The 57,306-nt window shown below is 40.1% G+C and carries 53 protein-coding genes (1 of these 53 running past the window's edge); 27 read left to right on the top strand and 26 right to left on the bottom strand.

Annotated elements, in window-relative coordinates; genetic code table 11:
- Positions 1-105 precede the first annotated feature (105 nt).
- Complete coding sequence (locus MWU84_RS11470; protein WP_348647867.1) at positions 106-432, top strand: GNAT family N-acetyltransferase; 327 nt, start codon at positions 106-108, stop codon at positions 430-432.
- Between the two features lie 27 nt (positions 433-459).
- On the opposite strand, the gene MWU84_RS11465 is transcribed toward MWU84_RS11470, so the two are convergent.
- The 6 genes from MWU84_RS11465 to MWU84_RS11440 all read right to left on the bottom strand — a co-directional run bounded on the left by MWU84_RS11465 (position 460) and on the right by MWU84_RS11440 (position 6,201).
- Positions 460-1,617 (bottom strand): methionine aminotransferase, encoded by a 1,158-nt coding sequence (locus MWU84_RS11465; protein ID WP_246901618.1) that lies wholly within the window; start codon positions 1,615-1,617, stop codon positions 460-462.
- Positions 1,618-1,647: 30 nt separating this feature from the next.
- Entirely contained in the window at positions 1,648-2,121 is a 474-nt protein-coding gene (locus tag MWU84_RS11460; protein ID WP_246901617.1) for a very short patch repair endonuclease, read from the bottom strand.
- A gap of 117 nt (positions 2,122-2,238) precedes the next feature.
- Positions 2,239-2,985 (bottom strand): succinate dehydrogenase/fumarate reductase iron-sulfur subunit, encoded by a 747-nt coding sequence (locus tag MWU84_RS11455; protein ID WP_246901616.1) that lies wholly within the window; start codon positions 2,983-2,985, stop codon positions 2,239-2,241.
- 109 nt (positions 2,986-3,094) lie between these two features.
- Positions 3,095-3,457 (bottom strand): four helix bundle protein, encoded by a 363-nt coding sequence (locus MWU84_RS11450; RefSeq protein WP_246901615.1) that lies wholly within the window; start codon positions 3,455-3,457, stop codon positions 3,095-3,097.
- Between the two features lie 38 nt (positions 3,458-3,495).
- A complete protein-coding gene (locus tag MWU84_RS11445) occupies positions 3,496-5,511 on the bottom strand; it encodes a fumarate reductase/succinate dehydrogenase flavoprotein subunit (protein ID WP_246901614.1) in 2,016 nt (671 codons plus the stop codon).
- Positions 5,512-5,523: 12 nt separating this feature from the next.
- Positions 5,524-6,201 (bottom strand): succinate dehydrogenase cytochrome b subunit, encoded by a 678-nt coding sequence (locus tag MWU84_RS11440; RefSeq protein WP_246901613.1) that lies wholly within the window; start codon positions 6,199-6,201, stop codon positions 5,524-5,526.
- A 387-nt stretch (positions 6,202-6,588) separates the two neighbouring features.
- On the opposite strand from MWU84_RS11440, the gene MWU84_RS11435 reads away from it, so the two are divergent.
- Entirely contained in the window at positions 6,589-6,954 is a 366-nt protein-coding gene (locus MWU84_RS11435) for a hypothetical protein (RefSeq protein WP_246901612.1), read from the top strand.
- A gap of 69 nt (positions 6,955-7,023) precedes the next feature.
- Here MWU84_RS11435 and MWU84_RS11430 read toward each other — a convergent pair whose 3' ends face one another.
- Positions 7,024-8,745 (bottom strand): M28 family peptidase, encoded by a 1,722-nt coding sequence (locus MWU84_RS11430; RefSeq protein ID WP_246901611.1) that lies wholly within the window; start codon positions 8,743-8,745, stop codon positions 7,024-7,026.
- Between the two features lie 186 nt (positions 8,746-8,931).
- Here MWU84_RS11430 and MWU84_RS11425 point away from each other — a divergent pair, with 186 nt between their 5' ends.
- The gene (locus tag MWU84_RS11425) at positions 8,932-10,224 is read left to right on the top strand and encodes an aminopeptidase P family protein (RefSeq protein WP_246901610.1); all 1,293 of its coding nucleotides are present in this window, start codon (positions 8,932-8,934) and stop codon (positions 10,222-10,224) included.
- Between the two features lie 58 nt (positions 10,225-10,282).
- Here MWU84_RS11425 and brnQ read toward each other — a convergent pair whose 3' ends face one another.
- The gene (gene brnQ / locus MWU84_RS11420) at positions 10,283-11,560 is read right to left on the bottom strand and encodes a branched-chain amino acid transport system II carrier protein (protein WP_246901609.1); all 1,278 of its coding nucleotides are present in this window, start codon (positions 11,558-11,560) and stop codon (positions 10,283-10,285) included.
- A 265-nt stretch (positions 11,561-11,825) separates the two neighbouring features.
- Here brnQ and MWU84_RS11415 point away from each other — a divergent pair, with 265 nt between their 5' ends.
- Positions 11,826-12,077 carry a hypothetical protein gene (locus MWU84_RS11415; RefSeq protein WP_246901608.1) on the top strand — a complete coding sequence of 84 codons (252 nt, stop codon included), beginning with the start codon at positions 11,826-11,828 and terminating at the stop codon, positions 12,075-12,077.
- A 179-nt stretch (positions 12,078-12,256) separates the two neighbouring features.
- Here the strand turns inward: MWU84_RS11415 and thiL are convergent, their stop codons facing one another.
- A complete protein-coding gene (gene thiL, locus MWU84_RS11410) occupies positions 12,257-13,300 on the bottom strand; it encodes a thiamine-phosphate kinase (RefSeq protein WP_246901607.1) in 1,044 nt (347 codons plus the stop codon).
- A 134-nt stretch (positions 13,301-13,434) separates the two neighbouring features.
- Positions 13,435-14,889, bottom strand: coding sequence for a Gfo/Idh/MocA family oxidoreductase (locus tag MWU84_RS11405; protein ID WP_246901606.1), 1,455 nt, complete (start codon positions 14,887-14,889; stop codon positions 13,435-13,437).
- Between the two features lie 326 nt (positions 14,890-15,215).
- Here MWU84_RS11405 and MWU84_RS11400 point away from each other — a divergent pair, with 326 nt between their 5' ends.
- From MWU84_RS11400 to MWU84_RS11350, 11 genes are all read left to right on the top strand, one after another.
- Positions 15,216-18,146 (top strand): PA14 domain-containing protein, encoded by a 2,931-nt coding sequence (locus MWU84_RS11400; RefSeq protein WP_246901605.1) that lies wholly within the window; start codon positions 15,216-15,218, stop codon positions 18,144-18,146.
- A gap of 499 nt (positions 18,147-18,645) precedes the next feature.
- The gene (locus tag MWU84_RS11395) at positions 18,646-18,975 is read left to right on the top strand and encodes an iron-sulfur cluster assembly accessory protein (protein WP_111622857.1); all 330 of its coding nucleotides are present in this window, start codon (positions 18,646-18,648) and stop codon (positions 18,973-18,975) included.
- A gap of 99 nt (positions 18,976-19,074) precedes the next feature.
- Entirely contained in the window at positions 19,075-20,520 is a 1,446-nt protein-coding gene (gene sufB / locus MWU84_RS11390) for a Fe-S cluster assembly protein SufB (protein ID WP_246901604.1), read from the top strand.
- Positions 20,521-20,668: 148 nt separating this feature from the next.
- Complete coding sequence (sufC, locus tag MWU84_RS11385) at positions 20,669-21,421, top strand: Fe-S cluster assembly ATPase SufC (RefSeq protein WP_246901603.1); 753 nt, start codon at positions 20,669-20,671, stop codon at positions 21,419-21,421.
- 126 nt (positions 21,422-21,547) lie between these two features.
- Positions 21,548-21,844, top strand: a complete 297-nt coding sequence (locus MWU84_RS11380; protein WP_348647866.1) for a four helix bundle protein — start codon at positions 21,548-21,550, stop codon at positions 21,842-21,844.
- Between the two features lie 51 nt (positions 21,845-21,895).
- On the top strand, positions 21,896-23,212 hold the full coding sequence (sufD, locus tag MWU84_RS11375; RefSeq protein WP_246901602.1) for a Fe-S cluster assembly protein SufD: 1,317 nt from the start codon (positions 21,896-21,898) through the stop codon (positions 23,210-23,212).
- A gap of 42 nt (positions 23,213-23,254) precedes the next feature.
- Positions 23,255-24,481, top strand: coding sequence for a cysteine desulfurase (locus tag MWU84_RS11370; protein WP_246901601.1), 1,227 nt, complete (start codon positions 23,255-23,257; stop codon positions 24,479-24,481).
- Positions 24,482-24,587: 106 nt separating this feature from the next.
- The gene (locus MWU84_RS11365; protein ID WP_246901600.1) at positions 24,588-25,010 is read left to right on the top strand and encodes a SufE family protein; all 423 of its coding nucleotides are present in this window, start codon (positions 24,588-24,590) and stop codon (positions 25,008-25,010) included.
- Positions 25,011-25,073: 63 nt separating this feature from the next.
- Positions 25,074-25,406 (top strand): SUF system Fe-S cluster assembly protein, encoded by a 333-nt coding sequence (locus tag MWU84_RS11360; RefSeq protein WP_093977837.1) that lies wholly within the window; start codon positions 25,074-25,076, stop codon positions 25,404-25,406.
- 92 nt (positions 25,407-25,498) lie between these two features.
- Entirely contained in the window at positions 25,499-26,002 is a 504-nt protein-coding gene (locus MWU84_RS11355) for a DUF2480 family protein (protein ID WP_246901599.1), read from the top strand.
- A gap of 74 nt (positions 26,003-26,076) precedes the next feature.
- A complete protein-coding gene (locus tag MWU84_RS11350; RefSeq protein WP_246901598.1) occupies positions 26,077-27,009 on the top strand; it encodes a DUF3078 domain-containing protein in 933 nt (310 codons plus the stop codon).
- A gap of 709 nt (positions 27,010-27,718) precedes the next feature.
- On the opposite strand, the gene hflX is transcribed toward MWU84_RS11350, so the two are convergent.
- Entirely contained in the window at positions 27,719-28,930 is a 1,212-nt protein-coding gene (gene hflX, locus MWU84_RS11345) for a GTPase HflX (RefSeq protein WP_246901597.1), read from the bottom strand.
- A 77-nt stretch (positions 28,931-29,007) separates the two neighbouring features.
- Here hflX and MWU84_RS11340 point away from each other — a divergent pair, with 77 nt between their 5' ends.
- On the top strand, positions 29,008-29,982 hold the full coding sequence (locus tag MWU84_RS11340; RefSeq protein WP_246901596.1) for an endonuclease/exonuclease/phosphatase family protein: 975 nt from the start codon (positions 29,008-29,010) through the stop codon (positions 29,980-29,982).
- A gap of 151 nt (positions 29,983-30,133) precedes the next feature.
- Complete coding sequence (locus MWU84_RS11335; RefSeq protein WP_246901595.1) at positions 30,134-32,338, top strand: S8 family serine peptidase; 2,205 nt, start codon at positions 30,134-30,136, stop codon at positions 32,336-32,338.
- 25 nt (positions 32,339-32,363) lie between these two features.
- On the opposite strand, the gene MWU84_RS11330 is transcribed toward MWU84_RS11335, so the two are convergent.
- The 14 genes from MWU84_RS11330 to hemA all read right to left on the bottom strand — a co-directional run bounded on the left by MWU84_RS11330 (position 32,364) and on the right by hemA (position 44,495).
- The gene (locus MWU84_RS11330) at positions 32,364-33,077 is read right to left on the bottom strand and encodes a 3'-5' exonuclease (protein WP_246901594.1); all 714 of its coding nucleotides are present in this window, start codon (positions 33,075-33,077) and stop codon (positions 32,364-32,366) included.
- A gap of 308 nt (positions 33,078-33,385) precedes the next feature.
- Positions 33,386-33,859: a methylated-DNA--[protein]-cysteine S-methyltransferase gene (locus MWU84_RS11325; RefSeq protein ID WP_246901593.1), complete on the bottom strand. Its 474-nt coding sequence runs from the start codon at positions 33,857-33,859 to the stop codon at positions 33,386-33,388.
- Complete coding sequence (locus MWU84_RS11320) at positions 33,859-34,980, bottom strand: CNNM domain-containing protein (RefSeq protein WP_246901592.1); 1,122 nt, start codon at positions 34,978-34,980, stop codon at positions 33,859-33,861. The genes MWU84_RS11325 and MWU84_RS11320 overlap by 1 nt, the downstream gene beginning before the upstream one ends.
- Positions 34,981-35,028: 48 nt before the next feature.
- Positions 35,029-36,348: a serine hydrolase gene (locus tag MWU84_RS11315; protein ID WP_246901591.1), complete on the bottom strand. Its 1,320-nt coding sequence runs from the start codon at positions 36,346-36,348 to the stop codon at positions 35,029-35,031.
- 10 nt (positions 36,349-36,358) lie between these two features.
- Positions 36,359-36,871: a DinB family protein gene (locus tag MWU84_RS11310; RefSeq protein ID WP_246901590.1), complete on the bottom strand. Its 513-nt coding sequence runs from the start codon at positions 36,869-36,871 to the stop codon at positions 36,359-36,361.
- Between the two features lie 72 nt (positions 36,872-36,943).
- The gene (hemB, locus tag MWU84_RS11305; protein ID WP_246901589.1) at positions 36,944-37,918 is read right to left on the bottom strand and encodes a porphobilinogen synthase; all 975 of its coding nucleotides are present in this window, start codon (positions 37,916-37,918) and stop codon (positions 36,944-36,946) included.
- Positions 37,919-37,993: 75 nt separating this feature from the next.
- Positions 37,994-38,380: a YchJ family metal-binding protein gene (locus MWU84_RS11300; RefSeq protein ID WP_246901588.1), complete on the bottom strand. Its 387-nt coding sequence runs from the start codon at positions 38,378-38,380 to the stop codon at positions 37,994-37,996.
- A gap of 69 nt (positions 38,381-38,449) precedes the next feature.
- A complete protein-coding gene (locus MWU84_RS11295; protein WP_246901587.1) occupies positions 38,450-38,602 on the bottom strand; it encodes a hypothetical protein in 153 nt (50 codons plus the stop codon).
- A gap of 19 nt (positions 38,603-38,621) precedes the next feature.
- Positions 38,622-39,524 (bottom strand): oxygen-dependent coproporphyrinogen oxidase, encoded by a 903-nt coding sequence (hemF, locus tag MWU84_RS11290; RefSeq protein ID WP_246901586.1) that lies wholly within the window; start codon positions 39,522-39,524, stop codon positions 38,622-38,624.
- 57 nt (positions 39,525-39,581) lie between these two features.
- A complete protein-coding gene (locus tag MWU84_RS11285) occupies positions 39,582-40,331 on the bottom strand; it encodes an EI24 domain-containing protein (protein ID WP_246901585.1) in 750 nt (249 codons plus the stop codon).
- Between the two features lie 173 nt (positions 40,332-40,504).
- A complete protein-coding gene (gene hemE, locus MWU84_RS11280) occupies positions 40,505-41,536 on the bottom strand; it encodes a uroporphyrinogen decarboxylase (RefSeq protein ID WP_246901584.1) in 1,032 nt (343 codons plus the stop codon).
- Between the two features lie 85 nt (positions 41,537-41,621).
- Positions 41,622-42,299: a uroporphyrinogen-III synthase gene (locus MWU84_RS11275; protein WP_246901583.1), complete on the bottom strand. Its 678-nt coding sequence runs from the start codon at positions 42,297-42,299 to the stop codon at positions 41,622-41,624.
- A 31-nt stretch (positions 42,300-42,330) separates the two neighbouring features.
- Positions 42,331-43,242: a hydroxymethylbilane synthase gene (gene hemC, locus MWU84_RS11270; RefSeq protein ID WP_246901582.1), complete on the bottom strand. Its 912-nt coding sequence runs from the start codon at positions 43,240-43,242 to the stop codon at positions 42,331-42,333.
- Positions 43,239-44,495 carry a glutamyl-tRNA reductase gene (gene hemA / locus MWU84_RS11265; RefSeq protein WP_246901581.1) on the bottom strand — a complete coding sequence of 419 codons (1,257 nt, stop codon included), beginning with the start codon at positions 44,493-44,495 and terminating at the stop codon, positions 43,239-43,241. Before hemA ends, hemC begins: the two co-directional genes overlap by 4 nt.
- 204 nt (positions 44,496-44,699) lie before the next feature.
- Here hemA and MWU84_RS11260 point away from each other — a divergent pair, with 204 nt between their 5' ends.
- Positions 44,700-45,590 (top strand): AraC family transcriptional regulator, encoded by an 891-nt coding sequence (locus MWU84_RS11260; protein WP_246901580.1) that lies wholly within the window; start codon positions 44,700-44,702, stop codon positions 45,588-45,590.
- A 233-nt stretch (positions 45,591-45,823) separates the two neighbouring features.
- Positions 45,824-46,633: a ThuA domain-containing protein gene (locus tag MWU84_RS11255; RefSeq protein WP_246901579.1), complete on the top strand. Its 810-nt coding sequence runs from the start codon at positions 45,824-45,826 to the stop codon at positions 46,631-46,633.
- Positions 46,634-47,176: 543 nt separating this feature from the next.
- Here MWU84_RS11255 and MWU84_RS11250 read toward each other — a convergent pair.
- Positions 47,177-48,142, bottom strand: coding sequence for a hypothetical protein (locus MWU84_RS11250; RefSeq protein ID WP_246901578.1), 966 nt, complete (start codon positions 48,140-48,142; stop codon positions 47,177-47,179).
- 498 nt (positions 48,143-48,640) lie between these two features.
- Here MWU84_RS11250 and MWU84_RS11245 point away from each other — a divergent pair, with 498 nt between their 5' ends.
- From MWU84_RS11245 to MWU84_RS11210, 8 genes are all read left to right on the top strand, one after another.
- Complete coding sequence (locus MWU84_RS11245) at positions 48,641-49,423, top strand: glycoside hydrolase family 16 protein (RefSeq protein ID WP_246901577.1); 783 nt, start codon at positions 48,641-48,643, stop codon at positions 49,421-49,423.
- A gap of 75 nt (positions 49,424-49,498) precedes the next feature.
- Positions 49,499-49,945: a GNAT family N-acetyltransferase gene (locus MWU84_RS11240; protein ID WP_246901576.1), complete on the top strand. Its 447-nt coding sequence runs from the start codon at positions 49,499-49,501 to the stop codon at positions 49,943-49,945.
- A 439-nt stretch (positions 49,946-50,384) separates the two neighbouring features.
- Positions 50,385-51,851, top strand: coding sequence for a Gfo/Idh/MocA family oxidoreductase (locus MWU84_RS11235; RefSeq protein WP_246901575.1), 1,467 nt, complete (start codon positions 50,385-50,387; stop codon positions 51,849-51,851).
- A gap of 158 nt (positions 51,852-52,009) precedes the next feature.
- Positions 52,010-52,471: an FKBP-type peptidyl-prolyl cis-trans isomerase gene (locus tag MWU84_RS11230; RefSeq protein ID WP_246901574.1), complete on the top strand. Its 462-nt coding sequence runs from the start codon at positions 52,010-52,012 to the stop codon at positions 52,469-52,471.
- A gap of 363 nt (positions 52,472-52,834) precedes the next feature.
- The gene (locus MWU84_RS11225) at positions 52,835-54,100 is read left to right on the top strand and encodes a chloride channel protein (protein WP_246901573.1); all 1,266 of its coding nucleotides are present in this window, start codon (positions 52,835-52,837) and stop codon (positions 54,098-54,100) included.
- Positions 54,101-54,139: 39 nt separating this feature from the next.
- Positions 54,140-54,643, top strand: a complete 504-nt coding sequence (locus MWU84_RS11220; protein ID WP_246901572.1) for a GyrI-like domain-containing protein — start codon at positions 54,140-54,142, stop codon at positions 54,641-54,643.
- A gap of 6 nt (positions 54,644-54,649) precedes the next feature.
- Positions 54,650-56,437, top strand: coding sequence for an SGNH/GDSL hydrolase family protein (locus MWU84_RS11215; RefSeq protein WP_246901571.1), 1,788 nt, complete (start codon positions 54,650-54,652; stop codon positions 56,435-56,437).
- Positions 56,438-56,492: 55 nt separating this feature from the next.
- Positions 56,493-57,306 carry the 5' portion of a glycoside hydrolase family 27 protein gene (locus MWU84_RS11210; RefSeq protein ID WP_246901570.1) on the top strand. The gene runs 407 nt beyond the window's last position, so 814 of the gene's 1,221 nt are visible here — the first part of the coding sequence; it begins with the start codon at positions 56,493-56,495; its stop codon lies beyond the right edge, outside the window.

The raw sequence follows: 57,306 nt of genomic DNA, 5'->3' as shown, positions 1-57,306 counted from the left end.
AAAACTAAATTTCAAAATGACAAAGAACGAAATAGGCTTAATGGGCCAAATTTATTTAATTTTTAAAACGTCCCAATTTTAATGGGACACTAGTGCTATTATTTTATTTATAAGGATTCCAGTTTGGTGGGATACATAAAATTGAATGAAAATGAAGCCCAATCCGATATTAAGGACAGGGAGTCCATAGAGTTGGAGCGTATCTATGTATTGAGCGAATTTCAAGGCCAGGGAATTGGGGAGTGGATACTGGCGCAGGTAATATCCATGGCCAAAGCTAAAAATAGGTATTATGTGTGGCTCGGTGTTTGGGAACACAATCCCAAGGCCATTAAATTTTATCAAAGACTGGGGTTCTATAAGTTTGGGAGCCATCCCTATTTTATTGGAAGTGATGAGCAAACGGATTGGCTATTGCGGCTGGATATTTAAACGAGGTTTTTCACAAAATAATTTTATTTACAGCTTGCTGAGAATTTCGGTGGCCTTTTTCAGAGTTTCGTCAGTTTTGGCGAAACAGAATCTTATTAAGTGATTGTCGATCCCTTTAGTGTTAAACCCGGAAATGGGAATGCTGGCTATTCTGTGTTCCGTTACCAGGCGTTCGGCAAAGACTTCGTCCGGTTCTTGTGTAATATCACTATGATCCACTAATTGGAAATAAGTACCTTGGGAAGGTTTTATTTTAAATCTTGAGGTAGATAATCCTTGAAGGAATAAATCCCGTTTTTCTTGATAAAATTGGTTTAAACCCAAATAGCGTTGAGGGTATTTTAAATATGTGGCCAAAGCTTTTTGAACGGCATGGTCCGCGCTAAACACGTTGAATTGATGGGTTTTTCGGAATTCGTGCATCAGTTCGGCCGGACCCGCGCAATATCCCATTTTCCAACCGGTAATATGAAAGGTTTTTCCAAAGGAACCACACACAAAGGTGCGGGAGGCAAGTCCGTCAAATTTAGAAGCACTTTCATGTTCCTGACCATCAAATACAATATGTTCGTATACTTCGTCGCTTATAACAATGATATCAGTATTTTCAAGGCACCTTTGCAGTTCAAGCAAATCTTCCTTGGAGAAAATGGTACCGCTGGGATTGTGGGGAGTGTTTATGATGACCATTTTGGTCTTGGGGGTAAGTTTGGAACGAAAAACCTTCCAATCTATCTTAAAATCGGTATTGTTTAGTTGTACAAAAACCGGAATGCCTCCATTAACTGCTATTGCAGGCTCATAACAATCGTATGCTGGCTTAAAAACGATTACCTCATCTCCACTGCGAATAAATGCCGAAATGATGGTAAAAATAGCCTGAGTGGCGCCAATAGTTACCGTAATTTCCTTGTCTGGGTCATAATGCCTATTGTAGAGACGTTCAACTTTTTCGGAAATCATTTCCCGTAGTTCCATTACCCCGGCCATGGGGGCATATTGGTTGTATCCCTGTTTCATGGCCAGTGTTACCAAATCTATCAAGGAAGGATCGGGCTCAAAATTGGGGAAGCCTTGGGAAAGATTTATGGCACTGTGCTTCTGAGCCAATTGGCCCATAGTGGTAAAAATCGTAGTTTTAACTTTGGGCAGTTTGGAGAATATTTTGTGTTTATACCTGGGCATTGAAGATCGTTTAAAATTTTTATAAGTAGGTTAGGATTGCTGTGCTTGTAAATGGAGAATAACTTGATTTAGACATTGGTCCAGTTCTTTTTTGATTTCCCGTTCCCAAAAGCGAAAAACCGTATAGCCCAACTGTCGTAGTTCATGGTTAACTTCTTGGTCTCTTTGAATATTACGTTCAATTTTCGGAATCCAGAACTCTTTATTGGTTTTAATTTTTTGTTTCCTTTCTTCCCAGTTGTAGCCGTGCCAATATTCCCCATCAATGAAAATAACCGTTTTGTACTTTTTTAGGACTATATCCGGTTTACCGATCAACTTTTTGTAGTCTATCCTATACCGGTATCCTTCGGCCCAGAGGGCCTTTCTAAATTTCAATTCTGGGATGGTGTTTTTACCTCGTATCTTTCCCATCATCTTGGAGCGTTGCGGCGTGGTATAGAAGCCGGACTCTTCATTAAAGCGTGGGACAATTATCCTTTCTTCCTGATATTCTTTCTTCATACTTAAAGATACTGGATTTTTAAAATATGAGTAAACAAAAACCCCATTCCTGAAAAGGGATGGGGTCTGTTTCTGTGGATAATAAATTATATTTTAATCCGTACCCGTACTATCGTACTAGCCTTTTATACTGGCACTGAAATACTCCCTGTTCATACGGGCAATGTTTTCCAGGGAAATTCCTTTCGGACATTCCACCTCGCAAGCACCGGTATTGGTACAGTTTCCAAAACCTTCCAAATCCATTTGGGCAACCATATTTTTAACTCGGTCCGTTGCTTCTACCTGTCCTTGTGGAAGTAATGCGTATTGGGATACTTTGGCCCCTACAAACAACATAGCCGAAGAGTTTTTACAACTAGCTACACAGGCCCCACAACCAATACAGGTAGCGGCATCCATGGCCTCATCGGCCGCGTGCTTATCAATAGGAATGGCATTGGCATCGACTGTATTACCTGAGGTGTTGACGGAAATAAAACCACCAGCCTGTTGAATACGATCAAAAGAACTACGGTCAACGACCAAATCCTTGATAACCGGAAAGGCTTTTGCCCTAAATGGTTCAATGGTAATGGTGTCACCATCCTTGAACATTCTCATATGCAACTGACATGTGGTAACCCCTCTATCGGGTCCATGGGCTTCTCCATTGATATACATAGAGCACATACCACAAATACCTTCGCGACAGTCATGGTCAAAGGCAACAGGCTCTTCCCCTTTATTGGTTAGCTGTTCGTTTAAAACGTCCATCATTTCCAAAAAAGACATGTGTTCTGAAATATCAGTCACTTTATAATCGACCATTTTACCTTTGTCCTGTGGTCCTTTCTGTCTCCAAATTTTTAATGTAAGATTCATATTGTTCTTGTTAATAAAAAGCTCCTTTCGGAATCTTCATAATTAAGTTTTGTAATCAAAGTTTAGTTACAGAATACAGAAATAAGAGTTAAGAAAATAGACCTCTTTATCACTGCAAACTATTTTGGAATCCCATTGTCATTTTTTGGAATTCCTCATTCTTTACTTCTAACTTTTCTAAAGTTTGTTCGTCTATATATTTTCTGTGGCGTGCAACTAATAATTGAGTGCCAAATTCAAATGATGAACCTAAAGAAATATCGAGAAAATAAGAAAATGACTTGTCTGTTCTTGCAGATCCTTCAGCTATATTACTCGGCATCGAAATTGAACAACGGCTTAATTGATTACTCAAATCAAATTTTTCGTGCTTGGGAAATTCCTGCAAAATATCAGAAATATCATTTGCAATTTCTAACCCCAATTGCCAGATTTTCAAATTTTTATAATTATGTCGCTGACGAAAGGCCATTAAGTCTTTTTTCTCTTCTCTTTTTTCTTTACAAACACCTATTTGTAACTTCTTTGTTTTAACTCTATATCCTTAAATTCCAATTGCTCTTTGTGCAAAACGGCATCTGAAGGTTCCCCTTTGTATTCCCAGGCTGCTACGAACGCATAGTCTTTATCGTTACGTTTTGCTTCCCCTTTTTGCTCTCCATCGATTTCTACCGACTCTTCGCGGAAATGTCCACCACAGGATTCCTCTCGCATTAGGGCATCCTTGGCAAACAATTCGCCCAATTCCAAGAAATCTGCTACACGTCCTGCTTTCTCCAATTCCGGATTCATTTCATTGGCTGATCCGGGGACTTTTACTTCTTTATAAAATTCTTCACGGATTGCCTTGATTTCTGAAATGGCTTCTTTTAGGCCTTCAGCGTTTCGGGACATACCGCATTTATCCCACATAACCTTGCCCAAACGTTTATGGAAATAATCTACCGAATGGGATCCATTGTTGTTGACAAAGAAATTGATTTTTTCGGTTACCTCTTTTTCGGCTTGGTCAAATTCTGGCGTATCGGTTGGAATTTTTCCGGTCCTAATTTCATGGGACAGGTAATCCCCAATAGTGTATGGCAATACAAAATAACCATCGGCCAAGCCTTGCATTAAGGCAGATGCTCCCAAACGGTTGGCACCGTGATCGGAGAAATTGGCCTCGCCTATGCAATATAAACCTTCAACGGTGGTCATTAGGTTGTAATCTACCCAAACACCGCCCATAGTATAATGGGTTGCTGGATAGATCATCATTGGAGTTTTATACGGGTTTTCATCTACGATTTTCTCGTACATCTGAAACAGGTTGCCATATTTTTCCTCTACAACTGCTTCACCCAGCTCAGTAATTTTTTCTTTGGAAGCACTTTGAATTCCTTGGATTTTTGCCTGTTCCAAACCGTACCTTTCAATGGCGGATTTAAAATCCAGATATACAGCTTCCCCAGTAGCGTTTACTCCAAAACCGGCATCACATCTTTCTTTCGCTGCCCTGGAGGCCACATCACGTGGTACCAGGTTACCAAAGGCAGGATATCTTCTTTCCAAATAGTAATCCCTTTGATCCTCGCTCAATTGGGTTGGTTTTAATTTTCCTTCCCTAATGGCCAACACATCCTCCATCTTTTTTGGAACCCATATACGGCCATCGTTACGCAATGACTCGGACATCAGGGTCAGTTTGGATTGATAGTCTCCAGATCTTGGGATACAGGTAGGGTGAATTTGGGTATAACATGGGTTGGCAAAAAATGCCCCCTTTTTGTGTATTTTCCAGGCCGCGGTGGCATTGGACCCCATGGCATTGGTAGAAAGGAAATAAACATTTCCATATCCTCCGGAGGCAATTACTACTGCATGCGCAGAGTGTCGTTCAATTTCACCGGTAACCAAGTTACGGGCTATAATACCACGTGCCTTGCCATTTACCTTTACCACATCGAGCATTTCGTGGCGGTTAAACATTTCTATCTTACCACGGGCAATTTGTCTGTTCATGGCGGAATAGGCTCCTAACAACAATTGCTGGCCTGTTTGTCCTTTGGCATAAAAAGTACGCGAAACTAAAACACCACCAAACGAGCGGTTATCCAATAATCCACCGTAATCACGGGCAAAAGGCACCCCTTGTGCCACACATTGATCAATGATATTGGTAGACACCTCTGCCAAACGGTACACGTTTGCCTCTCGGGAACGGTAGTCCCCACCTTTTACGGTATCATAGAACAAGCGATAGGTAGAATCCCCATCCCCTTGATAATTTTTAGCAGCATTAATACCACCCTGGGCCGCAATGGAATGCGCCCTTCGGGGGGAATCCTGATAGCAGAATGCCTTAACCCTATAACCTAGCTCGGCCAAGGTTGCAGCAGCAGAACCTCCTGCAAGACCGGTACCGACAACAATAACGTCGATGTTTCGCTTATTGGCAGGATTAACTAAGTTTATTTTATCCTTATAGGTAGTCCATTTATCCTTTAATGGGCCTTTTGGTATTTTAGAATCCAATACAGACATAGAATTGTATTATTAATGGTTAAAATGGTGAAAAAGTGCAATGAAAATAAATCCTAACGGAATTAAAACAGCATATGCTTTTCCAAATCCTTTTAACCCTTTTACATATTTATTGTTGGCACCAACAGACTGAAATGCTGAACTAAAGCCATGAAGTAGGTGCAATGAAAGAAACACAAAACCTATACAATAAAGGGCAACCCTCCATATAGGCTCAAATTTGTGGACCAGTTCTTCGTAATAACGGTAACCTTCACCATCGGCTAACAGGCCAGACATGTCCCCTTGAATATACTTTGTGTTTATTTCAGGAAACCAGAAATCCAAGAAATGAATGATCAAGAAAACAAGGATAAAGCCACCGCTCCATATCATGTTCCTGCTCATCCAAGTGGAATTGGCAGCACCATTGTTTTTGGCATACTTGATGGCACGGGCATTTATATTCTTTATTTCCAATATAAATCCCATAACAAAATGATAAATAACCCCAAAAAGCAATACAGGCTGCAACCCGTATTGTACCAAGGGATTGGTACCCATAAAATGTGAGGTTTCATTAAAAGTATCCGGACTTAGTACAGATAGGATATTAATGGCAAAATGTTGAAGGATAAAAATCATTAAGAAAAAGGCGGAAAGGGCCATGGTGTACTTTCTGCCTATAGAAGAGTTTAGAAATCCACTCATTAGTTATTTGTTTTGATTGCAAATTTACTCCACAAACGAGTTACCAACAAATTTTGTTGAATTTATGTACAGTATTTAGAACCAATTTAAAGAAATCCACAATTAAAGTAAGGAAATATTAGAAAATCTTTTTTTGTCAAATTTCAGAAATAGTTGGATAATGGAAATATTTTCCTTGAGCAATCATTGTTAATATCTTGTAATTCAGCAAGCATATGTAATTGGAACGGTGATTTGGAGAAAAGTGCTAACTCAGAATCTCAATGTACTTTTAGTTTATTATGAAGGTTTTTTCCTGTTAAATTGCTCAATATCATTTGGTAGGCCCATACTTTTATCGGTTTACAAGCGTTAAAGATTAACCGAAATATAAATTGGAATAATTGAATGGTATTCTGGAAAAGCTGGTCTTTTAATATTAAATTCTCTTTAGTTGCGTTTTTTATAACTGCAGTATTGGGTCTTTTGAGTATGGGGGTCTTGGGAAGTTTGTTATATTATCCGGTTTCTTTCTTGTTTTCATCCTATCCTACCTTAAATGATTGGACTGGCGATTGGGTGTGGCCCAGTGTTATCATGGTAGGGATGTTGTGGTCTTTTGGTTTTGTGTTTGGCGCGGTGGCATGGTACTATATTCAAAAAATAACCCAATCCAAAGCACTGCTTATTGCTTCATATGTGTTTATTCTTTGGTTATGGGCAGCATTGCTCTGGAGCTTTATGATAATGGTCAATATAGATCAAATAGCCTAATGGTTTTAAGAGGGAAGTGCTGGAAGCCTATTCGCTTTTTTTGTACAAACTAAAAATATGCTGCTAACCTCATTTCTCCAATTCCTCAATAAACATTTTGGACTGGCCCTCAATAATGGCTTGGGCCTCTAAAATGGCTTTATCCAAAATTACCGTGTTCTCTGGGGATGCCAAGTCGGTAGTGGATGCGATGGCCTTTAAATACCAATCTTTCCAGGCCTTCATTATGGATACTTCCTTTTCTACCGAATTCCCGGATTTAATTGATTTCTCGCCGAGCAAAAATTCCGCTGATAGTCGGTTCGTTGCGGCATCCCTGACTATTTGAACAATATCCACAGCCGTATAGGAATCACCGTTCACTAAAGTTAGGGCACTTGCCAAGGCAGCAATACTCACATTTTTAAGAGTTTCCTGTGATACCTTGTCTATTCGGTCATTATCGGTATGATAAAACTGATCGGTAAAATGCCAAAGCAGCAATCCGGGAATATTGTTTTCCAAAAATGGGGTATGGTCACTACCACCCTCATAGGGGTTGGTTTTAACCTCCCACTGGGCAGTTTTCCCCTGTTTCATAAAATTATGGATCGTATAGTCATTTAAATAATGTGGTGTCATATCCTCTAGGGAGAGCGACTTACCTCCCCATTCCGTATGCTTGTCTTTTCCCCTGGTCCAAATGGCACTGGGATCTGGCATTTTTTCGATCAAAAAAGAACCTCCGGTAATAGCAGTGTTTTCCCCAACCATATCCAAACTTAATCCCCATTTAATGTTTTTCGCTCTTTCAGAATTTTCTAAAAGATATCTTTTTGTTGATACAATTTCATCACCCCAAAGAAAGGTCATGGTCCGCTGCGTATCAATGCCGCCTTTTTTGATTAATTTGGCGGCAACTGTGGCCATTTCCAATTGGGCACCCACTCCACTAGCATTATCGTTGGCTCCGGGTTCCTGCACATGGGCACTGAAGACAAATCGTTCCTTTGGAATTTCGGAGCCCTTTATATTGGCTACCAAGGTTAGCTCTTCTGAAGGGTATATTTTGCTAGAAATGGCTACTTTGGTATATACTTTTCCTTTTTCCAAGGCAGTCTTCAGCTTTTCCTTGGCCTTATAGGAAAGGGCAATGCCCCATGTATTTTTTGGGTCGTAGGGCAAGCTTCGGAATTGAATGGAATTCACGTTTTTCTGGGGGTGTAAATAGGCCGGATTGTCATAACTCAGAATTCCAAGGGCTCCTTGTTTTAAAACTCCTTCTTTATAAATTTCAATGGCGTTGGTTTCCGCAAAAATAATTTTCCCATTTATGGACAGCTTTTGAAGATTATCCAAGCCTTCAACATAAATTACTTCGGCAGTGGTTCCAGTTTTGGGGGTCGAAGTTGAATTTATATATACCATATTTCTATTGGAAGCATAGGACAACAAAGGTTCATTATCTCCAGCAAGGGTAATACTTGCGTCTAAAATTTCCCAAGTGGGTTGTACTAATGGTCTTTTTTCGATTCTATAGGTAAAACGATCGGTATTGGATGCCTTTTCTTCCAAGATATAGCCTGTGGCTTCCAAGGCTGTCGCAACCTTATGGATGCTTTTGTTAAAACCTTCATTGCCTACCACGCGCCAAAGCTGTTCAACAAATGCCGTGGTTTCATAAGCCTGTTCCCCGGTAATATTATTCCTTAGGACTTTTAAGTAATCGTCCGTGGTAACGGCAGAATTGTTGGTTTGCGCCCAACCTAGGGTAACTGCACTGATAAATACTAAGAGCGAAAATTTGGTCATAATGATAGCCAGATTATGAGGAGCATTATAAATTTGGACAGGTTGCTACTTCTTTACAAAATGGAAAGGCGAAGATATGATAAATTGAAATTTCCATGCATGGAAAGGGCTGTTTTTAAAATTCATTTAACGGTTTGTGGGTAAAGCCTTTCCTATTTTATTAAATTTGGCAGCAAAAGCATAAACATGAAATATCAACAAATAGAGAACAATTTGTTTATAAAGAACCGCAAGAAATTTATGGCCAAAATGAAGCCAAAAAGTATTGCTGTTTTTAATTCGAATGACGTTTATCCCATTGGTGCCGACAGCACCATGCCCTTTGAACAGAATAGGGATTTATTTTATTTAAGTGGTGCCGATCAGGAAGAGACCATTTTATTGTTGTATCCGGATGCCTCTGACAAAAAACATAGAGAGGTTCTTTTCGTTCGGGAGACCAATGCGCATATAGCCGTTTGGGAAGGGGAAAAATTGACCAAAGATAAAGCCACCGAAGTCTCAGGTATAGAAACGGTTTATTGGTTAACGGATTTTGATAAGATATTCTTTGACCTAATGACAGAAGTAGATACGGTTTATTTTAATACCAATGAACATTACCGTCAGGCTGTAGAGACCCAAACCAGGGAAGATAGGTTTATTATAAAATGCAAACAGGATTTTCCTGCACACCAATGGGCCAAGAGCAGTCCAATTTTACAGGAAATTAGAGGGGTGAAGGAGCCTGAGGAAATTGACCTGATGCAGACCGCCTGCAATATTACCGAAAAGGGATTCCGGCGTCTATTGCAATTTGTAAATCCAGGGGTAATGGAGTATGAAATCGAAGCAGAACTACTACATGAATTTATCCGTAATAGGTCCAAAGGGTTTGCCTATACTCCTATAATTGCTTCGGGCAACAATGCCAATGTACTGCATTATATAGAAAACAACCGCGAATGTAAGGATGGGGATATGTTGTTGATGGACGTAGCAGCTGAGTATGCCAATTATTCCAGCGATCTAACCCGTACCATTCCCGTCAACGGCAGATTTACGCCAAGGCAGAAAGCTGTTTATGAAGCCGTACTACGGGTAAAGAATGATACTACGGCCATGTTGGTACCTGGTACTATGTGGGGGGAATATCATAAGGAAGTAGGTAAATTAATGACTTCCGAACTATTGGGACTGGGCTTGCTGGATAAGGCCGATGTACAAAATGAGGATAAGGACTGGCCTGCCTATAAAAAATACTTTATGCATGGTACCAGCCATCATATTGGATTGAATACCCATGATTATGGGGCTTTAAAAACACCTATGGTGGCCAACATGGTCTATACGGTAGAACCCGGGATATATATCCCTGATGAAAAGATGGGCATAAGATTGGAAGACGATGTGGTAATCCAAGAAAAAGGTGCTCCTTTTAACCTAATGGCAAATATTCCTATTGAAGTGGAGGAGATCGAGGAACTAATGAATACCTAGATTTGGGTTATTGCGGTATATGATGTCTTAAAAGAGCTGGTTCTGCCAGCTCTTTTTATTATCCAACTAACTCACTTTTTTCTACTACATTCGAAATCACAAATGCCAACAAAGCTGGCAATACCCAGCCCAACTGGTAGGCACTAAAAGGTATCCAGTCAAAAACTTCCTTTTTAGGGGCCAAGTTTCCCAAACTGCCCAAAAAATCTGGGATACTAAAAATGACTGTAGTGATTACCACCGCCTTAAACACCATTGGTGAGGCCCATTTTTCTGGCATTACATTCAATAATATCAATATAATGGTAATGGGGTAAATAAACATTAGTGCAGGAAAGGCCACCGTGATAATATAGGCCACATTAAACTGCCCCATAACAATCCCAAGAAGGCATCCCATGATAGCCGTTAGCAGGTAGGCTTGATTATATTTGGGGAGTTGGTCCTTTATAAAATCAGCTGTTCCTGTAACAATGCCTACGGCGGTGGTGAAACAGGCAAGACTTACTAATATGCTAAGGAAAATATTGGCGTTATTGCCTAGGCTCTGTTTACTAATTCCGGTAAGCAATTCTATTCTGCTGATGTTCAATTCAAAATTGGAATGGTTCAAGGCTCCAGTAAGGATAAGGCCGGTGTAAATTATAAATAGGCTTAAGCCGGCCAGCCAGCCGGCATTGCGGACCAAAACTTTTTTATCTTTATAGGATGCTTTGGATTTTAGGTTGATGGAGACAATGATTACTCCACCCACTACCACGGCACCAATCGCATCAAATGTTTGATATCCTTCTAAAACGCCATCGCTGAACGGGCTGGTTATTTCGGTGTTTCCAAAATTCAAGTCGAGCGTAAACAAGCTTGCAACGATTATGAAAACCAAAATTAAGATGATGGCGGGTGTTAGTGATTTACCCAGTATATCCAATATTTTAGATCGATTTAATACGAAGATAAAAACCATGGAAAAATATAGGATGCTAGTAAGAAGGGCAGAAGTATCAAAGAAGGGTTGCACCGCTATTTCATGGGTAACGGAAGCTGTACGTGGAGAGGGCAAGCTTATGGAAATGGCATAGATCAATAAAGAATAGATTAGACTAAACTTAGGGGAGACCTTTTTCCCAAAGTCGTAAATGGTGCCCTGTAATTTGGCATGGGCAAAAATTCCCAATATGGGTACCAGGACCGCAGACATGGCAAACCCCAGAGCCACCAGCCACCAATAATTTCCAGTCTGAAATCCCAGCAGTGGGGGCAGGATTAAATTCCCAGCACCAAAAAACAATGAGAACAACGCAAAAGAGGTAACCAGTGTTTCCTTTGTTTTAGGCATTATCGCAATTTTGGGCGAAAGATAGTTTAAAAACCATTTAGTTTAATTGGGTATATAAACGCTCAATAAGTGCAGTTGGTCGAAAAAATTAAATTTTACTTTAAAAAAACGCAAAAAAAACAGTTATCACCCAATAAAACGACTTGTGTTGGCGTTAATTATCTGAAAGTCATTTAATAAGTGCTTTCTCCAATTAACATAAAGTTTAATCTTTGCATTTTACGGTTCCCTAAGCCTTACCAATGCCACCTAAAAAACCTGCATTATGAAGAAAGTAATCACAGATTATGGAACAAAATTCAGCGCCATTTGCTGCAGCATCTTTGGACACCACTATATAGTATCCAAAAAGGTTACATCACATATCAAGGAATACAAATGTGTTCATTGCAATAAGGAAGTAACTACGGATGTTAGAGGAAATCTCTCGAACTTAACTCCAGAATTGCAGGATATAAACAATACCTTACAAGATATTTATCAGAAAAGACATAGGGCTACCCAACAGGTAGCTTAAACCATGCTTGGCAACTAAATTCCGACCTTAAGCGGTATCGGAGTTTTTGAAGTTATTCCCGTAAATTAAAAGAACGCCCATATTCTTGGCTGTCCTGCGCCCCATGACAGTTAAGTAAGGACCGTCCTGGATTTTCGGGAATTCTTTTTTTCTAGATATCCCAATTTGCACCCTTTGTTTTATGAAAAAGAATTCCAACCCTGTGCAGTAATAGGAATTTTAGTATTGCTCCTAGAAACCAAATGAACGCCTTCATTCTTATCGGTCATATGTCCTATTACCGTAAAATGTGGATTCCCTTTTATTTTTGGAAAATCCTTTTGGTCTATAGTAAACAATAGTTCGTAATCCTCCCCGCCACTAAGGGCCACTAAGGTACTGTCTATTTTAAATTCTTCACAGGCAGAGATAACTGTGGGGTCCAACGGAATTTTATCCTCGAATAAATTGCAGCCAACTTCGCTTTTATCACATATATGCAAAATTTCAGAGGAAAGTCCGTCACTAATGTCGATCATAGCGGTAGGAAGGATCTCCAGGTTTTCCAGCAGGCCTTTAATATCCCTTCGGGCTTCGGGCTTTAATTGGCGTTCCACAATATAGGTGTAGGGCGATAGATCTGGTTGATTGTTAGGATTTACCTTGAACACTTCCTTTTCCCTTTCCAACACTTGCAAACCACAATAAGCTCCGCCCAAATCGCCGGAAACCACTAGAAGATCGTTGGGTTTGGCACCACTTCTGTAAACTAGGTTTTCTTCCTTGGCTTCACCTATAGCGGTAACACTGATCAACATACCTTTGGTAGAGGAAGTGGTATCACCACCTACTAGGTCTACCTTGTAGATTTCACAGGCCAGGGCAACCCCACTGTAAAATTCTTCAAGAGCTTCTAAAGGAAATCTATTGGAAACGGCAATGGAAACGGTTATTTGGGTGGCCGTGGCGTTCATGGCATATATGTCGGACAAATTTACCATGACCGACTTATAGCCTAAATGTTTAAGGGGCATAAAGCTGAGGTCGAAATGTACACCCTCAACCAATAGATCAGTAGATATTACAGCTTTTTTGTCCTTAAAATCCAAAACTGCGGCATCATCGCCTATACCTTTTATAGTGGAAGTATTTTGTAAGGTGAAATTCTTGGTAAGATGTTTTATCAATTCAAACTCTCCCAATTGATCCAGTCCCGTCTTTTCTTGATTCTTGTCTTCTATCATGCTGCAAAAATAAGTAGTAAATCCATTATATTCCCATTTTGGATCAAATAACCATGAGAACGCCAGACTCGAATAAGTATTTATGGTATACTTAACCGGTCTGGCGTTATTTGTTCAAGTTATAACTAAGTGGTCTATCCCAAAGAATATCCGGCTCTATAGTTACGTTTTACATATTTGTTGGCAGCTTCAAAATTGGTAACCCTCATATTTTCTGCATCCCACAACAAGCGTTTTCTTCCGTTGTATTTTGAACCTCCCCAGAAACTGCTCTGATCGGCATTAGGGTCTACTTCAAAATAGGCCTTAAGTGCTAGGTTGCCAATAAGGATACTCTCCGTAAACGGACCGGCATAATCGAATGAAGAACTGGTTTCGGCATTGCCATAACCTGCTATACAGGCATTTACCCATTGTAGGTAATGACCTTCCGGAACCCTGGTAATGGTTTCTGCTACTTCAAATTGTTCGTTTAACGACAATGGAAGCAATCTTGGATTGGCGCCATAACAATCGGCCAATAATTTACCTTTTGTACCAATAAATAGTACTCCACCATCCCAGTTGCCCAAAGCTTCGTCATCGCCCATTTCATCAGGTCTTTCAGGAAGAAGTCCACCGTCCATCCATGTAACTTTTACATTACCCTTACCATCGGTTCTTGGATAGCTCAAGTGTATTTTACTGGAATTCGGGAAACTCTTTGGATAATCTGCAGTTTCAAATTTACCTTTAAAAGAATCCGAAACGCTACACTCAACTTGGTTTGGGTAAAGTATTGGAAGTATTCTATATACAGGGTCCATAATATGGCAGGCCATGTCACCTAATGCACCTGTGCCAAAATCGGACCAGCCCCTCCAATCAAAAGGAAGGTACGCATCGTTATAATCGCGCATTTCAGCAGTTCCCAGCCAAAGGTCCCAATTTAATCCTTTTGGTATTTTGTCTTTTTTGGTTGGGGTCTGTAAGGCTTGTGGCCAAATGGCCCTATTGGTCCAGCATTTTACAGTATGAACATCACCTATAATACCTGTGTCATATAGTTCTTTCATTTTTCGAACCCCATCACCAGAGCCACCTTGGTTGCCCATTTGGGTAACTACCTTGAATTTTTTTGCAGCTTCGGTAAGCATTCTTGCCTCCCAAATATCATGTGTTAGGGGTTTTTGGACGTAAACGTGCTTGCCCATGGACATGGCCATATAGGCGGCAACGGCATGATTGTGATCTGGAGTTGATACCGACACGGCATCAATATTGTCCTTCTCATTTTCCAACATTTTTCTAAAGTCGGCATAGTATTTAGCCTTTGGGAAGGATTTTCTGGACTCAACGGCCTGTCTGTCATCAACATCACAAAGCCCTACAATATTAACGTTGGGACTTTCTGCAAAGGATGAAATATCACTTCTACCTTTACCACCGGCACCTATACCGGCAATATTTAGTTTGTCGCTAGGGGCAACATAACCTGGCCCTCCCAAGACGTGTCTTGGAACAATCATAAATCCGGCAGTTGCCAAGCCGGTGCCTTTAATAAAATCTCTTCGCGAATTGTTACTAAATGCGGTCTTTTTTTTGGACATAATTTTTGAAAGTTTTACTATTTTTTTAAAATGGATTTGAATTTAAATTAAATTTTTGTAATCAGCATAAGGATATTTTAATAAATTTTCTGCATATTTTGTTAAATCATCAATTTTTACCTTAAAACTATTTTATAGCTGAAGGTTTTTCGTGGATTTAGATGGGCAATTTATTATTGCTAAAGTCAATCATAGTGGTAAGCGCCACCACTTTCGATGAAATGAATTAACTTTGGGTTTTAATCGTTTAAGCAAGTGTCAAATTATTAACAAACTTATTATATCTTGTACTCTTATTTACTTAGTAGTCTACATATAGCTAAAAAATGAAATATACCAAGCTCTCCCGTCTTCCCATTATTGTGTTTTTGATAATTGTTAATTTCTCATGTGAGCCTAAAGTGAACTATGATCGACCAATTGATACATGGGTGTTTAGATCGGTCATGGATAAACAGCCGAGGATGTTGACAGTTGCCCTGAATAAAGATTTGTATACCTGCTACGATCTGCAAACAGGAAGTTTGTACAAAGTATGGCAAGGCGGGGTTAATTACGAGGGAGCAGTATATACTACGGCCCATGGCATTCAGCCATCAAGTTTTGGTTTTGCCTATATGCAGGATGATTCCCAGCAAACCCAATGGAGGCTAAAAGGCGAAAAGGGGTTGGAAATTCCAATAATCAATTATTTGGGCTATTCCATGATCAAGGGTCAAGTGGGGATTGACATCGAATTAATATCAAAAACTGGAAAATCGGTTAAGCTTCGTGAAATTCCCGAGTATGCCCTTGAAGAAGGCCGTTCAGGATTGGTAAGGACCTTTGCTATTCTTGAAGGTTCGTCCAATGAATTGGTGCCGGTATTAAATTATGGTGTTGACAAGGAATTGATATTCAAGGAAGTCCTTAAAGGGGCAAAAAGGGAGGATCAAAACAGCGGTTTGGAGCTTGCCAAAAATGCGGTGGTTAAGACGTATTTTAATCCTGTTCCGACAGATTGGAAAGTTCCAATTACGGATGATACCGGAATGATCGCCGGTGGAAAGAAGATAGTTGAAAGTAGCGATTGCAGTGCCTGTCATCTTCAAAATGAAAACCTGGTTGGCCCAGCATATGATTCCATTGCTGGTAGGTATCCTTTTACTTGGGCCAGCATTGATGCCCTGGCGGACAAAATTAGATTGGGCGGAACTGGAAATTGGGGCACTACCGCCATGTCTGCCCATCCTGATATACCAAGGTCCGAAGCACAGAATATGACCTATTATATTTTGTCTCTGGATGGTGAGCCAGAACCCCAGGAAAGAAGTGTGGATATCGCGTTAAACACACCGGATGTCACTTTTGGCCTGGATAATGTGGATCGAAGGAGTGGCGATAAAAGGGAGAAACAGGCCGGGGCGGCGGTAAGTTTTTATTTGGTAAATGACAGTGGGGATCTGTATGAAGAACTGACCAAAAACACCTTACCAATATTAAACGGAATTGCTCCTGCTATTCATTTACCTACCTCCGGGGTGTTGGGAGAAATAACCGAACATTTCTATATGGAGTTTAAAGGGTTTATAAAATCAGATAAAAAGGCCAACAAAACATTTAGACTAATTAGTGATGATGGTTCGGTATTGAAGCTTAATGGTTCCGAAATAATTGATAATAGAGGTGATCACGGTGCTGAGGCCGTAAACGCATTGGCAGTTTTGGAAAAGGGATGGAATGAATTTTTGCTGCAATTTCAACAAGGTGGCGGAGGTTATGGTCTTTCGCTTCAATGGTCCGATGATGGCGAGCAGTTTACTGTGGTCCCGGATTCCGTATTTTATCACGATACCAGTGCGTTTAGAAAACTAACGCCCTATGAATCAAAACGATCCAGCACCGTGCCTGGAGATCAAATGCCACTCAATGCGGTGCACCCGTCTTTCGACATGTTTCAGGCCAAGCCCTCGGAATTTCATCCAAGGATAGGCGGTATAGACTTTATTGATGAAGACAAAATGGTCATCTGTACCTGGGACGCCTCCGGCTCTGTGTACATTTTGAAAAACTATAATACCGAAGACCCTGAATCTATAGAAGTAAAACAAATAGCCAAGGGATTGGCCGAGCCTTTGGGAATTAAAATGGTAGATGGGGAATTGTATGTGTTGCAAAAACAGGAGCTTACCAAATTGATCGATACCGATGGTGACGAGATAATAGATGAGTATCAAAAAGTTTGTGACTCCTGGAACGTTACCTCACATTATCATGAATTTGCCTTTGGATTGGTATATAAGGAGGGTGGTTTTTATGCCACTTTGGCAACGGACTTAGGTTCGGAATTTAAAGAAGTAAGGGACAGGGGAAAGGTAGTAAGAATTAGCAAGGACGGAAGTGAAGTTGAGGTTATAGCCGAAGGCTTTAGAACCCCCAATGGTATTGCAGAAGGACCTGATGGGGCACTTTATGTGGCCGATAACCAGGGCAATTGGATACCAACAAGTAAAATTGTACGTGTGGAAAATGGTAAATTTTATGGCTTTAAACATGCGGATTGGGAGCGGGTTAAGGATTATAAGGAAGATCCCCCATTGGTATGGCTTCCACATGGCGAAATTAGCAATTCCCCAAGTCAACCTGCCATTTTGAATATCGGACCTTATAAGGATCAAATGATTCATGGCGATGTTACCCATGGTGGCATAAAACGCGTATTTATAGATGAGGTCGATGGTGTTAAGCAGGGTGCTGTATTCCGTTTTATTCAAGGATTGGATGCCGGAATAAATAGGACGGTCTGGGGTCCTGATGGCGATCTATATGCCGGCGGGGTTGGATCCGGTGGCAATTGGAGGCATGAAGGGCGACTATGGTATGCCTTGCATCGATTTAAATACAATGAAAAATCCACTTTTGAAATGCTGGCGGTAAGGGCTAAAAGCAGGGGTATGGAAATTGAATTTACCGAGCCGATAGCTTCTGATGATTTGGTGAATGCCGATGCTTTTGAGGCGCAACAATTCTATTATGAGGCTACAGAGGATTATGGAGGTCCAAAATTGGGAGAGGAAGAACTTAAGATCAAATCGGTGAAACTATCTGAAGATAGGAAAAAAGTATTTTTGGAGATTGATGGTATTCAAGAAAACAAGGTGATCTACATACACATTCTAAAGCCCTTTAAAAGTGAAAATGATGCCCACTTATGGTCAACGGAAACCTGGTATACCATGACCAAAATGCCGATTGACAACCCAGGATTGAAGAAGTAGTGATTTTTGTGGAATGCCATGTAATTATGTAATTCTCTACTGACCAAAGGAATGATATGAAGGCGCAGGGACACCTTGATTTGGCTTCGCTTTTTGTGGAACGGGCTGTGTTGTGAATAATAATTATTGGGACTTCAAATTGGAATATTTGGTGGGTACCAAGAACTCTACAATTGCCGTATTTTGGACATGATGTATCCAAAATCTATGTTATGGCGATATCTAGTTTAGAGGTGAACTATTATTGATATTACCATTTATTTTTTCTGGGATACTACAATTATTTTTAAGGTGTTTTTAGGTTTTGAAGTGGGTGAAAGGTATAAGTTCAAAGTCGAGGTTCCCTCGGGCAAATGCTTGGATAAAGTATCCCATTCCCCTATCTTTTCGGTTATAAGGATTTTTGATTTGACTATTCGTTATATTAATGTTAGGAAATATGGTAAAACCCTACTTATGTAGTATATTTGTAAACTATTTAGATTAAATCCAATTAAGAATGATTAAAGTATCTGAAACAGCTAAGCAGAGGGTAATGGCCCTCATGGCCGAGGGAGGCTTTGATGCCAGCAAAGATTACGTGCGGGTAGGTGTAAAAAGCGGGGGTTGCAGTGGATTGTCCTATGAACTCGATTTTGATAAAAAGACCACAGAAACCGATAAAATTTTTGAGGACAATGCGGTGCGTATCGTTGTGGATAAAAAAAGTTTTCTTTATCTAGTAGGAACCGTTTTGGAATATTCCGGGGGACTTAATGGCAAAGGATTTGTTTTTAATAATCCAAATGCCCAAAGGACTTGCGGGTGTGGAGAGAGTTTTTCTCTATAAAGTAATAATAACCAAAAAGTGAAAATGTACCAATGCGTGCATTGGAGATGATAAGTAATTCACCAATTGTTACATTGAACAATTGTTAAATTAGGAAGAATGGCATATACAGAGGAAGAATTAAAGAAAGAACTGGAGACCAAAGAGTATGAATATGGTTTCTACACAGATATAGAATCGGATACGTTTCCCAATGGTTTAAATGAGGAAATAGTGATTGCTATTTCCAAAAAGAAGGAAGAACCCGAATGGATGACCTTATGGAGATTGGAATCCTTTAAAATCTGGAAGGAAATGGTGGAGCCCGAATGGGCAAATGTTAAGTATAAAAAACCTGATTTTCAGGCTATTTCCTATTATTCCGCCCCCAATAAAAAGCCCAAATACGAAAGTTTGGACGAGGTAGATCCGGAATTATTGGACACCTTCAAAAAATTGGGGATTTCTTTGGACGAACAGAAGAAGCTGGCCGGGGTTGCTGTAGATATCGTAATGGATTCGGTATCTGTCGCTACCACCTTTAAGAAGACACTTGCAGAAAAGGGAATCATATTTTGTTCTATTTCGGAGGCCATTAAGGAACATCCTGAACTGGTTAAAAAATATATAGGTTCTGTAGTCCCGCAAAAGGACAATTTTTATGCAGCCCTGAACTCGGCGGTCTTTTCCGATGGGTCATTCTGTTATATCCCAAAAGGCGTACGATGCCCTATGGAACTTTCCACTTATTTTAGAATCAATCAGGCCGGTACGGGTCAGTTTGAGAGAACCCTGGTTATTGCTGATGAAGGTAGTTATGTGAGTTATTTGGAAGGATGTACCGCACCATCGCGTGACGAAAATCAATTACATGCCGCTGTGGTAGAGTTGATTGCTTTGGATGATGCCGAAATTAAATATTCAACCGTTCAAAATTGGTTCCCTGGAAACAAGGACGGTCAAGGTGGCGTTTTTAATTTTGTTACCAAAAGAGGATTGTGCGAGAAGAATGCCAAAATATCTTGGACACAGGTAGAAACTGGTTCGGCAGTCACTTGGAAATACCCATCCTGTATCCTGAAAGGGGACAATTCTATTGGAGAATTCTATTCTATAGCCGTAACCAATAATTTTCAACAAGCTGACACAGGTACCAAAATGGTCCATTTAGGGAAGAATACAAAGAGTACTATTATATCCAAAGGTATCTCGGCAGGTAAATCCCAAAACAGTTACCGCGGATTGGTGCAGGTAAACAGTAGGGCAGATAATGCCAGGAACTTCTCCCAATGTGATTCCTTACTTATGGGGAACGAATGTGGGGCACATACCTTTCCTTATATAGAAGTGAAGAACAAATCCGCACAAATTGAACATGAGGCCACTACCAGTAAAATTGGGGAGGATCAAATATTTTATTGCAATCAGCGAGGGATAGATACAGAAAAGGCAATTGCCTTGATCGTAAACGGTTTTAGCAAGGAAGTACTGAATAAATTGCCAATGGAATTTGCGGTGGAAGCCCAAAAGTTATTGGAAATAAGTTTAGAGGGATCTGTAGGATAAACAAAATAATTACTAAAGGCTGGCATTTATAATAATAAGAAGTCTTTAGGAAATGTCTTTACCATTATAAGTGCTAAAAACTTAAAGAGAAGATATTAATAAAATGCCCAAGGCACCATATTATTTAAAATAATTAGAATTAAGAACAATGCTGAAAATTAACAACTTACACGCTAGTGTAGAAGATAAGGAGATTTTAAAGGGAATAAACCTAACGGTCAATGCTGGAGAGGTACATGCTATAATGGGACCTAATGGTTCAGGGAAAAGTACTTTGGCAGCTGTAATTGCCGGGAAGGAAGAATTTGAAGTTACCGAAGGAGAGGTGTTTTTGGAAGGTGAAAATTTGGAGGATACCTCCCCTGAAGATAGGGCGCATAAGGGTGTATTTCTATCTTTTCAATATCCTGTGGAAATCCCGGGTGTATCTGTGACCAATTTTATGAAAACGGCCATTAATGAGTCCAGAAAAGCGAAGGGCTTGGAAGATATGCCGGCCAAGGATATGTTGAAATTGATCCGAGAGAAATCGGAACTTTTGGAAATTGATAGAAAGTTTTTGTCACGCTCCTTGAACGAAGGATTCTCCGGAGGGGAGAAAAAGCGTAACGAGATTTTTCAAATGGCCATGTTGGAGCCCAAATTGGCCATTTTGGATGAAACGGATTCCGGTTTGGATATTGATGCCTTGCGTATTGTAGCCAATGGAGTAAACAAATTAAAAAGTAAGGACAATGCTGTTATAGTTATTACCCACTATCAACGTTTATTGGAATATATAGTACCGGATTTTGTTCACGTATTGCACAATGGAAAGATTGTAAAATCGGGTAACAAGGACCTCGCATTGGAACTGGAGGAAAAAGGATATGATTGGTTGAAACAGGAGACTGTTATTTAGTTATTATGTTCAATGTTGAAAGTTTAAAAGTCAAAATTGCTTTCTGATAGCATTTTAAAGATGGCCAAAATAAATTCGTTTGAAGAAATAAATGCTTGGAAAGAAAGTAGGGATTTCAATTAAGCAATTTATGAGCACACGAATAAGGGTGATTTTGAAAAGGATTTTGATTTAAAGAGACAAATTAGGAGAGCTTCAGTATCTATAAGTTCCAATATTGCGGAAGGGTTTGAAAGAAATACAAATAGGGAATTTATTCATTTCCTATATATTTCAAAGGCTTCCGCGGGAGAGGTAAGATCTCAATTGTATTTAGCGTTGGATTTAGGATATTTGGAGAAAGATGAGTTTATTATTTTAAAGGAAAAAATTGAAAATATATCTAAAATGTTAAGTGGGTTTATCAAGTATTTGGATAATTAGACTTATTACTTTCGAACATTTAACATTTAGACATTACAACTTGCAAAAAAGATGGATTTAAAAGAAAAATTAGTTTCCTCATTCTTGGCTTTTGAAAATAGTGTGGATGTAGATCATCCGGTACACGATATACGATCGGAGGCCATTAAGAATTTTGAGACAAAGGGGTTTCCTTCCAAAAAGGAGGAGGCCTGGAAATACACTTCCTTAAATACACTACAGAAAATAGATTTCAGCATCTTTCCTAAAAAGGAGAGCATGTTGGAATACAGGGATGTAAAAAAATACTTTCTACATGAAATAGATACCTTCAAGATTGTTTTTGTAGATGGGGTATACAGTTCCTTTCTGTCAGAGACTACCCATGATGGTGTGGATGTATGTTTAATGAGCTCTGCATTGAACAAACCTATGTACAAGCAGATAATAGATGTCTATTTCAACAAAATAGCGTCGAAGGATGATTCCTTGACCTCGTTAAATACGGCTTTTAGCAGGGAGGGAGCTTATATTTATATACCCAAAAATAAGATTCCGAAAAAGCCTATAGAGATTGTTCATTTTTCAACTGGTAATGAAGCTGCGCTATTATTACAGCCTAGAAATTTGATCATTGCAGAGGAAAATGCGGAAATGCAGATTATAGAACGCCATCAGAGTCTAACGGCCAATGAAGTGTTTACCAACTCGGTAACCGAGATATTTGCGGCCAAGAATGCCAATGTGGATTATTATAAGGTTCAAAACGATTTAACCAGCGCCTCGCTGATAGATAATACCTATATTGATCAGAAGGACGGGAGTGTTGTAAGCGTTCATACTTTTTCTTTTGGGGGTAAATTGACCCGTAACAATCTTAATTTCTACCAAAATGGGGAACGTATAGATTCTACCATGAAGGGGGTTACCATTATTGAGGAAAAGCAGCATGTGGATCACCATACCTTGGTGCACCATATTCAGCCCAACTGCGAAAGCCATCAGGATTATAAGGGTATTTATGGAGAAAATGCCACCGGGGTTTTCAACGGGAAGATTATTGTTGACAAGATTGCCCAAAAGACCAATGCATTTCAGCAAAACAATAATATTTTGGTTAGCGATAAGGCCACCATCAATACAAAACCGCAATTGGAGATTTTTGCAGATGATGTAAAATGTTCCCACGGCTGTACTATAGGGCAATTGGATGAGGAGGCCTTATTTTACCTTCAGTCCAGGGGGATTCCTAAAAAGGAGGCGAGGGCCTTACTTATGTACGCCTTCGCCAACAACGTTTTGGAAAGTGTACGGATCCCGGAACTAAAAGTGAGAATCAACAAGCTTATTGCCAACAAATTGGGCGTTCGTTTAGGGTTCGACCTATAATTAGTTTATGTTCCTTCTAATTCCAGGCATTGAATTTTTATCATGATACAAACTGTTTTCGATATATTGACAATACGTAAAGACTTTCCAATCTTGAATAGAAAAGTCAATGGGTATCCTTTGGTGTATCTGGACAACGCTGCTACGTCCCAGACACCGCAAAAGGTAATAGATGCCATTGTGGATTACTACAGTAGATACAACGCAAATATCCACCGAGGGGTGCATACCCTTTCGCAAGAGGCAACGGACATTTACGAACAGGCAAGACAGAAAATACAAAAGCACTTTAATGCTGCCAAGCGGCATGAAATTATTTTTACTTCAGGAACGACACATGGTATTAATTTAGTAGCCAATGGTTTTGCCGCTTTCTTAAAAAAAGGGGATGAAATTATTGTTTCTGCCCTGGAACACCATTCCAACATTGTGCCTTGGCAAATGCTTTGCGAACGTACAGGAGCTGTATTAAAAGTAATTCCAATGGGATTGGAGGGCAAATTGATTATGGAGGAATACCATAAATTGTTGTCGCACCGTACCAAATTGGTTTTCTGTAATCATGTATCCAACGCTTTGGGGACCGTTAACCCTATTCAGGAAATTATAGAGGCCGCCCACAAAATGGGGGCTGCAGTCTTAATAGATGGTGCACAGGCAGCACCACACATTAAGGCCGATGTACAAAAATTGGATGTGGATTTTTATGTGGTTTCTGCCCATAAAATGTGTGGGCCTACCGGAGTAGGAATGTTATACGGTAAAGAAGAGTGGTTAAATAAATTACCACCTTACCAAGGTGGGGGTGAAATGATTGCTGAAGTAAGTTTTGAAAAAACCACTTATGCCGAATTGCCCCATAAGTTTGAGGCAGGCACTCCAAATATATGTGGTGGTATTGCCTTTGGCGCGGCCCTGGACTATATGAATGCGATCGGATTTGAAGCCATTGCCCAGTACGAACACGAGTTATTGGAATATGCAACCAAAGAACTTTTGGCTATAGACGGATTAAAAATTTATGGGGATTTAAAGGAAAAGACTGCTGTTATTTCTTTTAACATTGAAGGGTTGCACCCCTATGACATTGGCAGTATATTGGATAAATTGGGGGTAGCCGTAAGAACTGGGCATCACTGTGCCCAACCCATCATGGATTTTTATAAAATTCCTGGGACAGTGAGGGCGAGTTTTAGTTTTTACAACACTAAGGAAGAAGTGGATATATTGGTAGCCAGCGTACGGAGGGCAAAGACAATGCTTTCTTAACTTCATTGGGTTAGTTTTCAATCTTTTAAATTGTTGATAAGCAGAATTACTTGTTGTATTTTTGCTGTGAATTGTTACCATTTTACAATGGGCACAAAATTTGGATATGAGTATAAAGGAAATACAGGAAGAAATTGTAGATGAATTCTCCATGTTCGAGGATTGGATGCAGCGTTATGAGTATATGATAGAGCTAGGGAAATCGCTGCCAATGATCAAAGAACAGTATAAGACGGAGGACAATATAATTAAGGGCTGTCAGAGCAAGGTTTGGGTTCATGCTGAATTGGAAGGCGATAAATTGGTTTTTACTGCCGATAGTGATGCCATTATTACCAAAGGCATCATTGCCATCTTGATCAGGGCCTTCAGCAACCAAAAACCTAAGGATATTATAGACGCAGATACCAGTTTTATTGATGAAATTGGCCTAAAGGAACATCTATCACCTACCAGGGCAAATGGCTTGGTTAGTATGATAAAGCAATTAAAATTATATGCGGTGGCATACCAAACACAATTAAATTAATTTGTCCGGCCTTGAGGAATTTTTATTTAAAACCTTTTTTGCGGGCGATAAACATTTAAAATAATGAGCGAAGAAATAGAAACTATAGACACTCAGGAATTGGGCGAAAAAATAGTAAGGGTCCTAAAAACTATTTACGACCCTGAAATACCTGTGGATATCTATGAATTAGGGTTAATTTATGATGTTTTCGTCAACGAGGACAATGAAGTTAAGATTCTAATGACTTTGACCTCCCCGAACTGTCCGGTTGCGGAGTCTCTGCCTATGGAAGTGGAAGAAAAGGTTAAATCTATTGATGAACTAAAAGATGTGGAGGTAGAAATTACCTTTGACCCACCTTGGACCCAGGAATTAATGAGCGAAGAGGCCAAATTGGAATTGGGGATGTTGTAACCTCATTGGCATACCCAGCTTCCAAAAGTCAGTAAAACTATTAAAGGATTGAACCCATTGGGAAGAATCCCATGCAGGAAAATTGAGTATTTATGTCTGAGATTATAAATCGTGTTTCCCAAAGTAAATTGGTGACCTTCAACTTGGAGGACTTTTATCCCCAAGGGAATAGAATACTTATGGATATTAAGGAATGGTTGTTTGAAGGTTTAATACTTAGGGAAAAGGATTTTCGGGCTCAATTGGAAGATCACGACTGGAGTACTTACCAAGATTCTTTTGTGGCATTGACCTGCTCTACGGATGCCATTATACCAGGCTGGGCCTACATGCTTATTTCCACTAAACTTCAGCCATATGCCAAGAAAGTTGTGATTGGTGATTTGGAAATGTTGGAATCCTCCTTATATCAATCTATCTTGGAAAATTTGGATGTTTCAGAATTTGTGGACAAACCTGTAATCATCAAGGGCTGTTCCAATAGACCTGTTCCTGCCAATGCCTATTTGTGGGCGACGACCAAGATTCAAGCTGTAGCCAAAAGTGTCATGTATGGGGAGGCTTGTTCTTCGGTACCGCTGTTCAAGGCAAAATAGCAGTCAGTATCCTACCTTCCGTTAGTGCAACATTCCTTATTTTTGCATTACTATAAATATAAACACTAATTATTATGAAAAAGATTGCATTAGCGATAGTCGCTCTGTTGGCTATGAACATCTCCGTTGCCCAAACTTTGGAGGAGTTGAAAGCTGAAAAAGCAAATAAAAAGGATTCCATTGCGGCCATCCAAGGAAGGGTAGATGCCATTCAAGGTAAAATAGATGCCATTCCTGGCTGGAAAAAGGGTGCTTTTGGTACTATAGGAGCCAGTCTTTCCGGATTTAATAATTGGTACGCCAAAGGCGCACCAAACTCCAGCGCTGGCAATATAGGTATAACTACAAATGCCTTTGCCAATCTTAATCAACCTAAATTTTTCTGGAGGAATTCTTTGAACATCAATCTGGGGTGGGTAAAAATTGATGACAAGGACATTGCTACCGATGATGATAGTTTTCGTTCGGCTACGGATGTTTTTAATATAACTTCTTTGTACGGTCAGAAATTGAGCGACAAGTTTGCTATTTCTACCTTGGCAGAATATCGAACTACCATCATAGATAATTTTAATGATCCAGGCTATTTGGATATTGGGGTTGGGGCCACTTGGACCCCGATTACGGATTTAGTAGTGGTTATCCATCCCATGAACTACAACTTCGTTTTCAGTTCAGGTGATACCGTTTTTGAATCTTCTTTGGGTGCAAAGATTGTGGCGGACTATACCAGAAAGTTGGGAAAGGTTAATTTTAAGACCAACCTATCGCTATTTCAGAGTTATAAAAGTGCGGATTATTCCAATTGGACCTGGACCAACTCCTTTGGGTATACCTTATGGAAAGGTATTGGTCTAGGCTTCGAATTTGGCCTAAGAAACAACAGACAGGAAGCCCTGAGCTATGCTATTGACAATCTTGATGTGGGTGAGCCTACGCCCACTTTCGATTCCATAGATAATGATTTACAGACTTATTGGCTATTTGGATTAAATTACTCGTTTTAAAACGGACATTGATTGGTGAAAAAAATGAAAAGGCCCTCTTATAGGGCCTTTTTTGCAAAGTAGGATTTGTCAATTTTGGTTAGGCGATATATATTTTAAATCCTGTAAGGATAAAACGTCTTTTGCTTGTTCATCTAATGTATAGAGAAGTTGATCGGCAAATAAATTTTTGTTGTGAATTGCAGGCTTTATGTGGTAAGTCTTTATGTTGATAGTGAAAATATAATTTCATGGGATTATAATCCAAAAATAGGACCAAATTTATCAAAAAAAAAAGCCCCTCTATGGAGGGACAATTTTTTAGTTAAGTAGGTCTTTCAGTAAAATTTGGTTTATTATTTTAAAGCGTTACTTTAAGGTTAAGTGCTGATTTGGGGAAAAAGCACTTGGAATTAAGTTTCGCGTTTGATTTGGGGTGAAACACTATCACTTAAATACAATGTAAAGATAGTAGGATTGGACAGTTCTGCTTAATATTTGTTGTGAACGCATCCTATAATGTTGTGAAAAAAACCAACGGTATCCTTTCTTCGATAAACGGCAATATGGTTACTCCCCATTGGTTTTATTATGGGGTTAATAATTCCTTACAAGGATGTTTTGTCCGCTGTTGAATACCACTGAACATTGCCTTCAAGTCTGGACTCAGAGGGATTCTCACGCGTATTAAAGAAGGGAATAGGCAATTAATCCCTTATATCGCATTAATTCAATACTCATCCAAATGTTCTGGGTATAGAAAGTTATTATATGGAAATCTGGTTATGTGAATGTCCCGGACCTCGTCATAAACACGTTTTCTGAATTCTTCCAAATTCTCCTTGTTCAGGGCCGAAATGAATAGGGCCCTATCCCCAACGCGTCGCATCCAGGTATTCTTCCACTCTTCAATAGTGAAGTGTTTGTTTGTTTTTTCTGTAATCAGATCATCGTCATCAATAGTCTTGTGTTCGTATTGATCTATCTTGTTAAAAACCATTATGGTTTTTTTGTCCGAACTTTTTATTTCGGTAAGAATTTGGTTTACAGAATCTATATGCTCTTCAAAATTGGGATGGGAAATATCAACTACATGCAACAATAGGTCAGCTTCGCGCACTTCATCCAAAGTACTTTTAAAACTTTCTACCAATTGAGTGGGCAGTTTTCTAATGAATCCTACAGTGTCGGTCAATAAAAAGGGAAGGTTGCCTATAACCACTTTCCTTACCGTAGTGTCCAAGGTGGCAAATAGTTTGTTTTCAGCGAACACATCGCTCTTGCTAATTACATTCATCAGGGTAGATTTACCTACATTGGTATACCCAACCAAAGCCACGCGGACCAGTGCCCCGCGATTGCCCCTTTGGGTTTCCATCTGTTTATCTACCTTCAATAGTTTTTTCTTTAGGAGCGAAATTCTATCCCGAACAATACGCCTATCCGTTTCTATCTCGGTTTCACCCGGACCACGCATTCCAATACCCCCTTTTTGGCGTTCCAAGTGGGTCCATAAACCAGTTAGTCGTGGTAGCAAATATTCATATTGTGCCAGTTCTACTTGAGTACGGGCATAACTGGTCTGTGCCCTTTGGGCAAAAATATCCAGTATTAAACTGGTACGGTCCAATATCTTACATTTCAATTGGCGTTCTATGTTCCGTTGTTGTCCGGGAGTAAGTTCATCATCGAAAATTACAGATCCAATATCATTGTTCTTTACATAGGCCTCGACTTCCAACATTTTTCCACTTCCAATGTATGTTTTAGGGTTGGGTAGATCAATGCGCTGTACAAAACGCTTGCATACCTCTCCCCCCGCAGTATAGGTAAGGAACTCCAGTTCGTCCAAATATTCGGTTACCTTTTCCTCATTCTGGTCCTTGTTCATTACCCCTATGAGTACCGCCTTTTCATATTCTATGGTCTTCTTCTCTAGCATATACTTATTTAAAGTACAAATCTAATCAATACTTGCCAAGGGATTTTCGTAATTTAGCAATCGATTAAAAATTTTGGATGAAATTATCATTTTTTAAGAAGAAATCGGTCAATATCCTCCACACTGTGGCTTTTTATAATCTGGAAAACTTATTCGACACCAAGGATGATTTTAATACCTTGGATGATGATTTCACTCCTAATGGATCTAAAAAGTGGACCCCAAAACGTTATCAAAAGAAGTTGTCAAGATTGGCCAAAACTATTGGCGAAATTGGGCGTGAATCCACTGGCCTTCCGCCAGTTTTAATTGGTGTTGCGGAGGTAGAGAATGGAACTGTAGTTCAGGATTTGTTGACTACAGATCCCTTAAATTGGTATAATTACGATTATGTTCATTATGATTCCCCGGATGAGCGTGGAATAGATAATGCCTTGCTTTACAATAGGGATAACTTTGAAGTAATTAAATCGGAAGCCATTCCTTTGATTATATATAATCCTACAGGTCAACGGGATACAACAAGGGATATTTTGTACGTACATGGAATTCTAAATGGGGAGGAGGTTCATATTTTTGTAAATCACTGGCCATCCAGAAGGAATGGGGAGGTAGAAACCGACTATAAACGTATTACTGCAGCGAAGACTATTATTGATTTTATGGAGAAGTTGGAGGAAAGTATTGAAAGTCCCAATTATATTGTAATGGGGGATTTTAATGATGGCCCTTCATCGGCGAGTATACAGACTTTGATGAGTAGGAATAGTTTGCATAACCCTATGGAGAAACTAAAATCTCCAGTGCGCGGAAGTGCCAACTATAAGAGGTCTTGGATTCTATTTGATCAAATTATTGTCTCCCATAACTTTTTTAATTACGAAAAAGGTACTCATAGTTTTGCCGAGGCCAATATTTTTGATGAAACCTTCCTCACAGAATTCAAAGGAAAGTACAAAGGTAATCCACGCAGAACCTATGTTGGTAGGCGATATATGGGTGGATTTAGTGATCATTTTCCAGTTTACGTACAGTTCAAGTACAATATCTAAAGTATTCTTTGCCAAAAAGCTAAGCTTTCATGTCGTTTTTTTGACTGTTCACAACAAAACCATGCGTTTCATCGAATAAAAGGGTGCGTTAATCGATAATATTTGCTTGTTGTAGTATATTTGTAGTCCAAATCTTACTATAAACTTTGTCATGGCTTACGCAAACCTTACTTTGTTAAAGATTAGCAAGTGTCTACTTCCAGTAGCTTTTTGTCTTGCTACCTATAGCTCGTTTGCTCAAACCGAAAAACAAATCCATGTAATTAAGGATAAGTATCGTAGCTCAAAATTGGGCGTGTTTACCAATGACCTTAAAAAGGATTTTACCAAAGAGAACAATACCTTGTTACAGGCAGCCAAGACCAATGGCTGGAAATTGACGGAAAGAACGGCTGACGGAAATTTCAGCGAGCTTACTTCCATAGGCGACGACGGAACACCACTGTATTACAGTACCTTCAGCACTGAACTAAATACTGCTACCAGGGCTAATGCCTTACATGATAATGGTTTGTTGGATTTAGGAATTAATGGAGAGAATATGTTGGTGGGGGTATGGGACGCAGGAGCGGTCTTAACAAACCACAAAGAGTTTGAAAATAGGGTACAGACGTTGGATCAGAGTGAAATTGTGGATTCGCATGCCACTAGGGTAACCGGTATTTTGGTAGCCGCCGGATTGGACAAAAAGTCCAAAGGGGTCGCGTACAAGGCTAAGGCGGTTTCCAATGATTGGAGGAGAGATAAAATTGAAGTCGCAGAAATGGCGGCAGAGGGCTTGTTGTTATCCAACCACTCCTACGGAATTATGTCTGATCGTGTGCCAGATTGGTATTTTGGATCATATATCCAAGTTTCTAGGGATTGGGACAAGATTATGTACAATGCTCCCTATTATTTAATGGTGACTGCTGCAGGAAATTCCCAAAAAAACCAGGATAACGAGGCTCCCATTTTTGGATCTGCTTCCAAAGGTTTTGATTTGATGTTGGGATTTGCAACTTCCAAAAACGGAGTTACCGTTGCAGCAGCCGATATTGAAACCAATGAGCAAGGGCAGTTAAAAAGAGCTTCAGTCACTTCCTATTCCAGTTTTGGACCTGTTGATGATGGACGTATTAAGCCCGACATTGCTGCTTATGGTACCAATATTTACACTACTGGTATTGCGAACGACAGTAGATATGAAACCGCTAATGGAACATCCGTAGCTACCCCGGGAGTAACAGGATCCATGTTGTTGATCCAGGAATATCATGAACAAATGGAAGGTATTTTTATGAAGGCAGCTACTTTAAAGGGTTTGGTATTGCACAGTGCCGATGATGTTGATTCCACAGGACCTGATTATAAAATGGGGTGGGGCATTATCAACTCAAAATCGGCTGTAGAGGTGATAGCCAATAAGGAATTTTCTTCCATGATTTCGGAAGAAACACTTTTTGAAGGTGAAACCAAGACCTATACGGTGACGGCAAACGGAACAGAGCCTCTATCGGCATCTATTTCCTGGACAGATCCTGCTACTGGAGCGGTTAATTCAGGGACCTTAAATGATATGACGGCCGCCCTCGTCAATGATTTGGATATTCGTATCACCAAGGACGGTAAGACATTTTTGCCATGGAAGCTCAATGTAGCCCAGGCGGATGCTCCTGCTGTTAACGGAGACAATAAAGTAGATCCATTTGAAAGGATAGACATTAAGAATGCCAAGGGTGATTATACCATTACAGTAACCCATAAAAATACCCTGAACCAAGGGCCCCAGAATTTTTCGATCATTGTTACTGGAATTGCCCTTACCGATTGTGTTTTGGTTACGCCGGAAGATGTTGAACTGACCACAACTGATGAAACTGGGGTTACACTCAACTGGACGGCCAATACAGATGCACTTTTCCAAATTGAATATAAAGAGAAAGGTAGTAACGAATGGAAGGTGGAAACAACTTTTGACCACTATATTGACCTGCAAAATTTAGTTGAGGGAACGGATTATACTCTCAGGATGAAAACCTATTGTTCCGAAAACATAAGTTCCGATTATAGTGAAGAATACGAATTTACCTTTAAGGGATCTGAGACTGAACTTATGGATTATATGGAATATGGAACCTTAACTTTGGAAGTACAGTTTTCCATTTTTCCCAATCCCGTGCAGACTTCAATGACCATTAATGGCGATATCTCCGAAGATGCCATGTACAAAATAGTATCCCTTAACGGTACCGTGGTAAAATCTGGTAAGGCGGAGCAAAAGAAAATTCATATTGCCGACTTAACCTCAGGGCTTTATGTGCTGACCTTAGCTGATTTGGAAGGCTCAAAATCGATTAAGTTCTATAAATCCTAATTAGGAAAGAGGCAATTGATGCTGTCTATATTCTTTTAACTTCACTTTCATCCAATAGTTCATCATTTCGCAAGCGTAAGAATACCTGAGCTGTGGTGATTACGTCCAATTCACAGTATTTCACAATGCGATCCAAATCTTTATCTTTATAGTAAACGGCTTTTACCATACTGCCATCTATATCTTCTTTTGGAGAGGGAATCCCTAAGATATTGGCCATTAGCTTTAGGGAGGTGTAATGCTTATAGTCACCAAATTTCCAAAGCTCCATGGTATCCAAATGCGCTATTTCCCAAGGTTTCTTTCCAAATAGGTCCAGTTTGTTGGGTAAATCCACCTTGTTGATGATCATACGTCTAGCTATATATGGAAAATCGAATTCTTTGCCATTGTGGCCGCACAATAGGTGATGGGGACGATTGAAGTGGGTGTCCAATAAATTCTTAAAATCTTTGAGTATCGTGGGTTCTTCCCCGTAAAAAGAAGTAACCCTAAACGTTCGATTGTTTCCTTTAAAATTAAAATACCCAACGGATATTGTAACGATCTTTCCAAATTCTGCCCAAATTCCGGCACGGTCATAATATTCTTCGGCGGTAAATTCGTCTTTTCGCTGGTAGTGCGACTTATGTTCCCAGAGTTCTTTTTTGGTTTCGTCCAGCTCATTGAAATTCTCTTCTTCCGGAACCGTTTCTATGTCCAAAAAGAGTATGTGTTCCAAATTAATTTTGTGTAACATCCAAAGTTGCTTTAAGACATTATTTACTGATCCGTAATTTTATGAAACTAAGCCATAATCATAAATATACGAACAATTTTATAACCGTTGAAAAGGGTATTTTACCAAATAAATAAGAGGCAATTCTTAAAAGTGCCCTTTATTGTACAAGAGTGCAAGAACCGACCACACGGTTGGTAGGCAACTCTAAATCCAAAATTTGGATAGGGGAGACTTCCATAAAGTACACCGCTTTATCGGTGTAAGACCGCAGCGGCTTTAAATTATGGCCCTTGGAGATCAACCACAAACCCCAGGGTCTGTTAAAATTAAAAAAGAGTTTGTTGTTTTACGGGGCTTTCATGTTCCAAAAGCCACTTTTTGCGGTGGAGTCCCCCGGCATATCCAGTTAAGGAGCCATCACTGCCAATTACCCTGTGACATGGGACAATGATCCATAGCGGATTCTGGCCATTGGCGGAAGCCACAGCCCTAATAGCTTTAACATCACCCAAGGATTTGGATAATTCCAGGTAGGAAACTGTTTTGCCATAGGGTATTTGTAGTAGGGCTTGCCAAACCTTTTTTTGAAATTCTGTTCCTTCGGGGTTGAGGGTTAAACTAAATTCCTTTCGGGTACCTTCAAAATATTCCTGAAGTTGATATACCGCATCTTCGAGTAGTTCTGGAACAATATCGGATATCTTTTCATCAGTATCAAAAACAGTGATACCTGTTAATCCATTTTCATCGCCTTCAATTTTTGCAATTCCCAAAGGAGTATTTATAAATACGGTTTCCATTATTCCTCCTTGCTTTTATCTTGGATAATCCCCAGACGTTTTGCCCGTTCGTTCCAATTTTTGCGGGCTAGGTGCTGTAAGTTTTCCACACTGTCGCTTTCGTCCATAATTTCGAGACCCAAAAGGGTCTCCAAAACATCTTCCATAGTTACTACCCCGCTAATCGAGCCATATTCATCTACAACAAGGGATATATGTTCTCTTGTTGATATAAAGGTTTCCAACAGCTCAGGAATGGGAGTTTGTCTATTGCTTACCAGTATCTCTCTCTTAATACTGGATAAGGGCGAGCTGCCATTTTTCTTTATTATTTCCTCCAGAATCATATCTTTTAGCACAAATCCGGTGATATTGTCCATTTTCTTACTATACACTGGAATCCTTGAAAATTGCATTTTGGGGTTGGCATCATAAAATTCCTTAATGGTCGCTGATTCTGAGGCTATTTTTACCACCGCTCTAGGGGTCATAACGTCCTTTGCCTTAATTTCTTCGAAATTTAATAGGTTTCTAATGATAGTGGATTCCGACTCTTGAAAAACGCCTTCCTCGTGGGCAATATCGGTCATGGCGCTAAAATCTTCCCTACTAAATACACTTCCATGAACGCCTTTTTTCCCAACCAGTCTTGTAAAAAGCTGTAATAGCCATAGTATTCCGGTCCATTTAAGCGCCCATACCATTAACTTTAAGGATGTGGTAGAGGCGTGGGCCAATTGTTTCCAATAGGTAGCTCCTATGGTCTTGGGGATTATCTCTGAGGCCACTAAAATAAGAACGGTCATAACGGTAGAAACCAAGCCGACCATGCCGGCTTCTGAAAATTGAATTCCAAAAAGGGTTTTTTCAGTATTGCCATAGAGTTCTGCATAGGCAACTTTTGCCTGTACTCCCACTAAAATGGCCCCGACCGTGTGTGCGATGGTATTTAAAGTGAGGATGGCAATGAGAGGTTTGTCCACATCTTTTTTTAAGGTCTCCAAGTCATTGGCAAAAGATTTACCTTCCTTTTTCTGCAGATTGATAAAGGTTTGCGGAACACTTAAAAGTACCGCTTCCAAAATTGAGCATAAGAAGGATATAAGGATGGAAATAAGTGCATAAAATAATAGTAAACCCATAAAAAAGTATAAAAAACTAATGTACCACTAAATTAAGAAATCCACGTGTCAATTAACAATAGCATCGTAAAATACCTGTTGTACTGCAGAGCGAATATTGTATTTGGAAATATTACTATGGGTCCTGCTGGGATATACCCGGTTGGATAGAAAAATATATACCAATTGCGTTTTGGGATCTGCCCATACAAAGGTGCCTGTAAACCCACTATGTCCAAAACTGTCCGGACTTGCACTCGGGGCGGGATATGAATCCGCCAAGGTAAGCTCTTGGTTATTGAGGTCAGGTTTATCGAATATTAGACCCCTTCTGTTTTCATTTTCTGGATATTGGACTTTAGTAAATTCCCTCACAGTGGCCTCGGATATATAACGCCTTCCTCCATAGCTCCCATAATTCATATACATCTGCATCATTTTTGCCAAATCTGTAGCTGTGGCAAAAAGACCGGCGTTTCCTGATACCCCGCCCAATAGTGCTGCGTTTTCATCATGGACCCAATCTTTGGTCAGTTCATGCCTAAACAAGGTGTCCATTTCCGTTGGGACAATTTTATTTGGATAATTTTTGGTTTTGGGATTGAAGCCCAGCGTGGTGGCCCCCAAAGGAGCATAAAAGTTTTGGGTTACATAGGTTTCGTAGTCCGTATTGGTCAATCGTGAAATGATTTCGGGATATAACAAAAAGGTAAGCCCCGAATATTTATATTTCTTAATGTTGGACACTTTTGACCTGTTGATCTTTCGATAAATTTTGTTCTTAAACCTATTTTTGATATAGATATTATCATAAACTCTAGTGTTAAATCGGTCACTTGGAGCATTTCTTATAAAACGTTTTTTTACCGAACCATTTTTTTTCATTACTTCTTGAAGGAAGATGATATAGGGGACCAATCCCGCCTGATGCGCAAAGACTTCCCTTATGGTCAAGGTCTTTTTATCCTTTCTATTTTCCCATTTTGGCCAGAGGGTACTAAAGGGAGCATCCAAATCCAGTTTTCCTTCATCATGTAATTTCATTAAGGCAGGCAATGGGCCCATTATTTTTGTCACCGATGCCAAATCGTATATGTCCGTTAGGCCAACAGGTTGAACACTGTCATAGGTATGAAATCCGTAGGCCTTATGGAAGATGATCTTGTTATTTTTGGCCACTAATACCTGTGCTCCAGGGAAAGCTTCTTCTTCAATGGCAAAGGTCATTATGGAATCTACCTTGGAGTGGATGAACAATGAATCCATTCCTAGAGCGGACGGGTTATCATAGCTTAGGATATCCGGGTTAGTTGCTTGTGCGGCTAAGAGCTGTACATTAAAAAATATACTTAAGAGTATAATAACAGCAGCATAGTTACTTTTTTTCATAGTGATTTAGTTACCAACCCACATATTTTGGGGGTTCAATATTATTGAGATTTAAATATACTATTAATTGTCCCCGATGATGGGTTACATGGTCCTGTAACAGATTTAGTATCTGTAATTTTGTTTTTTCACCGGCAAAGAAATCAACCTTTTCCATAAGTTCATTGCTTGGGGTATTTTTCAAAATAGCACTAACCTGATCAAAGCCATCAATTAATAGACGTATGGTTTCTTCTTTTGTTAATTTGGAATTATTGGTACTGTTCTTGTCAGATTTTGGGTCACCAAAATAGGTGATGCCCAACCAATCCATATTGCTTTTTATGTGCAGCAATTGATCTTGAAAACCCTTTTGTCTTGCTGTAGGTTTAAAATCATATTTCTCTGAAGGCATGGCTTCCGCTATGGCGACCAAATAAGTTTTTGAATTTTCCCATTTCTCCAAAAAGGTGGGAATAACAAGGTCTTGGGACTGCATCGTAACCATAAAAAGACAGATAAGTATAAAAAGTAATTTTTTCATTTAACAATAGCATAAATTGAGGTGTCTCAATATCCAATTAGCAACGGCAATGTTTGAAGGGGATTGGCCGATCTATCCCAATACACGTACTACATCCTTGGCAAAATAACTGGCAATAATATTGGCCCCGGCCCTTTTAATGGCGGTCAACTGTTCCATCATTACGGCATCATGATCCAGCCAGCCCTTTTCGGCTGCGGCCTTTACCATAGCATATTCCCCGGACACCTGGTATACCGCTACGGGAACATCCACCTCATTTTTTATTTCCCTAACAATATCCAAATAGCATAGGCCGGGCTTTACCATAACGATATCTGCACCTTCATCAATGTCCATTTCAGTTTCCTTTATTGCTTCAAACCTATTGGCATAATCCATTTGATAGGTCTTTTTATCGCCAAAACCTGGGGCCGAATCCAAGGCATCCCTAAAGGGACCGTAGAATGCACTGGCATATTTGGCACTATAGCTCATGATTCCTGTATCTATAAACCCTTCGTCTTCCAAAGCTTCCCTAATACTCACTATCCTACCGTCCATCATATCGCTGGGCGCTACAAAATCGGCCCCTGCTTCCGCATGGCTCACGCTCATACTGGCCAAAACCTCTACGGTATCGTCGTTGACGATCTGTCCGTCCTCTACAATTCCATCATGACCGTAAGAGGAATAGGGATCCAAGGCCACATCGGTCATAACCAACATCTCCGGACAGGTATTTTTAACTGTTTTAATGGCCCTTTGCATCAAGCCTTTTGGATTTACCGCTTCCTTGCCCTTATTGTCCTTTAAATGGTCCGGGACCTTAACGAACAACAAAACCGACCTAAGTCCCATGGTCCAAAGTTCTTTTACTTCCTTTTCCAAGAGATCCAAGCTATATCGGTAGTAGTTGGGCATGGATGCTATTTCCTCCTTAACTCCTTTTCCCTCTACAACAAATAGAGGCACTAAAAAATCATTTGGCGAGATAATGGTTTCGCGGACCAGAGCTCTAATAGACTCATTGGTGCGTAATCTTCTATTTCTTCTAAGTGGGTACATTTTATGTTTATTTTGAGATTCAAAGATAATGGAACAAGTCCTAAATTGTATAAGGTGAATTGGTTATTCCGTTCATTATTTCGCCAAACCCAGATACATCCACAGACCGTTTTCCTTTACAAATTCCGACTTTTCATGAATGACCTCTACCTTGCCATTTTCAAAAAAATATGCATTAAAGGTTACGGTACCTTTTTGGTCGTTTATTCTTCCCTTTTCCTTGTCCAAAACTTCCAACCTGATCCAACTGACGGACTTGGCCCAAACTTCAATAGCTTTCTTTTCCTTAGTAGGCCTGGTAGAGCTGTGATGACTATCCATCAAATAATTGCCATTGCCCAATACAAAGGCGGAATACCGGGAACGCATCAACTGTTCTGCAGTGGTTGCGGTTGAAATGTCTTTATGTGCCTTACCACAGCAATCGGCATAGGGCTTATGGGATCCACAGGGGCAATCCATATTTTTGTGTTTAATAAATTATTTTTGGCCTAAGACGGCGGTACTAAAATTAGCTACTTCTTTTCCTCCTTATTTTTTTTGTTCCCGATGATTGGCCATAATAGTCTTTAGTCGTTCTTTCCGGGTTTCCTTCTCTTTTTTGAGTTTGTTCTTTTTTCGGTTAAGGAGTTTGGTATGTTTTGCCTTGTTGACCGTATTTTTTTCCTTGCCTTTTTTGCCCATAGTATTTTGTTTAGTTTTGTTATACCCAGTCTTTGGGTTTTTCCAATACCTTTAGCAGACGTTCTTCTTCGCTACCTTTTTCTGGGTGATGGTCATAAACCCATTGCACATGTGGGGGTAGACTCATAAGGATACTTTCTATTCTGCCATTGGTCTTAAGCCCGAACAAGGTTCCCTTGTCATGAACCAGGTTAAACTCTACATATCGGCCACGACGGATTTCCTGCCAATCCCGCTGTTCTTTGGTAAAGGGCAAATCCTTTCTTTTCTCAACAATTGGCACATAGGCCTCCAAGAAGCTATTGCCTACTTCCGTTTCAAAATTGTACCAATCTTCCATGTTCATGATGTCGGTAGCTTTGCAGTAATCGTAAAATAGGCCCCCGACACCACGAGCCTCGTTCCTATGGGTGTTCCAGAAATAATCATCGCACTTTGTCTTATAGGTGGAGTAGAAATCTGGATTATGTTTATCACAAGCCTCTTTGCAAACCTTATGAAAGTGTTTGGCATCCTCATCAAACAAGTAGTATGGGGTAAGGTCTTGTCCGCCCCCAAACCATTGGTCTACCAATTTACCTTGCTTATCGTACATTTCAAAATAGCGCCAATTGGCATGTACGGTTGGTACCATGGGGTTTTTGGGGTGAATAACAAGGCTTAGGCCACAGGCAAAAAAATCGGCATCCTGTACCCCAAAATAGTTTTGCATGCTTTTTGGCAAGGCACCATGAACGGCAGAGATGTTTACACCGCCTTTTTCAAAAACAGCACCATTTTCTATGACCCTGGATCGTCCGCCCCCGCCTTCAGGTCTTTCCCATAGGTCTTCTTTGAATTTGGCTAGACCATCCACCGCTTCCAATTTGCCGGTTATGGTATCTTGTAGTTGTTGAATGTAAGCGTAAAATTTATCTTTCATGTTTCTTCTTTTCGTTTTTCAGACCTGCAAGGTTTTTAAAACCTTGCAGGTCTAGTATCAGCCAATTTCTCTTTCCAATTTCAAAAGTTCTACCGTCTTAACAGTGGCAGCCGTTACGGATAAGGGCAAGACCAAGATAACACCGATCACAGGAATAAAGAGAAAGAGCATAAATACAATGCCATTGCCAATGGCAACACCTTTGTTTCTGCTTACAAACTTTATACTTTCACTATACTTAAAATGTCGCTCCAAGGTATAGTCCATATTCCCAAATCCTGCATAATACCCTTGAACCAAAAATAGGAGGATGGTGGATAGCAGTCCTATAACAGGTATTAGACCTATTAAAATGATGGGAATGGTCAGCAGGATTTCCATACTTAAATTTCTTAGGTTGATACGGATTCCACGCCAGAGTTGTTGCGTAAAATTGGTGTCTCTATGGTTTTCTATTTGTTTTCCCAATAAATGGGCCTCTATTTTGTCGGATACAGGACTCATAAAAGGGGCCGATAAGGCCATAACAATATGTTTGTACAGGATTAAGCCCAAAGCAATAATTAGCAGGCCACTAAATATTTCACTGATCAGTATTGCAGTTTGTTTCCCCCAATCCCAAGTCCACCATTGCGAAAGAAATCCACCAATATTGTCGGATAAGGCATAGGCCGAGGAAAAAATGAGTATTGCTGTTGCAAAACTGATAAGGATGGGAATCCAAAAATATTTCCAAAGTCCCAATTGGGAGATGATTTTCAAGGTGCCGGAATAGGCTTTAATACCACTAAGTATATTTTTGATCATACTTTTGGTTTTGCGTAAGCGATTGCAGTGACATCCTTTTATTTTTTGGAATATTTGGTGATATCCAATGTAGGGTTCTTAATAAACAATACAACCGTTCCACAAAATTAAAAGATATAACGGAAAGCGCGACCCTTTTTTCCCTGAAAAGGGGAAGAAGGGATACGCCCCTATTATTTTTGACCGTACTCTTTTACCGCATCTATAAAGGCCTTGGCATTGTCCAAGGGCACATTGGGCAGGATTCCATGACCAAGGTTCACCACATATTTATCCTTTCCAAATTCATTGATCATTTGGGTGACCATTTTTTTGATCACTGCTGTGGGCGAAAGCAATCTGGCAGGATCAAAATTACCTTGCAGGGTAATATTACCACCAGAAAGGTAGCGCGCATTTCTTGCCGAACAGGTCCAGTCCACTCCCAGGGCTGCGGCACCTGATTTGGCCATATCGCCCAAGGCAAACCAGCATCCCTTTCCAAAGACGATTACGGGCGCCTCCTCTTTAAGGGCATCTATAATCTGTTGTATATATTGAAATGAAAATTCCTGGTAATCCACAGGGGATAACATACCTCCCCAGGAATCGAAAACCTGCACGGCATTTACGCCTGCCTTAACTTTTGCCTTTAGATAGGCTATGGTAGTATCGGTGATTTTTTGAAGTAGCTGATGGGCGGCCACTGGATTGGTGAAACAAAACTCCTTGGCCTTGTCAAAGGTCTTGCTTCCCTGCCCTTGGACCACATAGCATAGTATGGTCCATGGGGAACCGGCGAAACCGATCAGGGGGATATCGTTATTCAAGAGCTCTTTGGTGGCCTTTATGGCTTGCATAACATAATCCAATTCCACATTTACGTCAGGGACTATAACTTCATCCACTCCTTTTTGATCCTGTATGGGGTTTGGCAGATAAGGTCCAAAATTGGGTTTCATCTGCACTTCTATATTCATTGCCTGGGGAATTACCAAAATATCGCTGAACAAAATAGCGGCATCCATGCCGTACCTCCGGATGGGTTGTACGGTAATCTCACTGGCCAGTTCTGGAGTCCTACAGCGGGTAAAAAAATCATATTTCTCCCGAATGGCCATAAATTCCGGTAAATACCTTCCTGCCTGGCGCATCATCCAAACCGGTGGGCGCTCTACGGTTTCTCCTTTTAATGCTCTTAAGAATAAATCGTTTTTTATACTCATAATTTATAGCTGTACTTATTACCTTATTAGTTTACTGTATTTCCACCAATTCACAATTTGTGGATGTCCCGTAAATAGGCCATTACTAATTATTTTTTGTCTTTATATACGCTAATACCTTTTCCAAGACACTTTCTATCGTTGGTTTTTGGGCAATAATAATCTTTTTGGCGTGCTTTTGCGCTTCGGAGGCAGTGGTGGTGCCAATGCAAAAAGCAACACTATTTTCTATATTATTCTTGGCCGTATAACTTTCTATACCACTAGGGCTAAAAAAAAGTATGCCATCAAATTCGGTGCTAAAGGTAATGGGATTTGGATTATTTTGGTATACGATCTGTTCCTTAAATGTTACCTTATTTTTTGTTAGGAAAGAGGGAATTTCATTCCGTCTTTTGTCCCCACACAAGAACAAAAAGGTTTTGTTTGCATGCTTTTCTAGTATTATTTTGGCCAATTCTTCTCCATATTGGGCCATTTCTACGACATTTACGCTATTCTTTTCTAAAAGCGATTTCGTTTTTTCACCTACGCAAAATGCTGAATAATTAGCTTTTTTGACGTTTTGCGTGCCCATTGTTTGTAAAAAGGCCTTAACGGTATTCTGGCTGGTGAAGATAATATTTTTGAAACTTGGATCTATGTAGGTTGTTTTGTACTCAATCTTTATGGCATCATATTCTTCCAACCGAATATCGGCATTGGTCAAGACAAATTTTTGGGCTGATGTCAGGATTTTTGTGGATAGAATGCTGATGCTCATGGTACTTTGGTTTCTAGTTCCCAAGCAGGGGTTAGGCCAGTTCCTTTTTAATCTTTTTCATCATTTCTTTACCGTCATTGTTCAATATTTCCAAGGCGCAGGACTTGCCAAAGTTGATATAATCGTGGGAGGGGATGGCTTTTTTAACCGATAATTTCTGTGTCCCGTTCAAGGATAACAATATTCCTTCAAAATAAAGCTTCCCTTTTTCTATGTTGGCCAAGGCGCCAATGGGTGCGGTGCAACCCCCTTCCAATACTTGTAGAAACTCCCTTTCCACATGGGTACATATATCCGTAGCAGAATCGTTCAATTTACGGACTGCTTCTGTTGAAAACGCATCGTTTTCCATACTAACTACAACCATAGCCCCTTGGGCCGGTGCAGGAACCATCCAATCCAGGTCTATATGGTTCTGGGGCAGTACTTCTATGCGCTCCAAACCGGCCTTGGCAAATATGGCTCCGTTCCAATGATTGTCCTGAAGTTTTTGAAGTCGTGTATTAACGTTTCCCCTTAGGTCTACCACCTTATGGGAAGGGTATTTGTTTAACCATTGCGCCTGTCTACGTAAGCTCCCAGTGGCAATGGTACCGTTGGAGTTTAAAAATTCCAAATCTTTGTAGACCAAGATATCTTGTGTATTTGCTCTGGGTAGTACAGCACTTTGAACAATTCCCTTAGGTAGTCGCGTTGGTACATCTTTCATGGAATGTACAGCAATGTCAATGTTGCCATTGATCATGGCGATATCCAAAGTTTTGGTAAATATTCCAGTGATACCCAACTCGTACAGGGGCTTTTCCAAAAGTAGGTCTCCGGTAGATTTAACGGAAATTATTTCGGTCTCATAGCCAAGGGCTTCCAATTGATCCCGAACAGTATGTGCTTGCCATAGGGCCAACTGACTGTCGCGGGTGCCAATGCGTATTATTTTACTCATTTAGTCTCCAATTCTAGTTGAAAAACTCGTTGTATAAGCTCTAAACTGGTATTGGAATCTATTTCGGTATCTTTAAGGTGATTGGCAAATTGTTTGGTAATTTTCTGAATAATGCGTTCGGAAATAATATCGGCCTGTACGGAATTGAAATCGGAAAGCTTTTTGCTTTGGAAATCCAATTCCTCATCCTTCATGGTCTTCAATTTTTTCTTAAGCGCCTTGATAACCGGGGCAAACTTTCTGGTTTCCAACCATTTTATAAATTCGTCCTTTACTTCTTCAATAATTACTTCTGCCTGAGGCACGGATTCTTTTCTTTTCTCCAAGGTATCATCCGTCATTTGGGACAAGTGATCCAAATGTATAACGGTAACATTGTCCAAATCCGTAACGTTGTCCGATACATTTTTTGGAATGGACAGGTCCAAGATCAGCAAAGGTTTTTTGGTGTATATCAACTCTTTGGATATGGTAGGTGAATGGGCGCCTGTGGCTACAATCAGTACATCGGTGTTGCGGATTTCCGTCTGGAGGTCTCCGTAATTTTTGACTACCAGATTAAATTTACCCGCTATTCGCTCCGCCTTGTCCTTAGTACGGTTAATAAGGGTGATGTGGGAATTCTTGGTATGCTTTATTAAATTTTCGCAAGTATTTCTTCCTATTTTTCCAGTCCCGAATAACAGTATGTTTTTTTCGGATATGTCGGGGATATTGTTTATAATATACTGTACCGATGCAAAGGCTACCGAAGTGGCACCCGAAGAAATATCGGTTTCGTTTTTTATTCTCTTACTAGCTTGGATGACCGAATTGCACAAACGCTCCAGGAAGGGGTTGGCAATGTTTTGCTTTTTTGAACGATTGAAGCTTTGTCGTAATTGACTAATAATTTCGAAGTCGCCCAAAATTTGGCTGTCCAATCCTGTTCCCATCCTAAAGAGATGGTTTATGGCGTCGTTATTTTTGTAAACATAGGCCACTTCCTGGAATTCCTCCACGGTTCCCTGTGTATTATCACACAACAATTTTATTAGTTGATAAGGATGCTGGGCAAATCCATGCAGTTCGGTACGGTTACAGGTAGAAGTTACCAATAGCCCATCAAGGCCTATTAGTTTTGCCTGCTCCAATAGGCGGTCTATGGCATTCTCGTCCAGGCTAAATTTACCACGCACTTCTGCATCGGCCTTTTTGTAGTTAAGGCCTATGGTATAAAATGAATTATGTTTGGAAATATGATATTCTTTCATGAGTACTCTTGAGAGCGACACAAAAATAATAGCATCATACTTATAAAAATAACGCTAGAGGAACAATTAGTATCGTTTGTGGTTTTTTAACGCTATTTTAGGGGTTAAAACCCTTGAAATAGTATATTTTAGCAGTGTTAAGGGGAATTGCATAATTGACAATTTAGAATGTTTCTAAATAGATAGTTTTAATATAAAGTCGACATGGAGGAAGAAAATATCGCTCAAGGGTCATTCGAGGAAGTATTTATTGAAGATGGGTTCTATGTGTTGAAAATTCAAAATGATGGTATTCATAACCAGACGGTTACCCGAAAAATAGACAGTTCCTTTATACAATTCCATTTCTGTTTAAAGGGTGGTGCCAAGTTTATTTTTAATGAGGGTAGGTATGCCTTGGAGGTGAATGAAGATAACTCACTATTATTGTACAATACCCAAGTAGATTTACCACTTAACCTTGTTTTAAATTCCAATTCCTGGATGGTCTCCATAATAATGACCATCCGTAAATTCCACTCCTTGTTTTCCAAGGAGGCCGATTATATTCCTTTTTTAAGTGCGGACAATAAGGATAAGAAATATTACTCCCAAGAGGCCGTATCCCCTGCAATCGCCGTAGTGCTGAGCCAGGTTATGAATTATAACCTGCACCCTTCCATTAAAGAACTGTATATAAAAGGAAAGGTTTACGAACTGATATCGCTCTATTTTAATAAAAGTCAGGACGCCGATGTGGAACAATGTCCATTTTTGGTGGATGAGGACAACGTTAAGCGTATTCGGAAGGCTAAGGAAATAATTATTTCAAGAATGGCCGAACCGCCAAGCTTACAGGATCTGTCCGAAGAAATTGGATTGAGTTTAAAAAAATTGAAGGAGGGCTTTAAGCAAATTTATGGCGATTCTGTGTATAGTTTTTTATTCGATTACAAAATGGAATATGCCCGTAAAATGTTGGAATCGGGCAAATACAACGTAAACGAGGTTGGACTAAAGGTAGGATATAGTACCTCCAGTCACTTCATTGCCGCCTTCAAGAAAAAATATAGTACCACCCCTAAAAAATACCTTATGTCCTTGGCAAATGCCTAGGTTATTCACTTATATAAGTGCTCCCTCTGTCTGCTTCATAGCGATTTGGATAGAATGTATCTTTAAATAGGTTTGAAATTAGGGCTTTCATATATAGATGGTTATTTTATTTCTAACAAGTGGGGGTCTTATTGTGAAAACTGTAGTTAATTTTTGAAATAATGGTAAATTTTGTGTTTAGTTGAAGTAAATTTTGGATATTTAGAACTTCAAATTGATAATCTACAATTTTTATGCACTTATATAAATGTACTATTGCCTTAATTGCACTAGTAGTTATGATTGGATGCGGTAGCAGCAAAATTCAAGAAGAAGTTACCATAAACCCAAATTTACACAATGCACCGGTAAAAGTGCCCGAAAAAATTATCTCCTCCAATATTTTGGCAAAGGACCGGGTGTTGGTTTTTAGTAAGACCAATGGGTTTCGCCATAAATCTATAGAAAAAGGGGTGGCCACTTTCGTGAAATTGGGTGTTGCCAATAATTTTGCCGTTACCCACACTGAAGATTCCCTTCAATTTAACAGCGATAATCTTAAGAAATTTAAATTGGTGGTCTTTTTAAGCACTACCATGGATGTGTTGGGTGATGCGGAACAATCCGCATTTGAGAAATACATACAAAATGGCGGAAGTTATATGGGTGTACATGCTGCAGCAGATACTGAATATGAATGGCCATGGTATAACAAACTGGTCGGGGCATATTTTTTGAGTCACCCCAAACAACAAACTGCCAGGATAGACGTGGTGGACCGCAACCATCCTTCAACCAAACATTTAGCTGATATTTGGACCCATTTTGATGAATGGTACAATTATAAAAATATAAATCCAGATCTCAATGTGCTTATGAAACTGGATGAAAGCTCTTATGAGGGAGGTAAAAATGGGGATAACCATCCCATTGCTTGGTACCATGAGTATGATGGTGGCCGTGCTTTCTATACCGGGTTGGGACATACGGAAGAAGCCTTTGATGACCTTAATTTCCGTCAACATTTGGTGGGCGGAATCGAATATTGCCTGAAGAGGAATTAATTCTCTGGCACTTACAAGATAAAGTCTAATACCAGTACTTTGTAATTTTTAATAACCACCAACCTTTACTGTAGTCCTGCAAGGTTTAACCGACACCGAATCAACCAACACTAAATTATTTTTTTAGTGGGTCGGCAACAACCTCGCAGGACTTTTTTTGTTTAAATTTTACGATAGAATTTTTGTGGCGGGGTCTGGTAAAGGCGTATATCAGACCAAAAAAGGAAAGGTCGTTCGGAAAGAGCCCATTGGCCATTAAATGAACTTGGGGCATGTTTAAAATGAGGACAATATCGTGGAAGTACGGGCCATGATAGTGTAATCTAAAAGACTGGTTAGTCTTTTTTTCTAAGATTTTGTGGGCCCAACCATTAAATATGGGTATGTCATAGATATTTTTACGTTTTATATCGTTGCTTTTTAGCCTATAAAGGCGTCCATGAGCGACACAAACAAACCAAGTGGTTGGATTTACGATTTTACGCAGATACCGTACAAATAGTCCAAATCGGGAAGTAAATAGCGTATCTTAAGAAGCAATCTTTAGTTTTTTGTGGTACTTTTCGGAAAATGTACCTCTACTTTATCGTGCATGGTATAAAGCCTATATTGTTCCCCATCCGGAACTAGGATTCCGCTGGATCTATTTTCCTCCATTATTGGATTTTGAGGGTATTTTTTCCAATTCACCAAATCCTTTGAAGCCGCTACATTGGTAGACCATAGGCTCCAATCTTCAAAAGGGGTGCCGTGGTAATAGGCATAATACCATTCCTTGTATTTTATGATTTGATTTACGGCGACCCCATACTTATCGTACTCTTCGGGTCCCATAGAAATTACTGGTTCATCCTGAATATTGGTCCATACTTTTAAATCTTTAGAGGTGGCAAGCCAAATACCCAGATCATTCCGCTCATAGAACAAGTACCAAAGGTTGTTTTCCCGCCATGCGGTAGGTGTCCCATAGGGTCCTTCGCTCAAAGGGGAGCCATTTACAGTGCGTATATCCAAGGAACCATGGTCTGTCCAATGAATACGATCTGTAGAGGTAAGCCTATGGGCGACATCGTTTTTACCTTCAGCAAACATATGATACATGCCATCAACATTTATAACCATCATATCCTCTGTCCAACTCCCATTAAAAACGGGCTTGTCGGCGTAACGTTTCCAGGAGATTCCGTCAGGCGAGGTAGCGTAACCAAGAGAAAGCGGTTCTTCTTCCGTTTGGAAGCCCGTATACCACATATGGTAGGTGTCCCCTTCTTTCAGGATATACCCCCTTTCCCTAATTTTTTGATCCCAAGTGTCCAAGCCTGTACCGGTAAAAACTGGATTTTCCTTTGGGGTGTGGAATTGTACCAATTGGACGGGGAAAGGCACAGAATCTTTGGGTATTACCTTAGATTGTTGATCGTTCTTCATTTTTTCCTTGGTTTTTAGCTGGTCTTTGCAAGATGTCGGTAAAACCATAAGGGCGGTAAGAAAGAGTAGACACTTTTTCATAAGTTAGTTTTTTAGGAAGAGCGCGTTAGAAAGGTTATTTTAAGTATGGAAGATAATAATTCCTTTTTATTCGCTGTTGTTCAGGGCATAAAATATAGCTCATCCACATGTTCAAGTTGTTGTCGGGCGAATTTTTGCTACTGTTGGCTGTTATGCCCAAACCACAATTTGGGTCAACTGATATTTAAAGCTTTCCTATTTGTGTGAGGGATAGTAGTGAAAAGCCCGCAGGCGGAAGGCAGAGGATTTGAAGCGGATAGCCCGGCCCGATAGGGACACACCCAAATGTTATATATTGGGGTTAAAATTATAACAATTTTTGATAGAATCTGCCAGATAATGCCGGCCCAAGTGTATTATCTTGCTGTTGAAGGTAACATTGTATGTTATGGTGTTTTAATGTAGGGCATAAGCCATTAAACATTTATGGTGTGTGAAGTTAGGATATAGGTTGTGTTTGTTTTCGTCCAACCCTTCAAAGGCTAAAATCAGATTAAAATGAAATTGACACCTGCATTATTTTTCCTTTTTATTATGGGTTTTGCCCTGGCCCAGCGCCCTGCACAAGGACCGATGTCCAGAAAACGGTTTAATCCTGAGAAAATGGGTTATAAATTGGTTTGGGAAGATCAGTTTAAGGGCAAAAGCTTGGATACTACCAAATGGGCAGTTAGGGGGATTGGACCGAGGGCCATAGCTTATGTATCCGAGGAAGCTGTAAAAGTTGAAAAGGGATATTTAAAATTATATGCCATTAAAAAGGGAGACTCCCTTTTGGGCAGTGCAGTTGGTACCCAAGGCAAGTTTATGTCCAAATATGGCTATTATGAATGTAGGGCCAAACTGCAAAAGTCACAAGGGGTATGGGCGGCTTTCTGGTTGCAGTCCCCTGAGATAAGTAAAGGGGAAGATCCGTCAAAATTTGGCGCGGAAATAGATATAATGGAGTTTTTCAAGAAGTTGGGTACCGATATTGTATCCCATAATGTTCATTGGGCCTACGGTCCCAATCAAAAGTCCACCAAGGGAATGCAGAGTTATCGCAGAGGGGTAGGTTTGGGGTTTCACACCTTTGGTTTGGAATGGTTCCCGGACAAATATATTTTTTATGTGGATGGTTATAAGTATTATGAGGTTACCGCCGGCATCTCCAATATAGATGAATATATCATCTTGAGCATGGAATACCCGAGCAAAAAGGAGGAGATATTAAAGACCATTTTTCCGGATGTGTTTATGGTGGATTATGTAAAGGTTTACCAAAAGGAAAATGGGAATTGAAAACAACAAAAGAAGTTTATTAAATTAGCAAAAATAAAACCTTGAAGTTTTAGAGGTAAACTTTATAGAAAATAGATGAAAATAGCATTGTTACAAGAGTCCGAAATTAATGCGGATATGGAGAAGCAACTGGCAGGATTGTTCCGCCAATTGAATGCGGATATAAAACAAATAGACCTGAAGCAGGTACTAGATCCTGAGAACCCCATTAGTTTGGTGTATTGTATTGATAATGATAAGGTATTGGGCATGGCCTTAATGTGCACCTACACCGTTATATCCGGGATCAAGGGCTGGGTTGAGGATGTGGTAGTAGATGTGGAACATAGGGGTCAGGGCATTGGTAGGAAACTAATGGAAAAATTGGTGGAATTGGGAAAGGAAAATGGCCTTACCGAAATCCTTCTTTTTAGCGCAGATAAACGAATAGAAGCTATTAATCTATACAAAAGCTTGGGCTTTAAGGAAAAGGAAAGCCGCATTTACGTGCTTAAAACCGAAGCTCTTATTAAAAAGAACTAAACGTTCAGCCATATGCTGTAGCCAGTGGCCCTAGTTGCAGCGGCAGCGCACATTTTCAAAATCCGGTCGATAATCATTACAGCTGGCAAATCTATTTTGGCACAGGGTGAGGTTTGTCCTATAAGCTGGTTTCAGTAGAAATGCCTACCTTTTAGTAATACAATATTAGACTTTTACGGAGGGCTAGAGCTGAGTATTCAGAGTATTACATCGCCTTTTTTACCTTGCCAATATCATAGGGCCGAGGTTTTTTTTAGGGTTAATATTATAGTAGTTTTTGAGAAAATTTTAGAGATAAGGTAAATTAATATGTTATATATTGCTAAATCCCTAAAGCAGAACTGGCTGGAACCACAATAATATTGTTGTAGAGGCACTGTTTGGATAGATTTTTTTGATATTGAAAAAGAGATTGCAAAAAATGTAATAATCAATAATTATGAAGAAAAATAAACCTGAAAAGTCTGTGGATTCCCGCAGATCATTTATCAAAAAAGGTGCAATGGCATCCTCCATCTTTTTCGTGCCCAGGCATGTACTTGGAGGTGTTGGTTATACTGCTCCCAGTGATCGTTTAAATATAGCGGCCATAGGTGCCGGGGGAAAGGGTGCCAGTGACATTCGCAATGCCTCGGTAGGGGGAAGGGAAAAAGTAGTTGCCTTATGCGATGTGGATTTTTCCGGATCGGCAAAGAAATCAGTAGAACTCTTCCCAAAAGCAAAGCTTTATGCCGATTTTAGGGAGATGTTGGATAAGGAAAAAGGGATAGATGCCGTTACCATTTCCACTCCAGATCACGTTCATGGGCCAGCAGCGGCATACGCTATGGAACGAGGGGTGAATGTATATGTACAAAAACCCATGACCCATAATATACGGGAAGCTAGAATGCTTACCGAGATGGCAAGAAGTAAAAAAATAGTGACGCAAATGGGTAATCAAGGAGGTTCCAATCCTTTGTTGGGCATGGTTCAAAAATGGGTGGATTCCGGAGTGCTTGGTAAGATTTCCAAAGTACAGGTATGGACCAATAGACCTGTTTGGCCACAAGGTGGGGCGTTTCCGAAACCTGACCCGAGTGCCAAACCAAAAGACCTTAATTGGGACCTATGGTTAGGGCCATCCGAATTTAAGCCTTATACCCCTAACTTGCATCCATTTGGATGGAGGGGTTGGTGGGAATACGGTACTGGAGCTTTGGGAGATGTAGGCTGTCATTTGATCGATATACCTTTCAGGACTTTGGGTCTTAAGTATCCTACAGATGCGGAATGTAGCGTAGGGGCAGTGTACACGGATATGTGGAATGCAGATTATCACCCGGAAGGATGTCCTGCTTCTTCCTTTATAACCTTGCACTTTGGAGCAACTCAAAAGAGTCAATCGCCTATTGAAATGACCTGGAGCGATGGCGGTATTAGACCGGCCCATCCAGAAATAATTCCTGCAGATCACGAAATTGGTGGAAATGGTAGCCAAAACGGGGTATTGATGATAGGGGAAAAGGGGATTATCTCTACCAATATAAACGACAGTTCTCCTCTAATGCCAAAGCTTTACCTTAATGATGGTACTACGGATTTTGGTCCGGAAGTGGAGCCCAATGATGAACCGGAATACGGACATCAACGTAAATGGATAGATGCCTGTAAGGCCGGTTTTGGCAGTGAAGAACATCTTGGGTTAACATCCTCTTTTGACTATGCGGGACCTATGACAGAGACAGTTCTAATGGGTAACCTTGCCATTCGCAGCTATTTGTTGCAAAGGGAAAACGAGAAGGGTAAGATGGAGTTCTTTGCCCGTAAGAAATTACTTTGGGACGGAGAGAATATGCGTATTACCAATCTGGAGGAAGCAAATCAGTTTGTAACCAGAAATTATAGACCTGGCTTTGTAGTTTAAGGTAGTAGTGTAGACAACTGAACACCCTTAAGACTTTAAAAAAAGTTTTAAGGGTTTTTGATTTATATAATTAACTAAAATTTATAAGACCCTTTGGGGTGTCCGGCTTAGACCGATTTAGGGATTTTGTTATATTTGGCCCTTAAAAAATGATAATTATGAAGAATGCACTTTTTACCCTGGCCCTTGTTTTGTTTATTTCATGTGATAACGAGAAGAAGACCGAGGAAGATATCGATTATGTAGCCAAGAACGAGGCAGACATTCAGGCTTATGTTGAGGAGAACAATTTAACCGCCGTAAGAAGTAATTCAGGACTTTATTACGTAATTGAAGAAGAAGGGACAGGAACACAGGCTGAAGCTTCTTCCAATGTTACTGTTGCTTACAAAGGCTATTTTCTGAATGGTTCCGTATTCGATCAAAGCGATGAAGAGGGGGTTACCTTTGGATTGAATCAAGTGATAGCAGGTTGGACGGAAGGTATTACCTATTTTAAGGAAGGCGGTAGCGGAATACTTTTGGTGCCCGCGCATTTAGGCTATGGTAGCAGGGATTATAATGGAATTCCAGGGGGTTCTGTACTTGTTTTCGAGGTCACTCTTATTTCGGTAAATTAAAAAAACACCTTATTTTTTACTTGTTTTTGGCTTTTGACCAATGGTAGGAACAAACTAAAGAACCAACCGTAAGGTTGGTTTTTTCTTTTTGTCGATTTTGAAATTTTGATATAAAGGTAGATTTAAGGTATAATTTGCCGACGAAATACCAAACTTGGCGCTAAGGGCAGCACAATTGAATATTAAACCGACCAACTGGTTTGTTGATGAACCATCCATGGATTATTTTCTGTGGTGTAAATTTCGGTTGGCGTAGATACTTTTCTAAAATTCTTCCTACTTTTCCTTCATGTCGCTATATTTAAGGTTTCAAAATAATCCATGGATGGTTATGGTATACCTGTTTAAAAAGTATATGGAATAGTGAAGCTAAAACGTAGAAGAAAACTGATTACTTATCTGAATATTTTGGACCAGCCTATTCGGTTTAATCCCTTTGTATTCAGTCGCACTTTTTTGTTATGGGCCATTTTGGGATTGGCGGGGGGATTGATTGCAGGCTTATATTGGATTATTTTAGAGTTCCTGACACATAAAATGGCCTTTTTTGGAGGTTGGCAGGTAATACCCCTTATGTCTATTGCCGGCTTATTGGCTGGCTTGGTAATTCACTTTATTGGTGATCCGGGTGAAATTCATCTCATTGTCAACAACATTCGTTTTAATAAGGGAAAGTTAGATCCCAAAAACAATCCTTCTATGATATTATCTTCCCTGCTATGCGTGGCTTCTGGTGGTAGTCTGGGTCCAGAAGCACCTTTGGTGCAGGTCACAGGTTCAACAGGAAGCTGGCTGGGGAAAATATTTAGGTTAAAAGGAGAGGAGCTCAGGTCCTTGAGTATAGCTGGTATGGCTTCAGGTTTTACTGCCTTATTCGGAGCTCCGTTGGGGGGAAGTTTATTTTCTTTGGAAATACTTCACCATAAGCACGCAGTAGAATATTATAAGGCCATTATTCCTGCCTTGGTGGCAAGTAGTTTTAGTTATGTGGTATTTGCACTGGTCATCCATTTGGGGATAGGCCCTATTTGGAATTTATCGGAATATGAATATGCAGGTGTCTTCGATTTTCTCTATGCGGTAATATTTGCTATGGCAGGGACTGTTGTGGCGTGGGGATTTATCTATTGCACTAAATTTTTTAAGGCTATTTTTGAAAAAGGGGTCATTCCTATTTATATAAAAACCCTGATAGGAGGAATTTTACTGGGGATTATTGCCTATTACTTTCCGTTGACAAGATATTTTGGCCATCATGAAATTAACGAATTGCTCACTAGGGATTTTTCCTTAAATACCCTTGTGGCGATCTTGCTTTTTAAAATTGTAGCTATAGCCATAACGGTGACGTCAGGTTGGCGTGGCGGATTTATCATTCCTTTATTTTTTGTTGGGGTTAGTCTGGGGTTGATATTGCATATATTATTCCCTTCCATAAATCCAACTTTGGCCATAATAAGTTGCATGGCTGCCATAAATGCTTGTGTTACCAGAACACCAATGAGCACTACAATCCTTTTGGCTACTTTGACAGGGTTTGCATATTTTATCCCCATTCTGTTTGCCAGCCTTACCGGTTATTTTTTGGCCCCTAGAATACCTTTTATCAGTTCCCAAATGGAAAAATAGGATGACATTGATGGTACATAGTAAAAATGGAGATGCCTTATGGATTTAGAAATATTTCGACGTATTGAAAAAGTGTCCGAAAAAAAATTAATCGGAAACCGATTGGCAATGTCCTTGGCAGAGGATAGGACCAAAGAACTTTGGCAAGGATTTATGCCCAGAAGAAAGGAAATCAGAAATCCTATTTCGGACGACCTGATGAGTATGCAAGTTTATGACGGTGCACTTAACTTTAATGAATTTAATATGTCTACCCAATTTGAGAAATGGGCTGTGGTAGAGGTGGAGGATAATACCAAAATACCTGAAGGAATGGAATCACATACCTTGTCCGGAGGTTTGTATGCCGTTTTTGTCCATAGGGGATTGCCCAGTTCCTTTCCAATCACGGCGCAGTATATTTTTGGGGAATGGTTGCCAAAATCGGACTTTGAATTGGATCATAGGGAACATTTCGAGATTATGGGCAATAAATACCGGAATAACGACCCCAATTCAGAAGAAGAGGTCTTTATACCTATTAAAAGAAAAAATCAAGAATAAGTAGATATGGAAAACAAGTCGATTTTAAGTTTATGGGCAATAATACTGCTATTTCAATTTTCAATTGCCCAAGAGGACAGGGGTATTTCTTGGTGGAATCCCGCAGACTCCGATTCGTGGAGTGTTGAAGGGAAGGCGTGGCCGGGTCAGGGGGGCTCTACCTATTACCGATTACCAAAGCAGGCCGAAGGAATTGTCCGAGCGGCGGTGTGGAACTTGTCCAAACATTCGGCAGGGCTATCCCTAAGGTTTAGGAGTGATGCAAAATCGATTAGTGTACGCTACAGGGTAAAAGGGAATCATGCCATGCCGCATATGCCGGCTACCGGAGTTAGTGGGGTAGATCTTTATGCCAAGACCAGTGATGGCGATTGGCAATGGTATAGGGGGAAATATACCTTTGCCGATACCATACAATATCGCTATTCCAACATCGACCCGAAAGAGCAATACCACGATAGGGGAAGGGAGTATCAGTTGTACCTTCCATTGTACAATGAGGTGGAGTGGCTGGAAATCGGAATACCGAAGGACGCTGTTTTGGAGCCTCTGCCAACAAGGTTGGAGAAACCCGTAGTAGTGTATGGCACTTCCATAGCCCAAGGCGCATGCGCCTCACGCCCGGGAATGGCATGGACCTCCATTTTGAGTAGAAAATTAGATAGGCCACTTATTAATTTAGCATTTTCAGGGAATGGTAGACTGGAAAAAGAGGTAATCGACTTTATTGCCGAAATAGATGCAAAAATCTATGTTTTGGATTGTCTTCCCAATTTGGTCGCTACTAAAAATCGTTCACTTGAAGACGTAAGGAAACTTATTATTTCCAGTATTAATCAGATAAGGACAAAGCGTCCGGATACGCCAATTTTGTTGGTGGAACACGATGGTTATTCCGATGGTGCCGTGGATGCCGAACGTCTTAAAAACTATACCGACTTAAATAGAATAGCTAAGGAAGCATTTGGGCAATTGGAGACCGATGGAGTTAGAGATATACATTTATTGACCAAGGAAGAGTTGAGCCTGTCCATGGAAAGTTTTGTAGATGGCACCCATCCCACGGATTTGGGTATGACGGAATATGCCGTGGCCTATGAGAAGGAAATTCGTAAAATAATAAAGGAACCGGTTGGAACCACGTCCACAACAATTCCGGTTACCCAGGCTAGGGAGCCCAGAATGTATCACTGGGAAGGCCGGCATCAGGAATTGTTAAAAATGAATAAGGAAAGTGCCCCTAAAATATGTTTTTTCGGAAATAGTATCACCCATTATTGGGGCGGTACACCAAAAGCAAATCTAAGCACTGGAGCCGATTCCTGGAAGGCAAATTTGGACAAATTGCAGGTCCGTAATTTTGGTTTCGGGTGGGATAGGGTTGAGAACGTACTATGGAGAATATATCACGATGAACTGGATGGTTTTGATGCCCAGCAAATTGTGCTGATGATCGGAACCAATAATGAACATCTGAATACCGATGAAGAGATATTGGAGGGATTGGAATTGGTGATCAATGCCATTAAGGAAAGACAACCCAAGGCTAGACTATTGTTGTTAGGTCTGTTTCCAAGGGTTGACAAGGAGGAGCGAATGCGGAATTTAAACATAAGGATAGCTTCATTGGCAACTTCTAAAAATGTGGATTATGCCGATATTGGAGTAGCGCTTTTGGGTAAGGACCAGAAAATTGATGTCGCTCTTTTTTCGGATGGATTGCACCCAAACGCAAAAGGATACCGTAAATTGGGCAAGATATTAAAGCAAACTTTGGGGAAGAATGCGAATTAGGCCTTTAATAACCACTATCACCCTACTGCTAGGTGTTATACTATTATCCTGTAATATGAAGTCGGACAAAGGATTTCAAAATGCTGCTATGGGAAATTCCGAAGATAAAATTGATCATTCCATACCTAAGAAGCCAATTATGGGATGGGCAAGTTGGAACAATTATAGGGTAAATATTAATGAGGAAATTATAAGGTCTCAGGCAGATGCCATGGTGGCCTCGGGCTTAAAGGCTGCCGGCTATTCCTTTATTAATATAGACGATGGCTTTTATGGGGGACGGGATGAAAATGGCAATCTCCTGGTCCATAAAGGACGCTTTCCTGCTGGGATGAAATCCTTGGCGGAGTATATCCATGCAAAAGGCCTTAAGGCCGGAATCTATTCCGATGCTGGAATCAATACCTGTGCATCTTATTGGGACAAGGACACCATTGGTTCCGGGATGGGGCTTTATGGGCACGACAGAAAAGACTTGAGCTTATTTTTAAAGGAATGGAAGTATGATTTTATTAAAGTGGATTGGTGTGGTGGACAATGGTTGGGATTGGATGAGGAAACCAGATACTCTGAGATAGGGAAATTGGTAAAGGCTATTAATCCAGACGTAGTATATAATGTCTGTAGATGGAAGTTTCCTGGGAAATGGGTAACCCAAGTTGCGGATTCATGGAGAATCTCCGGGGATATCAGCAACAGGTTTGAATCTATTTTAAGGATTATAGATCTAAATGCCGATTTGTGGATGTATAGTTCTGCCGGACATTATAATGATATGGATATGCTGCAAGTAGGGCGCGGAATGACGCTGGAGGAAGATAGGACTCATTTTTCCATGTGGTGCCTAATGCACTCCCCACTTTTACTGG

Source organism: Arenibacter sp. F20364, from assembly GCF_023015905.1.
Lineage (GTDB): Bacteria > Bacteroidota > Bacteroidia > Flavobacteriales > Flavobacteriaceae > Arenibacter.
The sequence above is the reverse complement of the archived record's forward strand: the minus strand, read 5'-3'. Positions and strand labels throughout refer to the sequence as shown.

What these genes read in the sequence shown, in the direction of transcription:
- MWU84_RS11220 (WP_246901572.1), top strand. Translation starts at nt 54,140, where the DNA reads ATGGATTTAGAAATATTTCGACGTATTGAAAAAGTGTCCGAAAAAAAA.
- MWU84_RS11340 (WP_246901596.1), top strand. Translation starts at nt 29,008, where the DNA reads ATGAAATTATCATTTTTTAAGAAGAAATCGGTCAATATCCTCCACACT.
- hflX (WP_246901597.1), bottom strand. Translation starts at nt 28,930, where the DNA reads ATGCTAGAGAAGAAGACCATAGAATATGAAAAGGCGGTACTCATAGGG.
- hemC (WP_246901582.1), bottom strand. Translation starts at nt 43,242, where the DNA reads ATGAGTAAAATAATACGCATTGGCACCCGCGACAGTCAGTTGGCCCTA.
- MWU84_RS11430 (WP_246901611.1), bottom strand. Translation starts at nt 8,745, where the DNA reads ATGACCAAATTTTCGCTCTTAGTATTTATCAGTGCAGTTACCCTAGGT.
- MWU84_RS11370 (WP_246901601.1), top strand. Translation starts at nt 23,255, where the DNA reads ATGATACAAACTGTTTTCGATATATTGACAATACGTAAAGACTTTCCA.
- thiL (WP_246901607.1), bottom strand. Translation starts at nt 13,300, where the DNA reads ATGATAGAAGACAAGAATCAAGAAAAGACGGGACTGGATCAATTGGGA.
- MWU84_RS11355 (WP_246901599.1), top strand. Translation starts at nt 25,499, where the DNA reads ATGTCTGAGATTATAAATCGTGTTTCCCAAAGTAAATTGGTGACCTTC.
- MWU84_RS11320 (WP_246901592.1), bottom strand. Translation starts at nt 34,980, where the DNA reads ATGGGTTTACTATTATTTTATGCACTTATTTCCATCCTTATATCCTTC.
- MWU84_RS11465 (WP_246901618.1), bottom strand. Translation starts at nt 1,617, where the DNA reads ATGCCCAGGTATAAACACAAAATATTCTCCAAACTGCCCAAAGTTAAA.
- brnQ (WP_246901609.1), bottom strand. Translation starts at nt 11,560, where the DNA reads ATGCCTAAAACAAAGGAAACACTGGTTACCTCTTTTGCGTTGTTCTCA.
- MWU84_RS11245 (WP_246901577.1), top strand. Translation starts at nt 48,641, where the DNA reads ATGAAATTGACACCTGCATTATTTTTCCTTTTTATTATGGGTTTTGCC.
- hemB (WP_246901589.1), bottom strand. Translation starts at nt 37,918, where the DNA reads ATGTACCCACTTAGAAGAAATAGAAGATTACGCACCAATGAGTCTATT.
- MWU84_RS11455 (WP_246901616.1), bottom strand. Translation starts at nt 2,985, where the DNA reads ATGAATCTTACATTAAAAATTTGGAGACAGAAAGGACCACAGGACAAA.
- MWU84_RS11315 (WP_246901591.1), bottom strand. Translation starts at nt 36,348, where the DNA reads ATGAAAAAAAGTAACTATGCTGCTGTTATTATACTCTTAAGTATATTT.
- MWU84_RS11335 (WP_246901595.1), top strand. Translation starts at nt 30,134, where the DNA reads ATGGCTTACGCAAACCTTACTTTGTTAAAGATTAGCAAGTGTCTACTT.
- MWU84_RS11400 (WP_246901605.1), top strand. Translation starts at nt 15,216, where the DNA reads ATGAAATATACCAAGCTCTCCCGTCTTCCCATTATTGTGTTTTTGATA.
- MWU84_RS11395 (WP_111622857.1), top strand. Translation starts at nt 18,646, where the DNA reads ATGATTAAAGTATCTGAAACAGCTAAGCAGAGGGTAATGGCCCTCATG.
- hemE (WP_246901584.1), bottom strand. Translation starts at nt 41,536, where the DNA reads ATGAGTATAAAAAACGATTTATTCTTAAGAGCATTAAAAGGAGAAACC.
- MWU84_RS11300 (WP_246901588.1), bottom strand. Translation starts at nt 38,380, where the DNA reads ATGGATTGCCCCTGTGGATCCCATAAGCCCTATGCCGATTGCTGTGGT.
- sufB (WP_246901604.1), top strand. Translation starts at nt 19,075, where the DNA reads ATGGCATATACAGAGGAAGAATTAAAGAAAGAACTGGAGACCAAAGAG.
- hemA (WP_246901581.1), bottom strand. Translation starts at nt 44,495, where the DNA reads ATGAAAGAATATCATATTTCCAAACATAATTCATTTTATACCATAGGC.
- MWU84_RS11425 (WP_246901610.1), top strand. Translation starts at nt 8,932, where the DNA reads ATGAAATATCAACAAATAGAGAACAATTTGTTTATAAAGAACCGCAAG.
- MWU84_RS11360 (WP_093977837.1), top strand. Translation starts at nt 25,074, where the DNA reads ATGAGCGAAGAAATAGAAACTATAGACACTCAGGAATTGGGCGAAAAA.
- MWU84_RS11240 (WP_246901576.1), top strand. Translation starts at nt 49,499, where the DNA reads ATGAAAATAGCATTGTTACAAGAGTCCGAAATTAATGCGGATATGGAG.
- MWU84_RS11405 (WP_246901606.1), bottom strand. Translation starts at nt 14,889, where the DNA reads ATGTCCAAAAAAAAGACCGCATTTAGTAACAATTCGCGAAGAGATTTT.
- MWU84_RS11230 (WP_246901574.1), top strand. Translation starts at nt 52,010, where the DNA reads ATGAAGAATGCACTTTTTACCCTGGCCCTTGTTTTGTTTATTTCATGT.
- MWU84_RS11325 (WP_246901593.1), bottom strand. Translation starts at nt 33,859, where the DNA reads ATGGAAACCGTATTTATAAATACTCCTTTGGGAATTGCAAAAATTGAA.
- hemF (WP_246901586.1), bottom strand. Translation starts at nt 39,524, where the DNA reads ATGAAAGATAAATTTTACGCTTACATTCAACAACTACAAGATACCATA.
- MWU84_RS11215 (WP_246901571.1), top strand. Translation starts at nt 54,650, where the DNA reads ATGGAAAACAAGTCGATTTTAAGTTTATGGGCAATAATACTGCTATTT.
- MWU84_RS11260 (WP_246901580.1), top strand. Translation starts at nt 44,700, where the DNA reads ATGGAGGAAGAAAATATCGCTCAAGGGTCATTCGAGGAAGTATTTATT.
- sufC (WP_246901603.1), top strand. Translation starts at nt 20,669, where the DNA reads ATGCTGAAAATTAACAACTTACACGCTAGTGTAGAAGATAAGGAGATT.
- MWU84_RS11255 (WP_246901579.1), top strand. Translation starts at nt 45,824, where the DNA reads ATGCACTTATATAAATGTACTATTGCCTTAATTGCACTAGTAGTTATG.
- sufD (WP_246901602.1), top strand. Translation starts at nt 21,896, where the DNA reads ATGGATTTAAAAGAAAAATTAGTTTCCTCATTCTTGGCTTTTGAAAAT.
- MWU84_RS11415 (WP_246901608.1), top strand. Translation starts at nt 11,826, where the DNA reads ATGAAGAAAGTAATCACAGATTATGGAACAAAATTCAGCGCCATTTGC.
- MWU84_RS11445 (WP_246901614.1), bottom strand. Translation starts at nt 5,511, where the DNA reads ATGTCTGTATTGGATTCTAAAATACCAAAAGGCCCATTAAAGGATAAA.
- MWU84_RS11450 (WP_246901615.1), bottom strand. Translation starts at nt 3,457, where the DNA reads ATGGCCTTTCGTCAGCGACATAATTATAAAAATTTGAAAATCTGGCAA.
- MWU84_RS11285 (WP_246901585.1), bottom strand. Translation starts at nt 40,331, where the DNA reads ATGATCAAAAATATACTTAGTGGTATTAAAGCCTATTCCGGCACCTTG.
- MWU84_RS11250 (WP_246901578.1), bottom strand. Translation starts at nt 48,142, where the DNA reads ATGAAAAAGTGTCTACTCTTTCTTACCGCCCTTATGGTTTTACCGACA.
- MWU84_RS11435 (WP_246901612.1), top strand. Translation starts at nt 6,589, where the DNA reads ATGGTATTCTGGAAAAGCTGGTCTTTTAATATTAAATTCTCTTTAGTT.
- MWU84_RS11330 (WP_246901594.1), bottom strand. Translation starts at nt 33,077, where the DNA reads ATGTTACACAAAATTAATTTGGAACACATACTCTTTTTGGACATAGAA.
- MWU84_RS11235 (WP_246901575.1), top strand. Translation starts at nt 50,385, where the DNA reads ATGAAGAAAAATAAACCTGAAAAGTCTGTGGATTCCCGCAGATCATTT.
- MWU84_RS11295 (WP_246901587.1), bottom strand. Translation starts at nt 38,602, where the DNA reads ATGGGCAAAAAAGGCAAGGAAAAAAATACGGTCAACAAGGCAAAACAT.
- MWU84_RS11310 (WP_246901590.1), bottom strand. Translation starts at nt 36,871, where the DNA reads ATGAAAAAATTACTTTTTATACTTATCTGTCTTTTTATGGTTACGATG.
- MWU84_RS11365 (WP_246901600.1), top strand. Translation starts at nt 24,588, where the DNA reads ATGAGTATAAAGGAAATACAGGAAGAAATTGTAGATGAATTCTCCATG.
- MWU84_RS11350 (WP_246901598.1), top strand. Translation starts at nt 26,077, where the DNA reads ATGAAAAAGATTGCATTAGCGATAGTCGCTCTGTTGGCTATGAACATC.
- MWU84_RS11440 (WP_246901613.1), bottom strand. Translation starts at nt 6,201, where the DNA reads ATGAGTGGATTTCTAAACTCTTCTATAGGCAGAAAGTACACCATGGCC.
- MWU84_RS11460 (WP_246901617.1), bottom strand. Translation starts at nt 2,121, where the DNA reads ATGAAGAAAGAATATCAGGAAGAAAGGATAATTGTCCCACGCTTTAAT.
- MWU84_RS11275 (WP_246901583.1), bottom strand. Translation starts at nt 42,299, where the DNA reads ATGAGCATCAGCATTCTATCCACAAAAATCCTGACATCAGCCCAAAAA.